Here is a 57,671-nt window from a genome sequence, read left to right as displayed (position 1 = left end):
AATAATACAGAAGTGACAACTAAAGGTACCCATCTATTTTTGGCAGCAATACCCAATCCTTGCATCATATAACCTCTAAACAAATACTCCTCAAAGCTAGTTTGTAAAGGAATTAGGATTATCCCAATTAAAGCCAAACTTAAAAATGGCATCAGCTTAAAATTAAACAGGTAATCTTCAGGAGATAAATAAATACCTATAAAAGTTAAAATTATTGTTATCAATCCCCATACACCAAAGGCAAAAAAAACTCTTTTCCAATCTATTTTTTTTCTGGATGTCGTTAAACTAGTAATGCTCTGAGAGTGTACTAATTTCGTCCATCCCAGTACCACAAATAAACCTACAGCAAGTGGTACAAGTAAAATAATCAATACCAAATTAGAGCCTAAACTTGCTATCATTTGCTCCATACTATCCTCAACACTAACTGGAGATAATACGATTGCTATGTAGTTCATTATCATAAACCCAATAAAACAACCGGGAATAATTAAGTACTTCCATAATCCAATATCACCTTTATACCCCTGTTCTATATACATAAACTTTCAATTAAATTTGTATTCCATTTTTTAGATCTGTTATAAAACAAACCTCCATTAACAACCTCTAACGGACTCTCAATATTATTTGTGAATAGAGAACCGGTACCTAATCCTTGTGGCATTTTGTTATTTAAAGTTGCCGTCCACTGGGCAATAGCATTTAAGCCAATATTACTCTCTAAGGCACTCGTAACCCACCACCCTATGTTATTCTTTTCTGCAATAGAAATCCATTCACTGGTTCCTGCAAAACCACCAACCAAACTTGGTTTCAAAATTATATATTGTGGTTGTATTGTTTGTAGCAACGCTGCCTTTTTTGTTACATCAACCACACCAATTAATTCTTCATCTAAAGCAATTGGCAAAGGCGTATTACTACAAAGCCTTTTCATTTCTTCAGTTTGCCCTTGTTTAATGGGTTGCTCTATAGAGTGTAAATCAAGTTTAGATAAAACATCTAGTTTAAATAAGGCCTCTTGTGGTGTAAATGCTCCGTTGGCATCTACCCGTAATTCAATCGCTTCTTTTGAATAACGTTCTCTAATAGATTTTAGCAATGCAATCTCCGTATCAAAATCTATCGCACCAATTTTCATTTTAATACAAGAGAAGCCATCTTTTAGCTTATTTTCTATTTGTTGATGCATAAATTCCTTATCGCCCATCCAAACCAAACCATTGATAGAAATCGGTTTTTGGTCATTCAAAAAAGCAGATTCAAAAAGATGAAACGGATTATTAGAACGTATGGATAAAAATGCCTGTTCCAAACCAAATTGAATACTAGGAAAATCTCTTAACTGCTCTATCAATTTAGCTTCTCCTAATTCAATATTCTCCGCAACCCAAGTACATTTTTGTTCATATTCAGGCACATCATCAAAACTAAGGCCTCTAAACAGTCCGCATTCACCAATTCCCCATTTTCCTTCTTCTTCTAAAAAAAGGAACCACGTTTCTTTAGTTCGCAGAATTCCCCTAGAAGTTCCACTGGGGTTTTTAAAATTTAAGAGATACTTTTTAAATATTGCCTTCATATAATCCTTCAAATTTAGTTATATTTTGAGTTTAATTACGATGGATAAATAAGTATGGAGAATAAGGTGATTTGGATTACAGGAGCATCTTCTGGAATTGGGGAAGCATTGGCATATCAATTCAATGCTCTCGGTGCAAAAATTATTATTTCAGCAAGACGAGAAAAAGCATTGGCTGATGTAAAAAACAAGTGTAAATCTCCAGATAATGTTGCTGTGCTTTCATTAGACTTAACCCAATTTGAATCCTTAGAAAGCATCACAAAAAAGGCTTTTTCATTGTTTGGACGAATCGACGTTCTTGTCAATAATGGCGGATTAAGTCAGCGTTCACTCATTATGGACACCAAATTTGAAGTCTACCAACAAATGATAGATGTTAATTATCTGGGTACTATAAAACTAACAAAGCATGTACTACCCAAATTTATAGCACAAAAAAGCGGTCATTTCGTAACTATTACTAGTTTAATGGGTAAATTTTCATCACCCTATCGTTCAGGTTATTGTGGAGCAAAACATGCGTTACATGGCTTCTTTGATGCTTTAAGAATGGAACACGAAAAAGACAATATCAATGTTTCTATTATTTGTCCGGGGTTCATACAAACAAACGTTGCAAAAAATGCTTTGACCGGTGATGGCTCAGCTTTACAAAAAGAAGATAGCGCCACAGAAAATGGAATGCCTGTTAACGAATGTGCACAAGAAATTATCTCTGCAATTAAAAAGAAAAGATTTGAAACCTACATTGGCGGAAAAGAGAAATTCGGAATTTATCTTAAAAGATTCTTTCCTAAACTTTTACATAAAGTAGTCATGAAAAGTAAAGTTCGTTAAACCTATTTAAAATTAAACCAGAAACGTACACCTTCTTGGGTTTTATCGGTATTCAATGAAGTTTGAAGCTGATTTGCTAATCTGCTCATTAAACGAATACCCATAGAAGAACTTGCTCTTTCATCAGAATCTTCTGGTAAACCAATACCATTATCAGTATATTCAAAGAAACCTTCTTGACCTGTAATTTTTCGTAAATGAATATATATTTTTCCATCGCTATCATCATTTGGAAAAGCATATTTAAATGAATTGGAAACCAATTCGTTTAATATGAGTCCGAATGGAATAGCCCTGTCAATATCTAATTCTACACCTTCGGCATCGATAGTAATATTAATATTATGACCACCTTTTTTATATACAGATTGAATGCTATTAATTAAGCTTTCAATATAACCTTGCATCTCAATAACCGATAGATCATCATTTTGATATAATTTTTGGTGTATTAACGCCATAGCTTTCACCCTACTCTTACCTTCTTCTAATGCAGCAATAGCAGCTTTACTTCTAGTATTTTTAGTCTGTAGACTTAACAAACTAGATACCATTTGCAGGTTGTTTTTAACCCTATGGTGAATTTCTTTCAACAAAGAATCTTTCTCTACCAATGAGTTTTCAATGATGAATTTTTGCTCCGCAATTAAACGTTGGTTTTTAATACTCTTTAGATAAGCATAAACCAGACCGGCAAAACCAATTAGTGTAAATATCAAGGATACGAACACCAAACTAATTTTATCATCTCTTGCCTTAATATCTTTTCTAGATTCTTCTAACTGAGCTTTTTGTTGCTCCATAGTTTTTCTAGAATTCTCTAAATCTTGTGCAACGACAGAAGTCAATTGTTGGTTTTTGATATTAGATGCCAATGCATCAATAGAATCTCTTATTCTAATATTCTTTTTAAGGTAAACGGTAGAATTTCTGAAGTCACCAGTTTTAAAATAGTAATCTGCGTAAATTCTATTACGCTTTAAAATATTATCGGATTTTATAGGATTAAGATCGTCGCTTAAATAATCTGTAGCTTTTGCATAATCATCTAACTTTAAATAACATTCTGCAAGCGCCAGCGTATTCTCAATTATATCAGAGGAGAATTTACTCTTATTGTATTTTTTAATAATCTCTCTGCTCTCTTCTAAAAACGGAATAGCTTTTTCGTATTCGCCTAATTGAACATGGCTTTTTCCGATATTCCCTATAATCAATCCGTTTAGAATTCGACCATCAGCAATTTCCTTATCTGAATGTTCGTTTGTAACATCGCTCAAAAAAACTTTTATTAATCCTTCTGCCTTCTTAAAATAACTTAATGCAGTTGCCGTAGACTTATCTAATCTTAAATAATTACCAATAGTATTATTATAAATTGCTTGACCGTAATAATCATCATCTTTAAGCACTTTCTTTTCTTCGGTCATATAATCACGCATAGCCTTTCTATACTGACCCAAACTTGCGTAAATATCATAAAAGGCAACATTATCCGTAAAACCTAATTCACGCTTTACCCTTCTAATCTCTATTTGCTTGTCATACAATTCAAGCATTTCATAATTATTATCCAATATGCTTAGAATTGTCTTTTTAGACTCTACATCCAACTTCAAAATATCACTGTATAGAGGTCTTGCAATTGCCAAACTTTTCTCATAGTTACCCAAATCATAATATATTTGAGATTCTATAAGTTGATAATTACGAATGGAAATGGAATCTTTGGTTTTTTCAGAACTGTTCAAGTAAACTTTTACAGTATCTAACCAATCGTACGGAGAATTCTGATTGTAGCGATTAGGGGTATTAAAAAAGAAGAAAGAACGTAATTCACCGTTCTCTAAATCTTGAAATTGCTTGTAGTAATCCTCATTCTGAGATTCAATATTATCTTGTGCATAAATTAGGCACGTAAATACACTTAAGAATAAAGTGCACAATAATCTCAAAATAATCTGTTTTTTCATATCTCAATAAAAGCAGAATTAAACTTAAAACTTATAGTCGATTCTCCTAAATTTATGTTGTGAGCCATCATTACCTGATTATCAAATAACCTAAAGCCCAAAAAGCGTGTTCTACGTACTTTTCATTAATTCATTAAAAATTGCGATGAATTCTAGAATAAAATTGAATTTTAATGTAAAAGACCTACAATTTCTAATATCTCAAAATTAAAAAGATCACTTAGCTATCAGGATTAATTGTTGTGTAACCCCCTATTATTGTTGTGAAACTAATTATGGTATTAAAATAGTGTATTTCATCGATAAAAAGACACACTTAAACGATTAAAAGAACCTTTCATCTGAAGTAAATCCAAAAAAAAACACCTTAAAAAGGTGTTTTTTTATAAATCATTACTCGGATTAGGAATTCATGGCCGAGATTATAAATTCTTTAAAATCTTTAGAAATAGGAATTAAGGTATTATTGATCATAATATCCTTAGAATTTATAGCATCGATATGATCTACATTAACAATGTAAGATTTATGCGCTCTATAAAATTTGTTCTGTGGTAACTTCTCTAAATAATCCTTTAATGGAGAACGTACCAAAAACTTTTTATCAATTGTATTTACTTCTAAATACACGTTGTCAGCTTTAATAAATTGAATATCCCCAAACTGTATTCTATAATAAAGGTGCTGCTTCTTTACAAAAATAGAGTCCTTTAAAATTGAATTTGACATTGCAACGTCCTCTGTACTTGTTGCATTTGCAGCTCCATTACTGGCAACAGTTTGCTTTCCATAAATGAAGTTAGATAATGCAATTTCTATTGAAGTATATAAATCTTGTTGTTCAAATGGTTTAACCAGGTAACCGTTTGGTTTTACTGTTTTAGCATTTTCAACTGTTGCACGGTCAGAGTTAGAGGTTACGAAAATAAAAGGAATATCATAATTTTCCCTGATATGTTTACCCAAGTCAATTCCCGTTTTATCAGAAGCTAAAATGATATCGATTAGAACTAAATCTACCTGTTGGGTTTTTAAAACTTCAACAGCCTGTTCGTAAACAATTACGTTGTCAACTATTTCATATCCTATCTCCTCTAGCATAGATTGCATATCATCGGCGATGATAACATTATCCTCAACAATTAGAATTTTAATGGGTTGTTCCAAGGTTTAAATTGGTTTGTGGGTTATACTCAAAATTACAAAAAATAATAATAACTAATAAAAAACAACAGGGCGATAAAAAAGGTACTTAAAGCCAGTATTTTAAGCTCTGGATCAAGTTCTGCCTCGTTGTTAGTTTGGGCCACTTTTCTTAAATGTATAAACACTGGAAGATAGCCTACAAGACATACATAACGTAACTGTGATCCATTTGTTGTAAGCAAAAAACAAAACAGACACAAAAACGAAATAATTAACAATGTATAGTGGTACTTTTTTGCTTTAGGTAAACCCATTTTAACGACAACGGTATTTTTACCTACGGCTGCATCAGATTTTATATCTCTCATATTATTGAGATTAAGAACACCAACACTTAAGAGTCCAACAGAAACTGCAGGTAAAACTGTCATAAAGGAAATTGCTTTTAAAAATAAAAACATGGAACCTAAAACACTTACCAGTCCAAAAAATATAAAAACAAAAATATCGCCAAGACCATTATACCCGTAAGCAGATTTACCCACGGTATATTTTATAGCTGCCCAAATTGCGAAAGCTCCCAATATTAAAAATACTATGGGATACAGCATATTTTCTAAACCGAATGAGGTTACAATTAAAGCTACAATGAGAATTGCATTTATAACAATACTAATATAGATACCAGATTTTAATTGTGATGCTGTTAGAATTCCGCTTTGGAGTGCCCGTTTTGGCCCTAACCTATCATCACCATCGGTTCCTTTAACACCGTCACCATAATCATTGGCAAAATTAGAAGTGACCTGCAAACCAATTGTAGTTAAGATCGCCAAAATAAAAATACTGGCATTGGTAACCCCGTGATAAGCTGCCATTGCAGTACCCACAAGTATACCTGAAATTGATAAGGGAAGCGTTCTAAGTCTTGCTGCGTTGAGCCAAGCTTTAACTTTAGTCACTAAAAGGGATCTTCTATTTGAATTCTTTTACCATCTTGATAAGAAGCAACAAAAGCATCTCCAAAACCAATATCAACTAATTGCTTTCTAAAAGATTGCGCTTCTTCTAAAGTTTCAAAATTACCTAGAGAGTAAGAATAAAATGGGTTTGTTTTAACAAAAAGTGTATTGGTCAAAGCTTCAGAAGCCAAAGTGACATTATTATCCACAAAAGATTTTACCTGAACAGAATATATTTTTTCTTTCTGTAAAAATTCTTTAGCCAGGTAAAATTCCTTAACCAAACTTAATTCTTCGTTTTGTTCCTTTAAGTTTTCTAAGCGAGTTCTTATTGCATCTACACTATCAATAGATGTCAATACCAAATCATTAGATGCTTTTCTATTGAAGCCACCTGAACTTGACAAGCCTGCCGTAAATGAGGTAAATGCTAAACCGCCAATTAAAAAAAGACCTGTAATTCCTGCAAGAATATTACGTTGAATCTTACTCTTCTTTAATTCCTTGTTTTTGAACTTTATCTGGTCTAATAAACGCTCGTTGATAATCTGAGCTTTATCGACGTCTTTATGTAATTCTAGTAAATCACTCTCTTCTATAAAAGGCATATATACAGGGGTAATTTTTAAGCTTAAAACTTAAATGTAAGCTAAAAATTGTTAATAACTTTTTATTTACAACAAAAATAAAATTAATTGTAAGGTATTACAAAAAACTAGACGTTTATTTAAGATATTCTGTTGAAAATCAATTATCAAAGATTTTTCCTACAATTCTTACTTAATCATCTGAAAGTGAAATACCATCAGATTCTATCTTTATTTTTCGTTCTCTATACAAGGTTCCTAGACCTTTTTTAAATGTCTTTTTACTCATTTGAAAAACATCTCTAATTTCTTCTGGTGCAGATTTATCATGTAAACCTAGAAAACCACCGCTTTCAACAAGAACTTCATATATCTTTTTTGCAGCGGGTTCCAACACTTTTGCTCCTAACGGCTGTAGTGAAATATCTAATTTATTATCCTTTCTTATGGTTTTAATACAACCAGGTATTACATCGCCAATATTTATTGGCTTAAATACTTCATTAAAATAAACAAGTCCTTTGTGCTTTTCATTAACAATTACCTCCCAACCTAAATCGGTTTGTCTGGTAACGACTAAATCTACCTTTTCCCATTCCTTAAGGTCAATTGTATCATTACTTAAAAATTTATCCAGCTTGTTAGATGCTACCAATCTACCTGACCGGTCATCTAAATAACAATGAACTACATACCACTGCCCTTCTTTCATTTTTACGCGTTGCTCACGAAAAGGTACTAAAAGATGCTTTTCAAGACCCCATTGCATAAACGCACCAAATTCATTAACCTCAGCTACTTGTAGCAATCTAAATTCGCCCAGCATAATATCTGGCTCCAAAGTAGTTGCAACAGGTCTTTCATCATAATCCAAATAGCAGAAAACCTTAATTTTCTCACCTATCTCATATGCCGTAGGCACATATTTATTTGGCAACAATACATCATTTCCCTCTTCATCACCCAAAAAAAGACCTACACTGGTGTCTCTTAAAATCTCAAGGTTATTTATACGTCCTAATTCTATCATGTTGCAAAATTACATTTTAAATATTTAAAAACTTAGCCTAAAAAAAAAGACCGTTACCAAAAAGGCAACGGTCTTTAATTTATTTATCATCTGACTATTTATCGTAAACAGATTCTTTTTTGAAATGTTGACAAAGCTTGTAATAAATAACCGCTCTATGCTTATTTCTGTTAGATGAACCATACTTGTCCATAACAGATGCAAGTGCCTCATCCAATTTAGCATTGTCAGGAAGACCTAACTTCTTGATTAAGTAATTGTTCTTTACAGTATCCAATTCTTTTTGATCACTACCAGATACTTTGGAAGCATCAATGTTGTAAATAGATGGTCCAAGACCAACAGTTACTTTTTTAAGCAAGTCCATATCTGCATTTTCACCAAATTTATCTTTGATGTCAGCAGCATACTTTTCGATTAAATCGTCTCTTTTACTCATGTTAAATGTGTTATAATTAATGGTTAATACACCACTAAGATATGAAACGAAAATAATCAATCAAAATTTTATCGTTTATTAATGTAGGCGTAGTAATTTCCAGTAATTGCGGACGACTAGATACTTTGAAAAAGTCACTTAATTCATCATGCAGTTCTGTGGATGATTCTGCTGATCTATAATCAAAGCCGTACATAGCACAAAGGTGTTCCGCAGTTAAAGAATGTCTTGTCTCAAAATAAGTTTCAAAAACATCTGAATTCTCTTTCCCCGGAAGTATTCTAAAAATTCCCCCACCGCCATTATTAATAATAATAATCCTAAAATCAGGCTTTAAATAGCTATTCCACAACGCATTACTATCATAAAAGAAACTTAGATCACCTGAAATAAAAAGTGTAGGTGTACTACTTACCATAGATGCACCTATTGCTGTAGATGTACTACCATCAATACCACTTGTGCCTCTATTACAAAATACTTTTAAGGTAGGATTTAGATGGAACAACTGCGTATATCTAATGGTAGAACTGTTAGCTAATTGTAACATATAATCATTAGGTATAGCTTCCAAAATATGTTCAAAAGCCAAGAAGTCCGAAAACGGAATTTCTTTTAAATAAGCCTCTCTTTTTTGTTCATAACGCTGTTTTACCAAATTCCAATGAGAAAAATAATCACTTTTTATAGTCGAATCAACCGAATACATTTCATTAAAAAAATCATGTACAGGAACTTTAATGTGTTCTTCTAAACAAAAGAAAGTATCGTTTGCAAATTGGCCATCAACATGCCAATGGTGTTCTGGTGAATGATCTCTTAAAAATGCCTTTACTTTTTTTGAAACTATGAGGCCGCCAAAAGTAATCAGCACTTCTGGTTTTAATTTTTCAAATTCCAATTCTTTTTCGGAATGCATTTCAATGGGCGCGACTAAAGAATCAATACTATTAAAAAAATTAGGATGATGAATGTTAGATGTTGTTTCCGTCAGTACTAAAACACTGGGATCATTCGCTAATTTTTCTAGCAAAGTATCTGAAATAATATTTGGAGTATTTACCCCAACTAAAATCATTTTACGAGAAGCGGAGTTCCATATACTTTTATGCTGATCTAAATTAACAATATTATTTACGTCAGCAGGTAGAGCACTAATCTGCGGAGCTATTGTTGGCTCTAAAAGTGTATCATACAAAGGCTCTTCAAAAGGAGCATTTATATGAACGGGACTATTCTTGGTCAATGCAATTTCTAAAGCGAGATTTAATTCGCCGTCATTATAATTTTGAACTTCCTGTTGAACCTGGTTTATATCCCTATCGGAAATCCACTCTGGCTTATATTGTAAAACCTTTGATGTAGCATGACTGACATCTTGCTTTAAATTAGCTGAATATCTAATATGATTTTCAAATACATGTTGCTGATTAATAGTTTGCCCATCCCCTATTCCTAATTTATAAACAGGTCTATCTGCAGAAATAATCAATAGCGGAATATTACTAAAATACGCCTCCGCAACTGCAGGATAATAATTTAAAAGGGCACTACCCGATGTACATAAAATTACAACAGGCTCTTGTAATTGTTGTGCCATACCTAATGCAAAAAAAGCGGCGCAACGCTCATCTACTATACTATAACAAGTAAAAAAAGGATTCTCAGCAAAGGCTATTGTCAGTGGTGCATTTCTTGACCCTGGCGATATTACGATATTAGAAATATTCTTTGCCTGGCAATGTTGTACAATAGATTGTGCGGTAGGTATAGCGGAATATTTCATGTAGTTCAAAAATACGACCAAAGCAGGTCATTACCCAAAACTTAAGTATCTATTTACCATCTAGAACCCTAAACATGGTATTACTTTTTAAAGCCGTTTCTTCCCATTCTTTTTCAGGTATAGAATCACTTGTAATTCCACCACCTACATAAATTTCAGCTTTCTCTTTGAACAATTGCATACAGCGTAGATTTACAAAAAGCTCTGAGGTTTTCATAACACTTCTATAAGCACTATTCTCTTGGTTACGGCGGTTTTTATTTCTTGGCAGTTCTGTTTTTGTATTCAGCTCACCTAAAAATCCGGTGTAAAAATTTCGTTCATACAATTCGTTTTCTAAAATAAAATTCTTTGCATTTTCTAATGGGCTACCGCATACTGCCGGTGTTGGGTGTAGTGCTTTTAATATATCACCAAATTTATTCGGTGCAAATGTGCCTTTCATTTCAGTACGAAGATGCCAAAGTTGACCTGCCTTAACAGACTCTCGTTCAGAACTATTAAGAGAAACAACCTCATCTTTTAAAGTGTCTAAAATATAATCGGTTACCAATTGCTGTTCATCTAATTCTTTCTCTGCCCAAATTGGTTCATTAGCACCTATTGCATTCTGTGTACCTGCCAAAGACATTGTAGTAAATTGAGTACCATTACTTTTTATCAAGATTTCTGGGGTAGCACCCATCCAAGTTCCAATTTTTGGGTGGTACCAAAAGTAGCAGAATGCTTTTTTATATACTTGAAGAATTCGCTGATACACTTCAAAGTAATTGTCTTTGACATCAACTTCTATTTTCCTAGACAGAACAACTTTATTGAAATCACCTTTACCAATGCGCTCAATGGCTTTAGATATTAAATTAAGATATCTTCCCTTTTCTGTAGCTTCGCTTTCCGGTATGTTTTTCTCACTGACCTGAAATTCATCATTCAAATTTAACGGAACCTTTTCTACGGCATCCATTTTCATTAAAATAGCATCTGAATTTACATCGAACGGAGCAAAAACGAATCCTGTTTCCGTGAAATCCATAACCTTATGAACGTCATCGTTGTTTTGAAAAACGCCTACCAATTCAGTATCATTAGGTTTGCTATATAACACAAACGGCAACTGCTCTTTCCAGCAATTTTCAGCTCTATGAAAAAGTTCTTGCACCATACTACTTTCTAGGTAACGCAATAGTAGTTAATTTACAAAGAGAGACCAGTTGATCATCTTCGTTGGTCACCCTAATCTCCCATAATTGGGTAGTTCTACCTTTATGTAAGATGGTTGCTCTGGCATAAACAAATCCTTCTTTTACACTTTTAACGTGATTTGCAGAAATCTCCAAACCTCTAACAAAAAATTTGTTACCATCTAAAAAAACATAAGATGCCGCACTACCAACACTCTCTGCCAATGCAGCGGTTGCCCCACCATGTAAAACTCCGTCCGGCTGATGCACTTTTGGAGTAACAGGCATTTTAGCCAACAAAAAATCTTCCCCAACATCTATGTATTCGATTTCTAAAGTCTGCATTAAGGTATCTTTAGAAGATTCGTTACAAATCTTTAGAATTTTCTCTTTGTAGTCGTTCATCCTTTTTTTTGTAAAATTAAGCATTACATTACCAACAGAAAAGCCTAACAGTAATGATAGATTTATGGAGAACCAGATAAAAAATGTTACTTATAAAACTACGAATACCTATGAAACTTTAAATGAATTAAATAGCGATACAAAACAAGTTTGGATTGTTTTTCATGGCATAGGATTCTTAAGTAGATTCTTCTTAAAGTATTTCAACGAACTGCCTAAGAAAGAAAATTATATCATAGCACCACAAGCACCTTCTAAATACTATTTAAAGAATGAGTACAAGCATGTAGGAGCAAGTTGGTTAACTAAAGAAAATACGGCACAAGAAACAAAGAACCTCTATAATTATTTAGATGCCGTATTAGAGAATGAAAAGCTTCCGTCTGATTGTAAAATTGTTTTCTTCGGATTTTCACAAGGTATTTCTATAGCACTGCGTTATCTGGCGTATTCCAAATTAAGTTGTTCCAAATTGATTCTTTACGCAGGCGGAATTCCTAGAGAATTAAGAACAGCTGATTTTAACCACTTGAAAAGTGACACCGAAATTATCTCAGTAATTGGAAGCAAAGATGAATATCTGACTCCAGATAGATTAGCAGAAGAGAACAACAAACTTAAAACACTTCTTGGGGACCGTATTAAAAACATCTCCTTTGATGGCGGACACGAGGTTAAGAAAGAGATTATAAATCAATTGGCAAAATGAACTATACACCAACCTTAGAAAACGAACGGGTTATACTGAGTCCGTTAACCTTAGAAAATTACGAAAAGCTAATTCCTATTGCTTCACAGAAAAAATTGGTTCAATACTCCCCTTCTGGTATTGAAAGACCAAGTAGTTTAAAAATTTATGTAGAAACGGCATTGCAGCAATTAGCGGCAGGCACAAGCATACCTTTTATCATTTATGATAGAGAACATAATACTTTTGCAGGTTCTACTCGCTTTATGCATATCAACAGTAAGAATAAAGTACTACACATTGGTTCTACTTGGATAGGACGTGAATTTCAGGGTACTGGTTTAAATACTGAAATGAAAAAGCTGATGCTAGCATATGCTTTTTCTACCTTAGATTTTGAAAAAATTGAATTTCGTGTAGATGAAAGAAATACGGCCTCAAGAAAAGCAGTAGAAAAACTAGGATGCACCTTAGAAGGCATACTTAGAAAAGACGTGTACCTATTAGATGGTTTTAAAAGAAACACATGTTGTTATGGTCTTCTGCGAGAAGAATGGTTAAGCCATCAATAAATAAGCTTTATTCTTCAACAACTTTTGTATCTGCTGGATAATAAGTGATTTTTCTGGTGGTATAGGTATTATCTGGCGTTACAATTTGCTTAATCCAATTGCCTACTTCAGAATTATCATATTGATAGATGTATTCTCTCTTTATTATACCGGCACCTCTTTTAGCAGTTTCAGCAATCAACATACCTTTTTCGTCATATTCATAGGTAGTACGGGTAGTTGGCTCAAAATTTTTCAATTCAGAATTATATTCAAACTCTTGTTGCGCCATTAGTTTATCATCCATACTAAACACTTCTTCAAAAGCACTACTCTCTTCACCATTTAAATACTCTTTGGTCAAAACTACGCGTTGAGCTGGTTTATTCGTTGGTTTCAATGTTGACGTACGAATAGATTTTAGAGGAACATCATTTAATAAGTAAGTAACGGTATTTTCTCCTTTGAACTTCTTATGTTCTACTTGGGTAATATCCGTACCATCATTGTTGGTTCTCTTAATACTGGCTAAATCTCCAAACTCATCATACCCATATAGATACTGATCTAAAAACTGCTTATCGTAAGAAAATATACGCTCCTGAATTATTAAATTATCAGTAGAATCAATTTCATAAAAATGGGCTATAGACGTGCTTGGGTCAAAAGTATTGTTCCTATATGATTCCGCTCTTTTCTCCAAAAGATCTCCTTTGCTGTACTTATAATAAATAACATCATAATCTGCTTCATTATACCTAGTAACAGATTTGGTCAGTAATCCGCTCTTATTAAAGTCGTATTCTTCTTTACCATAATCGGTACTTACCAAACATACTTTTACATCACCTTTTAAATCAAAATCTTCTATTGTAAAGATTTGAATTTCTTGACCTTTGACAATAGTGAAAGCTGCCATAAAAACAGATAAAAACAGAAAATGTCGTTTCTTAACCATACTACAAAATTACTTTATTAATAATAGGGATAAAAGAATATCCTATAAAAGTAAAAAGGGACGGTATTTACCGTCCCTTTTTTTATAACAACTTAAAGTTATATTATTTAACCTCTTCGAAGTCTACGTCTTCAACGTTATCACCTTCAGAAGCACCACCGTCAGCAGTTGGCTCTCCTTGTGGAGCACCACCTTGGGCGTCTGCTTGCGCTTTGTACATTTCTTCAGATGCAACTTTCCAAGCTTCATTGATTTTATCTAAAGCTGGTGTAATAACAGCCAAATCTTTAGTTTCATATGCCGCTTTCAATTCTGCTAAAGCGTCTTCAATTGGTTTTTTCTTATCGTCAGATAATTTATCGCCAAATTCAGTAAGTTGAGATTCAGTTTGGAAAATCATTCCGTCTGCTTCGTTCAACTTATCAGCAGTTTCTTTCGCTTTTTTATCAGATTCAGCATTTGCTTCAGCTTCAGCTTTCATCTTCTTGATTTCTTCTTCAGTTAAACCAGAAGAAGCTTCAATACGAATATCCTGAGTTTTGTTCGTAGCCTTATCTGTTGCAGATACTTTAATAATACCATTAGCATCGATATCGAAAGTTACTTCAATTTGCGGAGTACCTCTCTTTGCTGGTGGAATACCATCTAAATGGAATCTACCAATTGTTTTGTTATCGTTTGCCATTGGTCTCTCTCCTTGCAATACATGAATTTCAACCGATGGTTGGTTATCAGCGGCAGTAGAGAATACCTGAGACTTTTTCGTTGGTATTGTTGTGTTAGCCTCAATTAATTTAGTCATTACACTACCCATAGTTTCAATACCTAATGAAAGCGGAGTAACATCTAATAACAATACATCTTTAACATCACCGGTTAAAACACCACCTTGAATAGCTGCACCAATTGCAACAACCTCATCTGGGTTTACACCTTTAGAAGGCTTCTTACCAAAGAACTTCTCAACAGCTTCTTGTACTGCAGGTATTCTAGTAGAACCACCAACTAAGATAATCTCATCAATATCACTCTTAGAAAGTCCTGCTGCTTTCATAGCAGTCTCACATGGCTCTATAGTTCTTTTTACCAAATCAGCGATTAATTGCTCAAACTTAGATCTTGTCAAAGTTCTAACTAAGTGCTTTGGTCCTGAAGCTGTAGCTGTAACGTATGGTAAATTGATTTCTGTTTGTGCAGAAGATGATAATTCAATCTTAGCTTTCTCAGCTGCCTCACGTAAACGTTGTAAAGCCATAGCATCTTTTCTAAGGTCCATATCCTCTTCAGACTTGAACTCTTCAGCTAACCAATCAATAATTTTTTGATCCACATCATCACCACCTAAGTGCGTATCACCATCAGTAGCCAATACTTCAAAAACACCGTCACCTAACTCTAAGATAGATACATCATGTGTACCACCACCAAAGTCAAAAACAACTATTTTCTGATCCGTATCTTTTTTGTCCATACCGTATGCTAAAGAAGCAGACGTTGGTTCATTAATAATACGCTCTACAGTTAAACCTGCAATTTCACCAGCTTCTTTAGTAGCTTGTCTTTGCGCATCGTTAAAATATGCCGGTACGGTAATTACTGCACGAGAAACTTCTTGACCTAAATAATCTTCAGCAGTTTTCTTCATTTTCTGAAGAATCATAGCTGATAATTCTTGTGGAGAATATAAACGACCATCAATATCTACTCTTGGTGTATCGTTATCTCCCTTTACTACTTTATAAGGTACTCTTTCAGCCTCTTTACTAGATTCTGAATATTTATTACCCATAAACCTTTTAATAGAATAAATGGTTTTATGAGGATTGGTTACCGCTTGTCTTTTTGCTGGATCACCAACTTTAATTTCACCTCCATCAACAAAAGCGATGACAGATGGTGTAGTTCTTTTTCCTTCTGCATTTGGAATTACTACTGGCTCATTACCTTCCATTACGGAAACACAGGAGTTGGTAGTACCCAAATCTATTCCTATAATCTTACTCATTTTATATGTTTTAAATTAAGTGCTTTATTTTACAATCGATTAGTAATTGACAAACAATATGCCAAGCCAAAAAAACTGACATGATGTCATTAATATCTTTTAATCCTGAATAATTATGCCAATATAGTATGGTAATACATTACCAAAACATTGTACCTTAGCCTACAAAACTTATACGATTTGGAGATAGAAAGCATTAGTGTTTTTGATATGCTAAAGATAGGCGTAGGTCCTTCTAGTTCACATACCTTAGGTCCATGGCGTGCTGCAGAGCGGTGGTTGGCCAGATTAAACTCTAAAGACAATCTTGAGAAGGTTGAAGAAGTAGAAGTGCACTTATACGGATCGTTATCATTGACAGGTAAAGGTCATGCCACGGACTATGCCGTAATGCTAGGGCTGTTGGGTGCCGATCCAGAATTGATTCCTATTGACACTATTGACCTTCTGATAAATAAAATTAAAAACGAGCATGTTTTACTTTTAGATGGTACGTACAGGATTCCCTTCAATCCGGATAAGCATATTATATTCAATAGAAAATTTCTTCCTTTTCATGCCAACGGATTAAAGTTTCAAGCGAAATTGAAATCAGGCAGAAAAATTTCAAAAACTTATTATTCCATAGGTGGAGGATTCGTAATCAGTGAAGAGCGTAAAAATGCCAAACGCAAGATTGACATGTTTGAAAAGTTTCCGTTTCCTGTACAAAAAGGAACTGAACTTCTTGATTTTTGTAAAAACGAAGATTTAAAAATCTCTGAATTGGTTTTGCAGAACGAAAGATCTTTGCGAGATGATGCGAAAATCGACCATGAATTGAATCGTATTTGGTCAACCATGTTAGAATGCATGTATACCGGTTGCCACACCGAAGGAACTTTACCTGGTGGATTACATGTAAAGCGTAGGGCTTTTGAAATGCACAATAAGCTAAAAAGCGACCTACCCTACTCCAACCCTGAAGAGTGGTTACAGAGCATACGACAGACAGAAGTAAAGTTTAGACAAATACTACAGTGGGTAAGCTGCTTTGCCTTAAGTGTAAATGAAGTGAATGCATCCTTAGGTCGTGTAGTCACAGCACCAACTAACGGAAGTGCAGGTGTTATACCTGCCGTACTAATGTACTATATGGTCATTGAAAACCACGCAGGTAATTTTGAACATGTAAAACAGTTTTTGCTTGTTGCAGGAGAAATTGGGAGCATCTTTAAAAAAGGAGCTACCATATCTGCCGCAATGGGAGGTTGTCAAGCAGAAATAGGCGTTTCATCGGCTATGGCTGCAGGAGCACTTACAGAATTACTGGGAGGTACGCCAGAACAAGTACTTATGGCTGCAGAAATTGCAATGGAACATCATTTAGGACTTACCTGTGACCCTATTGGCGGATTGGTACAAATACCTTGTATTGAACGCAACTCTATGGGAGCCATAAAAGCTATTAATGCTGCAGAGCTAGCCTTGGGATCTGATCCTTCAGCAGCTAAAGTACCATTGGACAAAGTGGTACAGACCATGTGGGAAACCGCAAAAGACATGAGCTCCAAGTATAAAGAAACCTCTGAAGGCGGATTAGCAGTTGGTGTTTTCTTGAGCGATTGCTAACCTTTTTTAAAACAAGGCAAACTTTACTTTGTGGTTGCACATATGAAGGTCTTTTTATATCTGCATTTATTCCGCTAACTTTAATTTATGAAAAATCTGATTTCTGAAAGGGTAGCCGATTTTATTAAAAACTATCCGCCTTTTAATGTTCTTGACAGCAAATCACTTTTTGAGTTGGCTGAACAAGTACTTATCGTCTATAAAGAAAAGAACAGTATCATTTTCAATGTTGATGAACCTCAGCATTCACACTTTTATATGGTTCATAAAGGTGCGGTTACTTTAAACAATCCCACCAATTCAAATATTATTGACTATTGTGATGAAGGAGATATATTTGGGTTACGACCGCTTTTTGCCAATGAAAATTATAAGTTAGAAGCTAGAGCACATGAGGAGTGTATTCTCTACGGTATTCCAATAGATATATTTAAACCTATTGCCAAGAAGAATGACCAGGTAACTATTTTCCTAATGGAGAGTTTTGCCTCCAACACCCGTAATCCGTACGCAAAAAATCAAAAAGGGCAGCTTTATGATAACGAAGATGAAGAAGAGGTTACTAAAGAAGTGGTACTGCCAGACCTACAATTAGCTAGCTATTCAAAAAAATTGGTGACCTGTTCCACAAGAACTTCTATTAAAAAGGCTGCCGATATCATGTCCAAGAAAAAAATTGGATCATTATTAATTACCAGTAAAGATTTACCTGTTGGTATTATTACCGATAAAGATTTTAGAAACAAAGTAATATCAGGTGAGCAGCCAATAACCGCTTCAGTTAAAACTGTAATGACTACTCCGGTAATTACGTATCCAAAAAATCTAACCATTACACAGGCACAAATGGCGATGATGAAAAGCAATATTAGTCATTTGGTCATTACGGAAGATGGTACGCCAAATTCTCCTGCATTAGGAATTTTATCCAAGCATGACGTAATGGTTTCCCTAGGCGATAACCCGGCAGTATTGGTAAAAGCAATTAAACGTACCTCTCGCATTAAAAAAATAAAGCAGATTAGAAAAAGTGTTATGGTTCTTTTAACCGGATACTTAGAGCAAAATATTCCATTAGGACTGATTGCTAAAATCATCTCTGAACTAAATGACACATGTATAAAGCAGGTAGTGGAAATTTCTATTGCTAAAATGGATACGCCCCCACCCGTTAAATTTGCATGGTTGGCATTAGGTAGTCAAGGTAGAAGCGAACAACTTTTACATACAGATCAAGATAATGCCTTGGTATTTGAAGATGTTCCTGAGGAAGATTTACCTAAAACTACCACATATTTCCTTGAACTTTCCAAACATATTACCAAAGGATTGAATACTATAGGATATGAGTACTGCCCAGCGGATATGATGGCTTCTAACCCAAAATGGTGCTTAAGCCTAGAAGAATGGAAAAACAAACTATCATACTGGATCGGTAACCCAGGACCCAACGAGGTTTTAATGTCCTCCATTTTTTTTGATTACAGTTTAGCATTCGGTGAAAGAAGTTTATTGGATAATATGTCTGACCATATATTTAGAACCGTTAAGAATTATCCTATTTTTTTGGTGCATTTGGCAAACGGCGCACTTCAAAGTCCGTCACCAACAGGTTTTTTCAGGCAATTTGTTGTTGAGCAAGACGGTCAACACAAAGATTCTTTTGATTTAAAAAGTAGAGCTTTAAGACCCTTGGTTGATGCTGCACGTGTTTTAATACTATCACATTCCGTTAAAGCTATTAGCAATACATGGGAACGATATGAAAAATTAGCAGAGCTCGAGCCCAATAACAAAGAGTTGTATTTGGCTTGCTCTTATGCTACCAAAGCTTTATTAAAATTTAGAACACGCCAAGGTTTAGCTAATCATGACTCAGGAAGGTTTATTCAACTAGATCAATTGAGCAAGCAAGAAAAAATGAAATTGAAAAGAACCTTTAAAGCTATTAAGGAAATACAAGAATTGATCACACTTCGTTTTAAAGTCACAAATATTTTAGGCTAATGGGATTATTTAAAAGAACACCTAAAAACCTACCAGAATTTTGGAAAACTTATGAAAGCCTTTTCAAGGAAACTCAAAGTAAAAAATTTAATGACCAAATTTTTGTAGTCTTAGATACCGAAACAACAGGCTTTAACTTTGAAGATGACCGTATCCTCTCCATTGGCGCGGTAAAAATTAAAAATGAGAGCATCTCTGTTCAAGAAGTATTCGATATCTATTTAGAGCAAGAAAAATTCAATAAAGAGACTGTCCACGTACACGGACTTTTAAAAAACGGACAGCGAGAGTGTATTAGTGAAATTTTGGCACTTGAAAAGTTTTTAGCTTATGTTGGCGATGCTGTTATCGTGGCACACCATGCAGGTTTTGATATGGGGATGCTAAATACTGCTTTAGTAAGACATGATCTACCTAAACTAAAAAACATAGTCTTAGATACGGGAGTGATTTACAAGAAAACATTAATAAAGTCTTACCTAGTTCAACCTAAATCCCATTATACCCTAGATGAGCTTGCGGAAAAATTCTCCATTTCTAGAAAAGACAGGCATACTGCTTTAGGCGACGCCTATATAACAGCTGTCGCCTTTTTAAAGATTATATCACGCTTAAAGGAAAAGAAAAACTTCTCGCTTAAATATTTACTTAGATAAGTTTAAAGGCTCTCCAAATAACTTAAGACGTTTCTATTTATCCTATCATGAATATGAGTAGTATCAGCCTTTACAAATGGCTCTCCAGTGATATGCTCATAAAGCTCAATATAACGTTCAGATACAGACTCAATGTATTCATCAGACATCTCAGGAACGGTTTGTCCCTCTAAACCTTGAAAATCATTAGCAATCAACCATTGTCTTACAAACTCCTTCGATAATTGCTTTTGAGGCTCATTGGCATCTTGCCTAGCCTGATATCCGTCAGAATAAAAATATCTTGAAGAATCTGGAGTATGAATCTCGTCTATCAAAACAATCTTTCCTTCTTTAGTTTTTCCAAATTCGTATTTCGTATCCACCAAAATCAATCCTCTTTCAGCTGCGATTTCCGTTCCCCTTTGAAAAAGAGCATAGGTATACTTTTCTAAAAGTGCATAATCTTCTGCTGAAACTATTCCCTTGCTTAGAATATCGGCTTTCGATATATCTTCATCATGATCACCCATTTCCGCTTTGGTAGCTGGAGTAATTATAGGATTCGGAAATTTGTCGTTCTCTTTCATACCATCAGGCATGGCAACACCACATAACATTCTTTTGTCCAATTTGTATTCTCTAGCCGCATGACCGGATAAATACCCACGAATAACCATTTCTATCTTAAAAGGCTCACAGGCAACACCAACAGCAACATTTGGATCAGGAGTTGCAGTTAACCAGTTTGGAACAATATCTTCTGTAGAAGCCATCATTTGGGTTGCAATCTGATTTAAAATCTGTCCTTTGTATGGAATTCCCTTGTGCATCACCACATCAAAAGCAGATAACCTATCAGTGGCCACCATGACCAACATATCGTTATCTAAAGTGTATACTGATCTTACTTTGCCTTTATAGACATTTTTCTGACCCGGGAAATTAAATTCAGTTTCGTAAATAGTATTCTTTGACATGTAAATTCTTAATTGTGGTGTTCTATAGTTTTATAAGCTTCAATAACTTTTTTCACAAGTTTATGTCGGATTACATCTTTATCATCTAGATAAATAACCTCTATACCTGGCACATTATTTAAAATGAGCAGTGCCTCTTTTAAACCTGAAATTGTTCTTCTAGGCAAGTCAATTTGCCCTGGATCTCCCGTAATCAGGAATCTGGCATTTCTCCCCATTCTAGTCAAAAACATTTTCATTTGTGCGTGGGTAGTATTCTGTGCCTCATCTAAAATAACAAATGCGTTATCTAAAGTTCTACCACGCATAAATGCCATTGGTGCAATTTGTATGGTACCGTTTTCAATATAATGCACCAATTTTTCGGCGGGGATCATATCTCTAAGCGCATCATATAAAGGTTGCATATAAGGATCTAGTTTTTCTTTTAAATCGCCAGGTAAAAAACCAAGATTCTCACCAGCCTCTACAGCTGGTCTCGTCAAGATAATTTTCTTTACCTGTTTCTCTTTCAATGCCTTTACCGCAAGAGCAACACCAGTATAGGTTTTACCAGTACCTGCCGGACCAATGGCAAAAACCATATCGTTCTTTTTAGAGGCATCTACCAAACGACGTTGATTAGCAGTTTGTGCCTTTATCAACCTACCACTAACACCATGAACCAAAGTTTCTCCACTATTCTTTGATGATTTTAATTCATCATCCTCAGAACTTGTCAAAACTCTCTCTATACTGTTTTCATCTAATTTGTTGTATTTAATGAAATGCTGGGTCAACATATCAAACCGCCTCTCAAACTCTTCCAGTAGTTCTTCATCTCCAAAGGCTTTGATTTTGTTGCCACGAGCTACGATTTTCAACTTCGGAAAGTATTTCTTTAATAAATCAATATGCTCATTTTGCTGCCCAAAAAACTCTCTCGGGCTAATTTCGGTAAGTTCTAGAATTATCTCGTTCAAACAGTCGGTTTTATAATGATTTATAGTTAGCGAAGATTAGTTTCTAATCGCTATTTTTTTGTTTAATTTTGTATATCAAATTTAAGCAAATTTTAAGTTCGACTAACCAAAAACATATCAACATTGCTGTATGGCAATTATCACCCTCACAACAGATTTCGGATTAAAAGATCACTTTGTAGCTGTATTAAAAGGCTCCATATATACAGAATTGCCCGATGCTAAAATTGTTGATATTTCGCATGACATCATGCCGTTCAACATTCACGAATGTGCTTATATACTTTCAAATACTTATAATAGTTTCCCAAAAGGAACCATTCATATTGTTGGTGTAGACTCTGAAGAAACCCCGGATAACAAGCATATTGTAGCATTAGTAAACGGACACTATTTTATTAGCGCAAACACCGGTGTCATTGGACTCATCACCTCTGAAATGACTCCGGAAAAAGTATTTGAAATAAATTTACCAGATTCTATTGCAAACTCATTCCCTGTATTAAATGTTTTTATACAAGTTGCCTGCCATATAGCCCGCGGCGGCACATTAGAACTTGTGGGCAAACCATTTACCGAATTGAACGATTTAAGAGAATTTGCACCGAGAATAGTTGAAGACGGAAAGAAAATAATTGGCAGTGTCATCTATATTGATAACTATGGAAATGTAATTACAAATATTCGTAAAAATTTATTTGACGCTTATCGGAAAGACCGTGGATATACTGTAATGGCCCGTAATCATAAAATAAAAACGATCCATAAAGCTTATAATGAATTTATAGACTATAGTCTAGAGAAAAGCCAACGTAAGAGTGCGGGAGACCTGCTTGCCATATTTAATTCATCCAATTATATAGAACTGGCTATTTACAAAAGTAATCTTACCACAGTAGGTGGTGCCTCCACCCTATTAGGATTAGATTATAGAGATACTATTATGGTAGATTTTGAATAGCATTAGCAAATTCAATTTCAAGAATATTTAAGCGTATTTTTAAAATATAAGAAGAGGTCAAAAGTTAATAACTAATGCCCGAAATTAATTAATATGATCTTAATGTAGTAATACCTAGTATTATACACTACCTTAATAGATAACAAACTGTTAATAAGTTTGTTTCCTTAAAAAGGTCAATTAAAATATCTTTGTTGGTAACGAAAACTGCCAACAAGAAGGAGTTTAAACCTATTTTGCTTGATGAATTCAAGGAAAATATCAATAAAAATTAAAGAATGAAATTTATAGTTTCAAGTACCTATTTGCTAAAACAACTTCAAATATTAGGAGGTGTAATCAACAACAGTAATACGTTACCAATTCTGGATAATTTTCTGTTCGATTTGCAGAAGGACAAACTAACGGTCTCAGCTTCCGATTTGGAAACCACCATGAGTTCAGTTATAAAAGTAGATTCTGACAACGAAGGTACTATAGCTGTACCAGCAAGATTGCTTTTAGAAACTTTAAAAACTTTCCCTGAACAACCACTGACTTTTGTCGTTGAGGATAACAATACAGTAGAAATCAGTTCTAACCACGGTAAATATGCGCTTGCATATGCCGATGGAGCTGAATTCCCAAAAGCAGTTGAATTAACAAGTCCAAGTTCAACAACCTTACTTGGTGATATTTTGGCAACAGCGATCAACAAAACAATATTTGCTGCAGGTAATGATGACTTAAGGCCTGTAATGAGCGGAGTATTTTTTCAATTTTCTCCAGAGAACTTAACGTTCGTTGCTACTGACGCACATAAATTGGTAAAATACCAACGTACAGATGTAAGAGCTTCTCAAGTAGCGGAATTCATTATGCCTAAAAAACCTTTAACTTTATTGAAAGGTATATTAGCTGGTAGTGAGTCTGATGTGCTTATTGAATACAATGAAAGTAATGCAAAATTCAGTTTTGATGAAACTGAATTGATTTGTAGACTAATAGATGGCAAATACCCTAACTACGAAGCGGTAATACCAAAAGAAAACCCGAACAAACTTACAATTGCAAGAAATCAGTTTTTGAGCTCAGTAAAAAGGGTTTCTATTTTCTCTAATAAAACAACACACCAAATACGTTTAAAGATAGCAGGTGCAGAATTAAATATATCTGCTGAAGATCTTGATTATTCTAACAAAGCAGAAGAAAGATTGACATGTGCTTACCAAGGTGATGACATGCAAATTGGTTTCAACTCTAGGTTCTTAACCGAAATGTTGAATAACTTAGGTTCTGATGAAGTTTCTTTAGAAATGAGTTTACCAAACCGTGCAGGTATACTTACCCCAACAGATGGTTTGGATGAAGGTGAATTTGTAACTATGTTGGTAATGCCTGTTATGCTTAACGGATAGTACTAAAAACTATAAATAAAAAAGGGTCAGTTGAATTACTGACCCTTTTTTTTATGCTTTATATCTTATTTACGATATAAACCGTATGGTTCCAAAATAACTAGGAGATTCTCCGTTGCTTGCTTTTATGGCATTTACTGCAGGCATCACAATTGATAAGATACCGGCAAAAATCAGTAATAAGATTCCGAGTCCGAATAATAAGATACCAGGAATACCAATTACTAAATATAAGATCAGGGTTAACTGAAAGTTGATGACAGATTTACCATGCTCATCCATACCAATAACGGAATCTTTGGTCGTTAACCAAATCACCAACGGTACTATAAGTCCGCCAAATCCTGTTATAAAATCTAAATATTGAGACAAATGAGTAATGACCAACAAATTACGGTCTTCACGAACAACTACTGCGTTTTTATTTACTAGTTCCATTTTTGATTGATTTTAATGATGAATACTATAAATAAGACGCACAAACCCCATAAATGTTACAAAAATTAGAAATTATAATTTTCTATTTAGCTTTTTAAGTTTTTCCTGCTCTTTCATTATCTTCATTTGACTCTTGGCAATCTTGTCTTCTTTCTTCTGAATATCAACCGGAGAAAGTGTTCCTTTAACCTTCCCTTTTTCCAACTGACCTTTTAATTTTTCAATTTGTTTCTCTTCACTGGAAATAGACTTTTCTTTTGAATTGATTTGCTTTTTCAACTTCTCTTCCTTCTTCTTAGCGGCAGCTTCCTTCTTTTCTTTTTTAGCTTTTGCTTCAGCCCTATCAACCTTCTTTTTAACATCATCCATTTCCTTTTCTTGGTCAACCGTAATTTCGGTAGAAGAATTTGGAGTTTCACTTTGAGCAACAGCTAAAGAGCCAACTAACATAAACACTAATAATACAAGTACTTTTTTCATTTTAAGATTACATTTTATAACATGCAAAATTACTATATAATTGAATACTGAAAACAAAAGGTGTTTAAATTAAGAAAACTACAACAGTTATAATTGATTATTTTTGCATGATGATTCAAACCGATACTATAATAGCATTAGCAACTCCAGCAGGCGCAGGAGCAATCGCAGTTATAAGACTTTCAGGTCCCGATGCCCTTACCATTGCTTCTAAACAATTTGAATCGGTTTCAGGTAAAATTCTTGAAAACCAAAAAAGCCATACCATACACTTAGGCTATATTAAGGATGGAGAAAATATACTAGATCAAGCACTCGTTTCCATATTTAAAAATCCACATTCATATACAGGAGAAAATGTAATAGAAATATCTTGCCACGGTTCACCATATATACAACAGCAAATTATTCAATTGTTTCTTAGAAATGGTTGTAGAACCGCAGATGCAGGTGAATTTACCCTAAGAGCCTTTTTAAATGGTAAAATGGATTTAAGTCAGGCAGAAGCTGTTGCCGATTTAATTTCTAGCGATAATGCCGCTAGTCATCAAATTGCCGTACAACAAATGCGTGGCGGATTCAGTAACGAGATAAAACAATTGCGAACAGAGTTGCTGAACTTTGCTTCGTTAATAGAACTAGAACTCGATTTTTCTGAAGAAGATGTAGAATTTGCAGACCGTACTCAATTTAAGGAACTACTTACACGTATTCAAAAAGTATTGCAAGGTCTAATAGATTCTTTTGCAGTAGGAAATGTAATTAAAAATGGTATTCCAGTGGCTATTGTAGGCGAACCTAACGTAGGTAAATCTACCCTTTTAAATGCGTTTTTAAATGAAGAGCGCGCATTGGTATCTGATATTGCCGGAACAACCCGAGACACTATAGAAGATGAAATATCTATTGGCGGAATTGGTTTCAGATTCATAGATACCGCAGGAATTCGTGAGACCCAAGATATTGTAGAAGGCATGGGAATTAAACGAACATTCGAAAAAATAGAACAGGCACAAGTAATTTTATTACTGGTTGATGGATCAAAGATTTTAGCTGACGATAAAAAACTAAAAAATATTGTCATCGATTTTGAGAAAATAAAAAATCAGAATCCGCTAAAACCTTTAGTATTGCTTGTAAATAAAGCCGACACCCTTTCTGAGGATGAAAAGAATAAAATTGGCACCTATTTAGATGATGTAAAATACCTATCTGCAAAAACCGGAGAAGGTGTAGAAGAATTACAAAATAGCCTTTTAGAATTTGTAAATACTGGAGCTCTACGCAATAATGAAACGATAGTTACCAATACCCGCCATTATAACTCCTTACTAAAAGCATTAGAAGAAATAGAAAAAGTTCAATTTGGAATGAAAGCAGAACTTTCAAGCGACCTTATGGCAATTGATGTTAAGGAAGCTCTATACCATTTAGGGGAAATCACAGGGCAAGTGACCAATGATGAGTTGTTGGGGAATATCTTCGCTAATTTTTGTATCGGCAAATAACATCACAAAATTACACTCACCAAAAATCAGTTAAACCCAATAAAATATAGGTTTTTAATAAATTCATTTTGTATCACTGATTGACATTTAGTGTTTTTTAGCTATTATTTGTACCTATTTTGTACCTCATTCTCATTTTTAATTTATATTTGAACTATAGGGGGAAATGATGGCGACTAATTACACTTAAATACTCTTATCTCCACTTATTTCCCCTTATGTCATACAATTTCAATTGTTGAATGAGTTCAAATATTAAGGTTTCACGAATTTGCCAAAACTGCAACATAGAGTTTGTAGCACGTACTACAGTCACAAAATATTGCGGACCAGTTTGCGCTAAAAGAGCCTACAAAACCAGACAGCGAAAGAAGAAAGTAAAATCTTCTTATGAGGAAACTTTAAAGCTCAAACTACAACCATATGAAGTACTTGCCGTAAAAGATTTTTTAACCGTAAGGGAGGCTTCATCTTTATTGAATATCTCCACTAGAACTACCTATAGACTAATTAAAGAAGAAATCTTAGAAGCTGTAAACCTCTCCAATAGATTGATAAGAATCAAAAGATCTTCAATAGACAAACTTTTAACTTCTATCTAAAACAATTGCTATGGCAAACGTAACCGTCCGAAAAAAGAAATTAGCATCTGGCAAATGGAGTCTGTATTTAGACTACTACCCTCCTATTATACACCCGAAAACTGGAAAAGAAACTAGAAGAGAGTTTTTGAAACTTTACACCCATGTTACTCCAATGGATGATATGGAAAAACTTCACAATAAAAAAACGTATGAATTTGCTGAAATAGTTAGAGCAAAGAGACTACTACAATTACGAGATAGAGAATTCGGACTTAAAGAAAATATTAAGTTGAATGTAAAAATTGCTGCTTACTATAATAGTATAGTAGAAGAAAAGCTAAATACTGGTAGCCACAATAACTATCTAGCTTGGAAAGCATCATATCAACATTTCTTAAATTTCGTTGGAGAAAAACTACAAACACAGCAGTTTACAAAAAAGCATGTAGCTGACTATAGAAAATACCTTATTGATTTAAAGAAAGAGAACAGTAACGAGAAAAAATTAGCAATCAATACAGCATCTACATATTATAAACATTTTATAAATGTTTTAAAAAGTGCTCATAAAGATAATTTAACCGATTCTAACCTAGCTAGAGATGCCGTTTATATAAAAGCTGAAGAAACTCGCAGGGAGTATTTGACTGAAGAAGAATTAGGCATTCTATGGAAAACCCCTATCAAGATTGAAAAAGTTAAACATATGGCGATATTTGCAAGCCTTACAGGTTTTCGCTTTTCAGATATCGTATCACTTACATGGGAAAGTGTTTTCACAGACTCTCACCAAGGACACTACGTACAATTAAAGGAAAAAAAAACAGGCAATATAAGTAACCACCCCATTCCAAAGGCAGCGTATAAAATCTTAAAACTACAATCAACCAACAAAGGTTTGGTGTTTGATAACATAGATTATTCTAAATCGGTTAGACCTTTAAGGCAATGGATTAAAGACTCCGGTATAAACAAAAAAATCTCATTTCATAATTTCAGACATTCATACGCGACATTACAACTCGCAAATGGCACCGATATTTATACAGTCTCAAAATTATTAGGACATAAGAATGTATCTACTACTCAAATCTATGCAAAGGTCATGGATAAAAATAAAATTGAAGCCGCTAACCGTATAAATTTAGATTTAGATGGAATATCATAATGTTTATATAGAATCGTACAAGAAACAATTTAGTATAAAGGAAGAACTTATAAATGATTTAATAGCAAAATACCAAAAAAAGCATTTTAAATTTGAAACTATTAGGGATAAAATCAAGAATGATTTTTCTTCACTTTATCATATTGCTAAGGACCGAATTTCAATTTTAAAGCTACAACCAATATTATATTCTTTCTATGACACTACCGAGTTATATATAGATGAACATGCTTTAGAAGCATCCATAAATTATGATGTGTATAATGAATTTAAAGAATTAAACACCACTAAAATTGACTATACAGAGTTTTTAGAATTATTGGCGGACTATTGGGTATGTGAATATTTAAGATTTAAAATTTACGACGAGGCATGGTTCAACGCAAACTCCATCAAAAGAAAATTAAAAAAATTAAAGAAAGACCCATTATCTGACTTAAAGGCCTTTTACTTCCCACAGCGTAATAAACATAGTAATGACTTAAAAAACAGTCAAACAAAACTAGATAGTATGGAAGACTTCCAATGGAAAAATCGTATTTCTTCTTTCACCTTTGAAGAAAAAACACTGTTACTATCTATACTTTTTAATTTTAGTCAAAAAATTCAAAGACCTGAATTCATTAAAATCAATATGATAACTGGAGGGCTATATAATTTAAAGGTTTTGGAAGGAGACTATGGTAAAGAGCCAATTTACACCCAGATACTCAATGGAGTGAATGCTATTTATTCAAACAAACGAGAATTTTTAGAAGTATTAATTCAAAAGATAAGACCATTCAAACTGAAAATTATATCGACCCATTTAGTTACTCAACTAACCAGAACAATAGAATAATTCCATTTAAAGCAGGAAAAACCGAGAAAAAAACATGTTTTTTTTAAATTTATACAACTATTAAAATACTGATAAACAGCTATTTAAAGTTTAAAAGCTACTTCGAAAGCACTTCGAAAAGGTATTGAAGCACTTCTTCTCCAACATAGTTTTACAAAAATATCAATAAGTAAAACTTAATTTAATGAAGAAAAAAAACATCAAATTATTAGCAGAACAAATTGCTGATCTACTAAAAGATAATAGCAATTTAAAAAAAGAGGAAGACTTATTTCTCAAGATTGAAGAAGCAGCCAAGCTGATTCACTTAAGCAAGTACACCATCTATGGCTTAGTCCATAAAAACAACATCCCTTATCATAAGCGAGGTCGTCGTTTATATTTTCTAAAATCAGAAATTCTTGACTGGCTAAAAGCAGGAAAGCGAGAAGACAAAACCTCTATTCAAAACGAGGTAGATGAATATTTACTTAAAAATCAACTGTAATCATGGAAAAGGAAAATAAAACATTTTTACCTGACGGTTACGTTCAAATTGATGAAGTGGTAAAAGATATAGCTAGTTTAATTTATATGCATAATGGAAACATAATGCTAGTACGCTCTTTAAATGCATTGATAACAAAACTGAATGTTGTGAAGGAAATAATTAACTACATGCCTAAACTACCTCTTTACCAAATAGAACAAGTAGTTAAAAAAGCGTGCATAGAAGATCCATGTATGCATGGAATGCATCTTATACTGCTCTTCAAAAAAAGAAGTCAAATTACAGACTTTGGTAAAGTAGGAAAAGAAACTGTTAATATAGAATAATATGAATCAGGAATTTATGAGAGTAGGTACGGACTACTTCAAAGAAGCTTACCTGCCACTTCACAGTGGAGACAAAACAAAAGTTTTGTTGAAATGGAACAAAGGAGAAATCATTACAGATTTCGGAAAGGAGTATTTAGATATAATCCCTAAATATGATGGATTTTGTTTAATACCCTCGCATGTTAACCATAGGAAGGTGATAGATGGATTCTTAAATCAATACCATGCGGTTGATCACCAACCCCTACCGGGAGAATTAAAAGAGACCATCAAATTTTTAAAACACTTCTTTGGTGAACAATACGAATTGGGGCTTGACTACCTTGCCCTATTATGGCAAAAGCCAACACAGACACTACCAATTTTATGCCTGGTAAGCAAAGAGCGTAACACCGGTAAATCGACATTTCTTAGTTTTTTTAAAATGGTATTTCAAAGTAATATGACCATAAATAATAATGAAGATTTTCGTAGTAGATTTAATGCTGACTGGGCTGCTAAACTAATTATAGCTGTAGATGAAGTACTATTGGACAAACGTGAGGATAGTGAGCGGATTAAAAATTTATCTACAGCTAAAAGTTACAAAAGTGAATCTAAGGGTAAGGACCGTGTAGAAATACCGTTCTTCGGCAAATTCATACTATGTTCAAACAATGAAGAAAATTTTATTTATGCAGATAATGAGGAAATACGGTACTGGGTACGCAAAGTTTCAAAATTACCTAAGAATGGCGACAATCCTGATATGTTGGAGGCACTTGAAAAAGAACTTCCTCATTTCATTAACTTATTGACCAAGAGAAAAATATCAACAAAAAAAGCTACACGTATGTGGTTCACAAAAGAACAAATACATACTGCTGCGTTGGATAAACTGGTGAAGTCTAATAAAACCTTTATTCATAAAGAGTTAGAACAAATTTTAATGGATGAGTTTGATATGTTCGACCAAGATGTTCTAAAATATTCTAATGCGGATTTGGTTAAAAAGTTATCTGAAAATAATATTAGAGTTTCGTCTTCGAAAGTTACGGAAGCTATTAAAATACATATGGGACTAGAGACTACAAATAGTAGCTATAAAAAGTACCACATGTCAATAATACCTGAAACACAAAAACCATTCGTAGAGACCACTCATCATAAGGGTAGACATTACACGTTCACTAGAGAAAGCATGAAAAATAATAGTTGATTTGTTGCATATGGTTTAAAATGCCCAGCCGGCGGGCGTTTACCATTCAACATCACATCAACTTGTCGTCAACAATTGAATTGTTGACCTTATGTTGAACTTCTGTTGCAGCTACAAACCATTGTAAATAATGCACCTAAAGTCAAAATTTAAGTAAATTTCAACAGTCAACAAGGTAAGGTCTTTTCCTTCGGTACTAGACCATAAAGTAGCTATACTATTCATTTAGTAAAAGAATCCTCATCATATGTATGTACAGGTACTGTCTTGTTAGCCATGTACTCAGTTATTGCCTTCAAAGTTTTTCCATTAAAAGGATGTAAACCTGGTGCTGTATAGTATTCTACAGTGTTACCAGATTTATAATACCAAATTAATGGTTGTCCAGTAGTTTCATCAAAAAAGTCCGTAGTTAAATCAACGTCTATTTTTTTAAAATTTTGCAATCTAACCTCATCTAAAGGAACTACCTTTTCCTTAAAATTTACGGAACACGCTACCTTTTCATAATGGTCAGCTTTCCAAGTCATACATAAGGTTTCCTTATTCTTCTCGCTTAAACTAAGTATTAAACCGACAACTACTATTAAACCTACTACCGCTGCAATTTTCCAATTCTTTCTTCTTCCAATAGTTATTACATCAGCACTTATCTTATCACTGAAGTTTTGTTTAACATATGTTGCGTACGACTCATAATTTAAATACTTGCACAGCTCGTTTATTGTATGTTCGTTTTGGGTTCCTATACCTTCTTTACCACCAAGATATTTATCGTAAAGTCTTTCAATCGTTTTAGGACTAAGCGAGATTGATTCCGCGATTTGATTACTAAGCGCATGTTTTGAATCTTTTGAACATTCCCTTTCCGCTTTCTGAAAAACTTTCTCAACTATTTCCTTAATAATTGCCTCTTTCATAATCCTAAAATTACAATTTAATTTTTACTACACGCTTTTATAAATACTCTTTAACCGTTACTCTCATTGGTGTCGAATACTTGTCGAAAACATGACGCGCCTATGACGGGTCATCATCAATTAACATCCCTTTTCTTTGCTTCAGATTGATTTAAGACTATGATTTGTTACCACAGTCTATTAATAAATCAGTCTCTCGGAAATCTAAAATACGGTCGGTGTTTAGCCCGATTGAGAAGTAGCTAATTACTACCGTATTTGGATTTCCACTTCTCAAACCTGGGAGACGTCCCTTCATTTTTAATCTGCGATTTACATCGCATTCAAACACTGATTTCTAATTCGGTCAGCCATTGGTATGTCCAAAAATCTTAAACAAAATGAAGAAAATTTATATAGTAGTATTTACGATAATCCTCAACTCTGTCTTTATATCATGTGACCCACAAGACCTATCTGAGAATGAAGTTGAACTTCAAGCCTGCTGTGGTGATGGTGGAGATATTCCACCACCGCCGCCAGATCCACCGGTTAATTAATAAAATTTGTCTTAAAGAGGATTGAGTTACATAAAGCTTAATCCTCTTTTTCATTCAGTAAGTTCTTTAATACTAAAATTCAATAAAACAGGTAGATGATCAGATAATTCTCTTGCTTTACTTATGTTCTCACAGGCTTTTACAAAATCAATTACATAACCACTCTTGAGTGAAATTTGATCAGAATAGAAAATATTATCAATAGGGTAATTCAAATAACCATCAGTAGCACAACTTTGTTTTAAAGTAGTCTTAGCATCAATAACCGTAGCGTTATAACCCTGCGTTCTCAAGCCAATAAAAACTTTCTCCTTTTGGTCCACATTAAAATCACCTGCAAGTAATATCGGATGTTGAAAGTCATCTGATTTCAGATAGTCGGTAATCGCCAATATCTCCCTTTCCGGGTTTTTATCATGTGGTCTAGAATGAAAGTTAATTACGGAAAGCTTACGACCCTTTACATAAAAATCAAGAAAAAAAGGTTCTCTATCAACAAGTGAGTCTAATTTTGAAATTAATGCTCCCCTATTCTTTATTTTGATATTTTTTGTCTTCCAAATAAACGCATAACGCTCCGTTACATATTTTGGGCTATTGGTAGGATTACTTATAACATAATCCCATTTAGCTCCCTTTCTATTGAGGTTATCAGCAAGCTTTGCAACTGCCTGTGCTCCTCCATAACCGGATACCACTTCTTGTATTGCAACAATATCGGCATCGCGAAGTATTTCTGCCATCCTATCTAACTCTTCGCTGTTCTTGGTCTTACCAAAATCTCTAATATTCCAAGAGATTAGCCTTATTTGTTCCTGTGAAGAAACCGTAAAGTGAAATAAAATTAAGAGTAGAAAAATGGTCTTTTTAAGCATGGTAGATTTTAATAAAAACAAAATTAATACAAATAGATTTTGTCCGATTACGGGATTCCGTAAAACAAACTTATATGCTTTAAATACATTTACCACCTATTAAATCAACAATACCATTTGATTATATCATGCATGACTAACGATAGCAATAGAAAAGCAGCTTTACTACGAAAGCGAAAATTGGCAATTAACTTAATAATAAACTCCTTGAGGATCCTATTTAGATTCCTAAAGCTTCTGTTTAATCGTAAAAAAATGGATTGCATTAGTTTTCAAGCAGATGTTGACTTTTGTATTGAAGATACAATCAATCAATTACGTTGGAAAGTTCAAAATTCTATTTTCATTACAATCAGTAATTCATCTCAAATATTTTTTGACACAAGTCAATTACTCTTTCAGGTAAAAAAAGGACAAACAGATTTTCAACTAACATCATACGGTATTCAAAAAAAGACTACGCTTTTAACGACTATCAAAGTTATTGCTTTGGATAAAAAAGACCTTTCGAATATTCTGCCAAAATCTAAAAAGACATCCATCAACAAGATAGATGTAGTGATTAATAAAAAAATAAATAACAGTACTATTTCATTTCAGAATAGAAAACCTCCAATTCCATTTAAGCAAATTGAATTAAAATCAAATCAATCTGATTTCCTTCAAAATACCTTAACTAAAATCAGTTCAGTAAGTTCAATAGAAGAATTAGAAGATTTACAATTATTACTAAAATAAGACCTTAAACAACCAAAACACCAATTATGAAAAGAGAATATTACACAAGCCCTAAACCAGGCTTTATAATGCGAAGTTTATGGAAAGCAGCAGGTTCAGATGGATATATTTTAAAAAGAAGCACTTACTCCGATCAAGTTAAATATGCCTGCTTAGGTGGGATAGTAGTAGCTACAGGCTTTATGGCTGCAGTAGCCGGGGGCTATGCAATCTATACCATATTTGAACCAAAGGGCTCTGCACTTGATGGTGGAACTCATACCCAAACTGCAATAATGGCTAGCGTTTTTGGAATTATCTGGGGTCTAATCATTTTTAATATTGACAGATTTATCGTAGCTGCAACAGGAAAAGGGGACGGTACAGAAGCTATTACTTGGGGAGAATTTGTGAATTCTGTACCTAGAATTATTATGGGACTTGTTATTGCTATCACAATTTCTAAACCAATGGAAATTAGAATGTTCAAGTCTGAGATTGATGCAGAACTACATCAAGCCCAATTGGAAAAAAGAAAAGAATATGAAAAAACAACTAAGGCAAACTATGATGGGCGTTTCGAATTAATTGAAAAGGATTTAACAAAAATAGAAAATGAAAGAAATAAAGTAGTCGAAAGACTAAAACTTGCAGAAAAAGAATACACCGATCAATTACAAGGAAGAGCCGGTGCCGGTGCTGGTGACGGTCCTCTCTCTAGAGCATTAAGACTACAAATGGAAAAAGTTGAAAGAGATTTGAACGGATATGACAAATCTCATCAGGGAGAGTTAGAAAGATTGAATAAAGAAAAATTAAAACTTACAGAAGAACTCGACAAAGAGCTAGCAAAAAATGAAGAGGTCGCCAATGGGCTTGATGGACTTCTTGAAAGAATAAAATTGGCTCACAAAATAGCGGGAGCTTGGATTACATTTTTTATTACACTTCTGTTCGTTGTTATCGAGCTCACACCAATTTTCTTTAAAATGATGCTAATCAAAAGCCCATATGATTTCATGGGAGATAATATTCAGGAACTCTTGAAAGCAGATAATGGTATTCAAATAAAATATGATTATTACAAAGATAAAGAAGGACAAGAAAGAGACTTAATCATAAGTCATCATGCAGAACGCAAAATTGACGAGAAAATAGCACTTATGAAGGCTCAATCAGAATTGAGCGACTATATAATAGAACGATGGAAAGAGAACGAAAAGAAGAAAATAGACGATAACGTAGAAAACTATATATCTGAAGTATAGATGTCACGCACAAAAATATATCGCCCTTTCTGGAAATTAGCAGGAGAAGATAAAAATATACTTAGAGACTCCGAAAAGCATTTACAGATGCGTTTTGCACTCAGTGGATTCTTAATTGCTTTATTATTTATAACAGCAGTCATATCTTATCATCACACATTTTCGCAAATCTTTAATATTCCCAATCTATCATGGGTTTGGAGCCTAGTTTTTTCATTAATGATTTTTAACATTTATAAACTTAGCTTGATAACAATTTCTGCCAATCCAAATAGAAAGGGAGTCGGATATATAACCTCATTCATTATTCGTATTTGCATTTTGCTGTTGCTGGGGCTAACGATAATAAAGCCTATTGAAACTTTGCTTTTAAAGAGAAAGCTAAATATAGAATTAGCACATTTAAAGTTTGACAAAATTAAAAAAGCAACAATACAAACTGCAGCCTATTTTGATAGCGAAATAGCATCTAACGATGATGAACTAAATAGGCTACAACTATTGCTGACCGACGGAAGAATCAAAAACAATTCAAATCGTATTGAATTACTAAAAGCAAAAAAGATCAAGCTAGAATTAGATAAAAAAGAACTAATCGAAGAAACCGAAAATAGAATAGATGCCTCCCCTCATTATGTTAGAGGCTTAATACTCCTAAATTCTAAATTTCCTTGGGTGTGGATAATTTCTATTGGTTTTCTACTATTATTTCTAACTCCTTTATTTTTTAAATACTTCATATCAAGATCAAGCTCCTATGACATTGTTAGAACAGAGCTAAACAGAGATATTATTTTAGACGAATACGCTAATTTCAAGAAGCAATATCCTTTACTGTTTCAAAATAGTATAGGTAAAAGAATAGAATTAGAAGAGCGTTTTGAAGACCCTCCATTTAATCAAATACCTAAGACAATTACTCGTAAAACGGGTACTGAATTGGATTTTATGAACTACTTAAATGGGCTATAAAACTCTTACATTTTCACGCCAAGTTGAAAAAAGAACATATGTTCAAGGTGAATTTACGGGGAAATATCATGGAATCGCAAATGATAAAATTCTCCTTTCCAATACTGAACTTTATGACATTCACATTTATGAAGGAGAGATAAGCAATCTTAAAAACGATAAACAGCACCCAGCGATTATAGATGAAACAATTTATAATGCCATAGTTTCAGAAACACAATTAACACAAAAAAGTTTTGAAAATGTTCTTATAAACCTAAATACTACAATCCAAGGTTATGACAGTGTACGTTTAGAAATAATAGAACCAAAATTAGAGGCAGTTCAAATTTATGATGTAGTAAAAGATGGTAATAAAACCTTTGGGACACTTATATGTTTAGTAAGCGGTTACCTTTTAGAATTTGAAACCATTACTGATGAGATGCCAGTTGAGACTTGCGATACTTGCAATGATTTATTAGAAGAATGCACGTGTAATGAATCAACTCCAGTGGTGTTTAACCCTGAAGCTGAAACTAATGTTATCCATGAAGAGATAGCGAAAGAACCTATTTGGAAAAACGTTACCAACTCATTTAACAAAGAAAATAGAGCCAAACTTTGGAATGAAATACAAACCTCTGGTCTCGGTTGTCTTGGATTTATCGGATTATTCCTAGGTATCTTATTTCTTTTCTCATTTGGTTTGCCCGGGTTAATCTCCGGTCTATTAATAGGATTACTTTACTTAATAGGATCTTTTATCGGCTTATTCCCTTCCATGCCTTATCATTGGCGTCAATTGTTCTATGCTTTTGCAGGGATATTAATTATCGGCTTGCTATTGAATTTATTTAAAAACAATGATAATTATAATTACTTCAATAAATCAAAAACTGAAATTTCAGACACCAGCAGAAGAGATAATGAACAATTGAATCATGAACCAATTAGTACTTCAGATGAAGAGTTTAAAATAATAAGAAATAAGGAAAACGATAATTACAAAACAGATGTTTTAGAATTGGAGCAAGAAAAAAAATATACTCAAAACACCGATGAAACACCCATAAATCAAACTGTTACACTGTATAATGATTCTGCTGAGATTTATAATAAAGAAAGTATACAGACGCAAGCATATCAAACGGAAAGTGGAACCTATCAAATCTCAAACACTCCAAATCAATTTTTACAAGATTCTTTAGTATCCAACACTTCGCCCAACTCTCAAAAATCAGAAACGGTATTAAGTTCTATTCCACAAGAAACTCCTAAAGAAACAGATGACTTAGACACCCCAAACTCTCTTACTAAACAAATTGCAAATGAACAGAGTGAAATTAATAATAATGCTGATGTAGCTACGAAAGAAACTGATGCTAAAAATATAAACCAAGAAACAACACCATTAGATACTACTGAAATGCCGACAACGAACCGAGAAAAAGAACTAAAAATACGACCACTAATGACTGGAACTGTATTTCAAGAAGGTGACATTTATATATGCAAGGACGACGATAGCAAACACTACCACCTAAATCAAAACTGTGAAGCATTAGAAAAATGTACTGGTACCATTTATCAAATAAATATACCAGAAGCAGAAAGGCTTGGGCGTAGTTTGTGTGAGTTAGAAAAATAAAAAAATAGAAATGCAAAATATCATCAAATCAATACTGGCACTCCTATTCTTTCTATGCCTACTAAACATGCCATACAGCTACTACGAATTGGTACGCTTTATAGCATTCGTAGGCTTTGGTTTTTTAGCATACAAGGCTAATAAAGTAGAGAAGAGTGAGCAGGTATTTATTTATATAGCCCTTGCACTACTCTTTCAACCTTTCTACAAAATAGCTTTGGGTAGGGAAATATGGAATATGGTAGATGTGGTAGTTGGTATTAGTTTACTGATTTCTATATTTATTAAAAACAAAAAATAAGTTAGAGATAAATTGAATTGTTGACACGTTGTTGAAATTGTCTTGCAGTAACAAACCATAGTAAGCACTGTACCTGCAGCCAAAATAAAGGCATGTTTCCACAATCAACAAGTGAATTAATTCTCGCTAAATAAAATTTGTAACTTTAAATCAGCATTTAAATAATAACGAACTGGTTTAGTTTTTTTAATTAGAAAATTTCTTTCAACCCCTAGTTTAAACCAATTATCAAGTTGTTTAGCAGTTATTTCGTATTCTTCCTGAATTTTTTGCTTATCCAATATACCTTCCAGATTCTCCTTATTTAACTTGTATATGAAAATTTCAAAAATGGAAGCCTTACTAAATATTAGTTTTTTCGTTTCTTTTAGAAATGCATCTTTAGGTTCATTTATATGACCTGTGGTATCTATTATTTTATAATCAGATATAGTCTTAATCTCTGGAAGTGTCTCAAATAACTCTGATTGAATTATACTATTATTCTTATTTTTTGAATAATCAATTAAACTCTCCACTTGGAAATTTAAGTCTTTGGGCAACCATTTTGCACCCAATTTAAAAACTTCAGTATTACCGATATTTTCATTTTTATCTGGATTATCAACAACCCATAAGGGAACCCATTTATTTTTAAGATTTTCTTTAGACCCTTCCCATGTACCACCTTTTGTGGATGATTTAACTACAATAGTTGCCTTGGAAAGAACATAGATTAATTTATTCCTACCCATTGCATTTCCTACATTAAAACCAACTTCAGGATTGAAAGGGGAAATTAAAACTAAGCGGTTATTAATAATACTTTCACGATAAATTTTAGAAGATGATTTTTTTAAAAGACTATCAGCGAGAATACCCATTGAATAGCCTTTGATTGCCAGAGCTTCAACCATTGAATGCTCATCCACACCTCGTGCGCCTCCCGATATAACCCCAAAGTCGCCCTTTACAATTTGCTTTACCAGTAATTTAGTTGAATCAATATCTTGAATAGATATATTTCTGGAACCTACGATACCAATGAAGTTTTTATTTAACAACTCCTTATTTCCGACACCAAAAATAATTGGAGGCACTTTATCCTTTAATTTAATCTTTAGGCGTTCAGGATAATCTTTATCACTTCTATTTAAAACCCAAACCCCTGCTTTGGACCATTTTTCCAATTTTATTGCAAGTGCCATTTTACGATCAAGCAATGCAATTATTCTATTGCTATCGATTGTCTTATCTTTCCAATTATTAAAATGTTGCTTAACATCAATTGTCAACAAATTTTCAGGGCGTAATTTATTAATTTGCAGCCACCGTACAACTCTATTCCATTCTAATAATGATAAAGGTTTATTTTTTTTATCAAAGTCTTTTGAAAAATAAGATGTTAGGAGCAATATAGCTTTTGTTCTTTCTGAAATCATACTAATCACTTACTGATGTTGATGTTAAGGCTAAGGGGTATACTAAACCAGAACCAGATTTTTTTAATAAGATTGCTGCGATAGTAAATGTCCATCTAGAATCAACAGCATCATCGACTAAAAATACGGGTTTATTTTTAACATCCCCATTAATCTGAAAAACTCCATCCAAGTTATGACATTGGTGAAAACTGTTTTCTTGCTCTTTTTGAGGTTGTGTATCCTTAATTTTTTCAATAACAGGCTTAAATGGTATATTTAATTTCAAAGCTAATCTTTTTGCAAAATCAGGAACTAATTGAGGGTGCCGTTTTGAAGGTATACAAGTTAACCATTCGGGAAATGGGCTTGGATTCCATCTAATAATCATTTCATGCATTGCATCAACCAATTCATCACTGAAATGTCCGAAACGTTTATCATTAGCAACTACATTACCCCAGCCAGCATCTTCCCAACGAGATAGAACTTTTCCCTTTTCCGCTTGTAAACCCTTCTTCAAATTACCACGCCATTCATACTCTGGCAATGCATTAGTCACAATTTGTTTTCTTGGTAGTATATCAAATTCAGAATGTTTTAAAAATATAGAAGCCTCAATAATACTTTCACGAGTGACAGACCTTGGTAAGACTAATCCACCTAGGCAATTTGCACATCTTCCACATCTAGTTATATTAGAATCGTCTAATTCCTTTTGCAAAAATGTCATTAAACATTCCTCCGTATTTATATAATTCTGAACTATTGACCATTCTAATTCCCTTTGACTGGTCAAACGTTTTATTTTTTCCTTATCCATAACAAAATGTACAGCTGTACGCTTCCATTTACTGCCTTCTTTTATAATTGGAGATGGCTCTTCAACACTTAAATATTTAAGGGTATTAGATATTTGACCTTGTCTATAATTTAAAAATTCAGTTAATTTCGGAACCGACAAACCATCATAATCTTCTATGGCTTGTAATATTGCATTTACCGTTTCTTCTGGAGGAAAAGCTGATTCTCTAAAATAACTATGAACATCCGCATCTTCTTGTCCGGAGAGCAAAATACCATAAGCACTTTTTATAGCACGACCAGCACGACCAACTTGTTGGTAATAGCTAATAATGGAATCTGGTGCTTGAAAATGAATTACAAAATTGAGATCTGGCTTATCGTAACCCATTGCTAAGGCAGTAGTTGCCACCAATACCTTAATTTCGTTGTTATACAAAGAATCTTCTAAAAACCCCCTAAAAGTTGCAGAATCATCAAAATTATCGTCTTCAATACCAGAGTAATAAGCTGCTGCATCAATATCACAATCATTTAACCATTGAGTAACATTTCTAGCATCTCGTTTAGTTAGTACATAGATAATACCACTACCCTCCAGTTTTGGTACGTTTTCGCTTAGCCAAGCTAATCTTGAGGCTTGATCTTTTAATACTATATTTTGAAGTTTTAAACTTTCTCTAGTAAGCACTCCTCGTATTACATTGATACCTCCCAATTGTTCTGTAATATCCTCAATAACTCTATCATTCGCAGTTGCGGTTGTCCCTAAAACAGGCATACCTTTTGGCATCACTTTTAATATACCAACAATACGTCTATAATCTGGTCTAAAGTCATGACCCCAATCAGAAATACAATGCGCTTCATCTACTACAAACAAACTAATTCTATTCGCAATAGGAAATAAAATCTCATCCATAAAGCGTTCATTGGACAAGCGTTCTGGTGAGATTAATAAAGTATCAACCTTGTTCATTAAGACCTGTTTCTGTATCGATTTCCAGTCTTCAAAGTTATTTGAGTTAATTGTAACTGCTTTAACACCCAAACGTTCCGCAGCTTCTACTTGATTACGCATTAAGGCTAACAATGGAGATATTATTATAGTCGGACCCTTACCTTGGTCTCTTAAAATTTTACTACTAATAAAATAGACCGAGCTTTTCCCCCACCCTGTACGTTGAATAACAAGTAATTTTTCTTTATAGGTTGTTAGTTTTTCAATAGCCTCCCATTGTCCATCTCGAAAATTTGCCCCAGGTATATTCAGCGCTTTCCGCAAAAGTGATAATGCCCCTTGTTTATCCATTTTACATTTTTATAATATTCAAATTAATTTTTAAAACACAGTACCAGAATGATTTAATCTAACTGCAAAACACTTTCAACTTAAGCCCTAAAGAATGTATACTTGCTAAGGTACTCTCTAATGTTAAAGCTGCTTGCTTAGCTTCTGCGGGAGGCTTTTTATTTCCTATTTTTTCAAGAAAAACATCTTTTTTCATTGTATACCCCATTACCAACCAAACTTCTTTGGAAATGTTTACATCCATTTTCTTTTTAACCAGGTAATTCCAAATTGAGTTATAGTCCGTACGGTCAATTTCTGCTGGTAAATCTAAAGTTCTTATCCTTTCTTTTACATTATAACTTTTTTTAGAATTTGGATTCCATGGTTTAGCCCAAGTTTTTACATTACCAGGTGGAGAATCATCAAATATTGATAATAAATGAGCGTTCTTTACTGCCTGATTACAGATTTCACTAATCGCTGATGCACCATACCTACCATGACTTGGATTTGGTTTATTCCCTTTACCTTTAACATGAATAAATGCTATTTTCCTATCAGTCACCAAAATAAAATCTGCTGGCTCTGTATTTAAATCAGTACAAATCAACAACTCCTCTTTTTCTCCATTTTCTAACATATAATCCTTTAATTGAGACCCTTCTCCTCTATTAGCTAATAATGAAAAAATTGAGTTGTCCTGCCACGAATCTATAATTGTTCCATTTTTTGTTCCTTTTTCGGAATATACTTTTGACAAAGCATCTATTGAAATTAACATGTTTGGTATAGGTGATACCGTTTTATCAAAATTTAAACCAAATTTAAAATGAGGCTCATAAAACCTTCCTCCAGAATATGATAAACCTTTTTTTGTTAATATTCTGAAACATTGTTTTCGATTTAAAACCTTTATTAGATTAACAACCTTATTCTCAAATTCAGAATCAACAGTTTCAATTAGACCTGAAAGTTCTTTACACTCTAAAACATATTTATTTCTTTTGTCATCAAATAGTACTTCAATATTAAATTGAGTGTCATTAACATTGAGTTCAAAATTGTAATTCCCATTAGAATCTTTATTTATTACAGAAAATTTTTCTGGAATTGACAATTCTTCAATATTGATATCTTCCTCTGAATCATCAATATTATTAACAACCTTCAAATCATTTTCCAACTCAAATAAATCTAATAAAATACATTCAGGTGATGGGTCTTTTATAATAGATACTTCAGTTGAATATCTACTAAAAACTTTGGGGGTAATTGATGTTTTGTTCAAAGAATCAGATAGATAATCTATCCAATCTAAATACTCTTTAAACTTAACATTTTTACCTTCACTTTGACTAATTCTTCCTGTACTAAAGCCAATATATGTGCGTATTTGAAATTCTTTGTCTTTTAAACTAACATCCTTATAATCTTTATAAACTTTTTTGTCAACATAATGTCCATATGTAGAACTCAAAAAATGGGAAAAATCATTTAAATTAGGCGCAGTGTCTTGAATAGATGATGCCATATAAGAATGACTATGAGGTTCCAGCGACCCAATATTTGAACTTTTTAAAGCGACACGACTCAATACAGTATCTTCTGATTGCTTAAAAATTGAACGGAGTTTTGAAGATTCTAAACCGTAGCCTATACCCAATTTATCTTTACCAATCGGTAATAACTTACCAGAATCATAAAAAACTAAAAACCCTTTTTGTTTTTTAAAAAAACATATTTGATGTGTAACTTCCGGATAAAATGCATCGGTTAAAAAAGGGGAGTTATTAACCGTAAAATATAAATAAAGACCAGAGTCTACTCCATAAATATTCTTAAAAAAGACATGATCTTTCCCTTTAAGATTATGATCCAAATACTCTTTAACAAATTGAGAAGAATTGAATGATTTATTTAATTTTAGAAAATTAGCTTTTAAGGGTATCAGGACTTGATTCTTTAGGTCTTCTCCTGTCCAATTAACAAATTGTTCCTTGGTTAATTTAGGTCTTACCTTTTTATCTATATATTGGTGCTCGCCAACTTTGATGTTTATATCTTCTATAATTTGTTCCGCAAATGTTTTAGTTATATTCCCGCTTTTATCAAGGGAAACAAAGCCATTCCATGAATTTAGATAGTCTGCTTCTGTATAATTATAGACATAGGCAGTTTCATCATTTCTTTTGGGATTACGGATTATTCTACCAATTTGTTGAACTAATGAACGTGTATTAGCCATTTCATCAATTATAGCTAAGCATCTAAAATTACTACTATCTATTCCTTCAACTAATTTAAACTGATGAACCCAAATATCCTCTTCTTTTTCTTCTTGGTTTTTTGGAACGACACTTAACAAGTAAGGCTTTAAAGCTTCATTCTTTTCTTTAAAATCCTTTTTAAATGTTTCATGAATTGAAAAAAAATTTCTTTTTAATTTTACTAATTCTTTAGATATTGTTATGATTGATTCTGAACTATCACATTTTATAATAAGTCTAGCTTCTTTATGAGTTTTCTTAATTTTATCAAATCTTGCAATTGAATCATTAACAGCAAGAATTACATTTTCTTTTTTACCAAGGTCTTCAACTTTAACTTTTCTTAAATATTTAAGCTCTTTTAATTCATCAAAGCTTTTTTTATAAACATAATTATCCCAATCTATATCAAATTTTTTAAAATCGTTACGGAAAGGTGTTGCTGTAAAAATAATTTTTGGAGCTCTAAATGCTCTGATAGTTTCACTCCATTTTGGCGCTGGTTCATAATGGCCCTCATCAAATAATATTAATTTTACATTTTGTAATAGAATTTCATACAGTTTAGGATTTGTGTCTCTTACTTTATGTAATTTTTGAATTGTCCAACAAATAACAGAATCAGACTTTATATCTTTCTCTGTTGCCTTTTCATCAAAAACAGATTTTATTGGATATGTTTTTAGTCCATCAAATTTGTTTAAAAATAAATTACCTGAAAGCTCTTTAAACAATTGATCTATTACTGGTCTTCTTGGTGTTAATACTAAAACACATCCTTTTCTAGGTAAACAACAAGCTAATGAAGCTATAATAATTGTTTTCCCACTTCCAGTTGGCAAAGCAACAAGTCCTGATAAAATAGTTCTGTTATTATCATAATCTGAAATATAATCACTCATCAAATCAACCCCTGCTAATTGATAATCTCTTAAATGAGATTCAACTTCTACTGGTTGCAGGATTGATTTTCTTTTTGTCATAGTTGTATCTTTTATTTCGTTTTGACCCCCTCAAAAACCTCCCTCAAACAACTCTGCATCATTATCTCACTATGTTCTTGGCTTTGTTGTACTTCTTGCTCTAAAGCATCACATAAACCCAGTAAAGCATTTACTTTTTCTACGATGGCTTTTTGTTCTTCTAGGGGTGGAAGTGGAAAAATCAATTCCTTTATCTTACCAAGAAATAAATTTGATTGAGCTGTTGACCTAGACTTAGATATTATTTGTGCTTGTAATACTGGTGACCTTAAAGCGTAACATAAATACATTCCATTTATAAAATCGTGGTGTTGTTTTACTAAAGCAGCACTTCGCACCATACAGTATTCATCATCTTTATCTACTAAACAAACTCTACCAACGCTTCCAGAACATGATATTAAAACATCTCCTTTTTGTGGATTGCACCTTTTTCTTATCCTTAAAAATTCTTCTTCACCAACATAATCAACCTTGTGTAACCTAATACCTTCATTAGTAACATTTCTCGCAGAGAGTAATTTATAACCGCTTTCAGTTCTAATTGGTGTTGCGTGTTCACCATCAGTTACTTTTAAGCTTATATCCAAAATATTAGACCAAACCCAACCTTCAGGTAAGTCATAAGGAATTTCATCTTTGGTAATTGGTGGTAAGGCTTTTTCCTTTTTTATTTTTTTGTCCTTTATGAGTTGTGCTTTCTCTTCTTGTATGCGTTTTAAGAGTTGGCTGGCATCCTCCATTTCGGCTCCGTTCAGTGAACGTTGTTGTCGCCAATCTGCTGTTAGCTTCCCTTGCACTGCCAATTGTAAAACCGCTTCTCGTAACTTTTTAATGTTTGTGGTTTCACTAAAGAAGCTTTTAAATTGGTCTTGTAAAAATGTCCATTCTTGGTTGGCGTTATTGGTAGTGAGTTGGTGTAATGCTGATGTTACAAAGTCTTCTTTTAAATCAATACGTTGTACTGTTAATTGCTCTAATTGTCCAACTTCTTTAAAAAGGCTTTCTACTACGTTTACGATTTCTTTTTGTTCTTCTAGTGGTGGAAGACCGAAAACTTGATTCCTTATTTTAACTCTTGATATATTTGGTTGTGCTCCACCTTCACCTTGATTGATAAAAGTATCTTTTAATCCTTTTAATAATAGGTGTAAAAATGAGCTGGTTATACAACTGAAAGGCGTACAAGCACAAACAGCTTGATTAGTTGTTCCTACAACCTTTAATATTCCTGTTTTCCCAATAGTTGCGCCATACATAGCAATTAATACATCTCCAGGATTATTTAATCTTACAGATGTTTTTTCAAGAGCGAGTTCCGTAATTTTTTCCTTTGACTCATAATCCATAATTGAATTATTTAATTCCCCTGATTTGAACCAATTTATTTCTCCTCCATAAAATGATGAATTAGATCGTAAAGGTGTAGAACCTGCTCCCCAATCACCAATTTCACCAAGCCTTACAGATTCCCAACTATTAGGAAGGTTGACAATTAATTCTTCTTTATTTAGCTTGGATAGTGATTTTTCATTTTTAATTTTCTTCTCTTTAATTAATAATTTCTTTTCAATTATTAATTCTTCAAGAAGCTCTGCTGTAGATTTTATATTAGGATTTAGTGCTCTCCAATTGGATGTTAATTTTCCTTGAATAGCCAATTGCAGAATCAAACCTTTTAATTCTTGAGCATTTTTAGGACGAATGGTTAACTCTTTAAAGTGTTCTAGTAGGTGCATATTACTTTAAAGCTTTGGTTAACACATTAATAATTTCATCTTGTATGCTAGAAATTTTTTGTTCGGTGGTTCTAAATTTTTCTAAAATAACTTCTGGGCTTTCTAAAGTATCGGCTTCTTGGTGTGGGTTTTTAATGTCTAGATTATAACCACGTTTTTTAATCTCGTCTATAGAGACTTTCCAAGCGTATTCATTTTCTACACGCTTGTTCCACCACTTTTTTTCTACATCAAACTCTTTAATGTTTATCGGTTTGGTTTTGTTATAGCTTTTAGCACCTTTTGGGTATTGGTGTTCGTAATACCAAACTTCTTTAGTTGACGTGCCTTTTTCAAAAAACAACAAATTGGTTTTAATACCTGTGTATGGGTTAAACACACCGTTTGGTAAACGTACAATGGTATGTAGGTTACAACGCTCTAACAACTCTTCTTTAAGGCGTGTTTTCATGCCTTCACCAAACAACGTACCATCGGGTAATACAATAGCGCAACGTCCTTTATCTTTTAAGAGCTTAATGATTAAGGCTAGGAATAAATCGGCTGTTTCTTTGGTTCTAAACTTTTTAGGAAAGTTAGTTTCTGTACCATCTTCTTCTACACCACCAAAAGGCGGATTAGACAATATAATATCTAGCTTATCTTTTGCGCCCCAATCAGCATACGGTTTGCTTAGTAAATTATCTCTGCGTACTGCAGGTAAATCAAAACCGTGTAGCATTAAATTGGTGGTACACAATAAATGAGGCAATGGCTTTTTTTCAATACCACGTATAGAGGTTTGTAATACGTCTCTGTCTTTAGGCGTTTTTACTTGGCTACGCACCGCATCAATAGTACAGGTTAAAAATCCACCTGTTCCACATGCAGGATCTAATACGCTTTCTCCTAATTGCGGATTAATCATATCTACCATAAATTGCGTTACGGCTCTTGGTGTATAATACTCACCAGAAGATCCTGCAGATTGTAGGTCTTTTAAAATGGTTTCGTAAATGTCGTTAAATACATGACGTTCACTTGTGCTGTTAAAATCAATCTCATTAATCACGTTGATTACTTGACGGAAGAGTGTTCCGTTTTTCATGTAGTTGTAGGTGTCATCAAACACCGAACGTATTATCTGAGCTTGCGGACTTACGGTAATATCCAAATCTTTAAGCGCAGGAAAGAGTTCGTTGTTTATAAACTCCATTAAATCGTCTCCGGTACGCCCTTCATCATCTGCAGCCCAGTTTTGCCATTTAAACTGTTCAGGAATTGGAGATTCATAATTATCTATGGTGATTTCCCATTCTTCTTCCTTATCGGCAAAAATCTTCATAAAAAGCATCCACACCATTTGAGAGATACGTTGTGCATCTCCGTCTACTCCGGTATCCTTACGCATGATATCGCGTATGCCTTTTATGTTGGTTGTTATGTTACTCATTAATTTTTTGGCTTAAGTAATTGTAGAAAGGCTAATCCCCTATCTGTTATTTTATATTGTTGTTTAGAGCTTTTGGGAGTTTCAGGTATTGTCCAGGCTATAAGTTTATCCTCTCTTAGTTTATTTATTACTTGATATAGTTGTCCGGAAATACTCTTTTGCCCTAAAGCTTTTGATATTGTTGTTGTTCCTGCTATTTCTTTTGCTATTACACGTAGTGTAGTCGTATATAAAGACTCCTGCTGCAACTCCTGCTGCAACTCCTGCTGCAACTCCTGCTGCAACTCCTGCTGCAACTCCTGCTGCAACTCGTGCTGCAACTCGTGCTGTTGCTTGTAATTTGTTTTGATGAATGAAATTCTAAACGCTATACCAGGCTCTTTCCAAACTAATTCTATTTCTGGATATGTTTTTAAATCATCTGCAATTAACTGTAACCCATTACCCCATTGTTCTATTATACCTAAGCGTTTAAAGACAGGAGCAAGCACTTTATTTCTCACATCAGATTGCCCAGAATCCATTTCATTGAAATCAACCGTTGGTAATAATTTTCCTGGGCTGGTAATTTCAATTTTATCATCAAAAATGGCAATTTTTATATCCTTACCTAGCAAAGAATAGTCTCGATGTATTACCGCATTTCGTATTACCTCTCTAATGGCAATCATTGGATACTCCCAACGGTCATTACGATAAACACCATCATAGTCTTTAGCTCCTTGGGATACATGACGTCTAATAAATTGATATGCCAATTCTGCATGATCTGCAATACTACCGTCAATGGATTTCTGGTCTATATAGTTTCCTGGAACTGTACCTTTAAAACGAGCACATTCAATTTTTGCATTAGGAAATAATTGTTTTTTAGAATCATCATTGGAAAGAAGCACTAGTGCATTGGTAGGGAAAATCTGCCCTTGCTCATTTTTTAAGAGATCAAGTTTTTTTAATACTTCATCACTCAATACTTCATCTGTTTTATCTTTAAAAAATTCTTTAAAGTTTTCTATATCTAATTGCTCAATTGTCTTACTAAAAACCAATTCAGCATCAAAAGAAATTCTATTGCCAATTCTTTCCAGTTGTTGAATCATCTCATTATTAGCAAGTCTGTTAGAAGACCCCACTCTCATAAACGTTCCTGTTTCTTTTCCTTTTGACTTTAAGAAATATGGTGGTTTACTCCCATTATGAATGTATACTCTAATAATAAATTTACCTGTTTCTTCTATAAAAGAGATTTCTGGTAAAATAGTTGGTTCACAGGCGTCATTAACAAGATTACTAATTTTGTTTTCTAAACTATCTAAATCCTTTTTGTAAATACCTGTAATTACCCTTGGATTATTTTTAATACCGATAAATAGTTCTCCACCAGCATCATTTGCAAAAGCAATGATGGTTTTTGTCAAATCAGCTCTTGTTGGTAAAAGCTCTTTAAACTCTAACCTACGACCTTCAGGTTGCTTTATTTTTTCTAGAATATTCAATTAGGCAATATTATAAATTTCATTTTCTAATTCCTTTATAGCTATTTCAAAATCTTTTCGTTTTCCAAATGCTCTCACTAATTCTACAGGAGAACCTAAACCACTTAATGGTTGAACTTTTAAAACCGAACCTTGTTCAATAGAGACTATACCTTCTTGTTCATACTTATCCAACAAACTATTTAACACCTTTTGTGCAGTTTCACTATATTTCGTAAAATAGTTGCGCTTTCGCACATTATTTGCTCTTTCCTGCCTTGTAAGTGCTGGTTGATCAAAAGCAACATGACAGATCAAATCAAAATCATCTAAATCTAAACCTACATCTTCACGCAATGCTTCAAGTAATACACCGTGTTCTGCAAGTTCTTTTATAAGCTCTTCTTTCTTTTCAGACTCATTCCATTTTTCAATGAAGTCATCTAAAGAAGAAAACTCCTCTTTAATATTTTTCTTGGAATAATCTTTTAAAGATTCGGTAATGAGCTTACCATCTTTACCGTAATACTGCACCCGTTCGTGTACTACGGATACCGGTATATTATTTACATAGTATTTTCTAACTTCGGCATTTCCATCGTCAATACCAACATCGGGTTTTGTGGGTTTAATATTACCTGGTACAATATCCGTTTGATCATCGGGTATGTCGTCAGTTTCTTCTATCTCATCTGGCGGAACTACAGGTTCATCGGGTTCTGGCTGATAAATCTGCACTGGATCACCATCAAAATCGGGGTCGGCAAATAAATTAGTTGCTTTACGAAAATCCATCAAGGTAAAATATACTTTTCCTTCCGCCTCACGTATTCTAGTGCCACGACCTACAATTTGTTTAAATTCGGTCATAGACCCAATATTAGATTCCAAAACAATGAATTTTACCATTTTGGTATCAATACCCGTGGTCAGCATTTTAGAGGTAGTTGCAATTACAGGAAAACGCTCTTCCACATCGGTAAAATTGTCAAGCTCTTGTTTACCAACTTCATCATCTCCCGTAATTTTTACACAATAGTTCCAATTTTTGGCAACCAAATCGGCATTCTCATTTATCAAAGCCTGGCGCATTCTATTGGCATGATCTATATCTGTGCAGAAAACAATCGTTTTAGCATAGCGGTCCGTAGCCTTGAGGTATTCCGTGATTTTTTTTGCAACGATTTCCGTACGCTCATCTATGGCGAGGGTTCTATCGTAATCTTTTAAATTATAAATTCTGTCTTCAATTTCATTACCGTATTTATCCAATAACCCAGCCGAAGGTCTCCAACCTTCATCTACATTTGTTGTAATACGCACTACTTTATAGGGAGCTAGAAAGCCATCATCTATACCTTGTTTTAAAGAATACGTATATACAGGCTCACCAAAATATTCCATATTAGAAACATCTTTGGTTTCTTTTGGTGTAGCCGTAAGTCCAATTTGTGTAGCAGAATCGAAATAAGTCAATACATCTCGCCATGCAGAAGCCTCTGCAGCACTGCCCCTATGACACTCGTCGATAACTACTAAATCGAAAAAGTCTTTACTGAACTCTTTGTATGCATTCTTATCCTCATCTGTACTTGTCAGTCCTTGATATAATGCAAAGTAAATTTGATAGGATTTATCTATTTTACGGTTCTTAATGATATGCATGATATCATTACCAAACGGTGAAAAATCGCCATTCTTGGTTTGAGTCAATAGTGCATTTCTATCCGCCAAGAATAAAATTCTTTTCTTAACACCAGACTTCCATAAACGATAAATAATATTGAATGCCGTATAGGTCTTACCTGTACCGGTAGCCATTACCAAAATAATCTTACTCTGACCTTTTGCGATTGCCTCTATTGTTCTGTTGACAGCATTTTGTTGATAGTAGCGAGGAGACATACCACTAGTATCCACATAATAATCCTTCTCAACTATTTCTTTGGACTCCTCTTTATCAAGATTAGTATACTTTAAATATTTAGCCCAAAGTACCTCTGGTGATGGAAAATCATCCAAAGAAATTTCTTTTTCTAATTCGCCTGATGTGTTTGTTTTATCATGGAATACAAAAGAATCTCCGTTGGAAGTAAATACAAACGGAATTTGTAATATTTCGGAATATTCCAATGCTTGTTGCATACCGTGACCAACTGCTTTTTTATTGTCTTTAGCTTCAATAATAGCAATAGGAATATTGGACTTATAATATAAAATGTAATCCGCCCTTTTACTCTTTCCACGAGTGTATAATTTACCTTGTACAATGATACGCCCGTCAGTAAAGGAAACTTCCTCCCGGACTTGCTTTCTCATATTCCACCCCGATTTTACTATTGCAGGATTAATAAATTTGGAACATATATCTCTTTCAGAAAGGTCTTTTTTATTCATTTAAAATTTGTCCTTCAGTTCACAAAACAATAATTTTTATTATTAAAACAGAACTATCAATACTCCTTAAATAATAACATATTTGTTGTACGAGGGAAATTTCAACAAACGGCTGTGAGGTTAAATATACGATTACTTAACAATGAATTCAACGTAGAAATCATAAGATTTGTAATCGACTTATAATGAATTCAGTAACTAATATTAAATACCTTGTCATTTAATTTTGAGCAATAAAATTAGCCTTTAAAGCCTTTTTCATAGCATTAATATCATTCACAATATCTTTTGTAATAGCATTTGTTGTTTCATCTAGTTTCTTTTCATCTGCAAGATCGAAAATAGCTTGTGAATTGAACGTTCTAAAATTCAATTCCTCTTCAGTATCTCTCCATCCTAAACCATGATCATTACTTTTATAATTAGCGTTTATTCCTGCAACCAAATCTCTAAATTCATGAAACTCCGCAAGATTGGAAATTCCGCCAACACCGTTTTTTTCAACTGTAAATCCAAAATAAATGTTATCATATAATTCAATTCCAAAATGAATGGTCACATCATTTTTTTCATACAATTCCAACCAAAAACCATAATAGGCATTCCTATTTCCGCCTTTCTTATAATAATCATCTACATTTTGCCAATTGACCTTTTTCTTATTTAATAATATTAAATCTTCCTTAATTAACTTTTCTTCCAAACTTTCCCAAAATGACCATTGAATTTGAACCTTAGCATCATTCATATTATTTGCAATCAACCTAGCCTGTTCTAATTTATTAGGAGATGAAACTATATAATCTTTTATTTCATTATTCATTTTTGTTGTTCCTGTTTGACCTGTTAATATCTTGACTAAATTAATATAATGTGTAATCCCTTCCCTTAATAATGGTAGCTCAACAGCTTCTTTTCGGCATTCTTGAAGCCATCCAATTATATCTTGTTGATATGAAATTATTTTAAAATGTTTATTTATTACTAAATCCTTGCGACTATCTACATCAGGTTCGTCACCCCATAATGTTAAGTATAAAATATTACTTCGGTTATTATTAAAATATCTCAGCAACTGGTTCTCTTGATCCTTTGCATAAATTTTATTTTCTATAGTTATACATCCTCCTTTATTATCCGAAATAAAAATATCTAAATACCCACCAGTAGTCTCTGTTTTCACCCCAATATATTTTTCAACTTCAACAGTGGTAGACGAAGTATCTAAATCTATACCCAGCTGCTTTACAAAAAGCTTTAGAAATACATCTCCCTGTCCATGTGATCCTTTGCGATTTAATAACTCCGCTAAAAATTTTGAATGCAATCTGACTTCCTCTGAAGTAATATTTATAACCTTAAAAATATTAAAAGCCTCACCTGCCACTTTTTCAATTTCCTCATACTTTTTAGAAATTTCACCAATACTCTTCAATAGCTCTTTATACGATATTTGATTCATTGCAAATGTGTAGTTATTCTTTACCTTTTTATTAAGGTTAGACAAAGCCCTAACCAAATTTTAGAGCTTTCTTGCAAATTATAACAATTATAGAAATAGCGTTACGGATTCCCGTAAGATGAAAAAATAAAATTATGAAACTTACAGATTTATATGAGTTGGTATGGTCAAAACCATTAAAACAAATATGTACAGAACATGAAATAGCCTATACAGATTTTAAGCAATTGTGTACTGAAAACGAAATACCAATACCAGAAATGGGATATTGGACAAAGCTAAGGTTTGGCAAACCTGTATCTAAAACTGCTTTACCCTTAGAGATTGATTTTCATAAGAAAATAGATTTAAAAGAATATAAAAAGGTAAAAGAGAATAATAAAGCAATACCTAAAATTCTACAGCCAAAGAAAATACACCCATTGGTTACAAAAGCTAAGAAAGAGTTAACCACGATTAAAAGCTATAGAGATGCATATACAAGAATGGAGTGGAATAGACAGAAAAACATTTTACCCGTACATACCGATGAAAAAGTCCAGAAAAGAGCTTTAAAATTCATGAACACCTTCTTGTATAACATGGAGCAAAGAGGTATGAAAATAAAGTTTAAATACGGAAAGTGCAATGTGGAACTATACAATCAAACTATTGATATAAACCTTAGACAGAAATACCATAGAGTAAGAACCGAGAATGACAGAGGTTGGAGTAGACAAGAATTCGTTAAGAGTAATAAATTGGAATTTTTAGCAGGATATCATGCAAGAAAAAGCTGGTTGGATACAGAGAAAATTAAGATTGAAGAGCGAATACCAAACATTCTTGATTACATAGAAAAAAACCTTACCTACTGGAGAGACGTTAGGAAACAACAAGCAGAAGAAGAGAAGCTGAAGGAATTAGAATTACTTAAACAACAAGAAATAGAACGTCTTCAAAAAATAGAAGAAGATAAATCAGTACAGCTTTTTACCGATGCAGAAAATTGGCAAAGGGCAGAACTTTTAAGAAAGTTTATGGAAGCAAAAAAAGAAAATGAAATCTCAAAGGGAACATTCAATAAAGAAACCGAAAAATGGTTGGTATGGGTAACCACAAAGATTAATGAGTTAGACCCATTGCAAAATTAGGGTTGAACATGGTTATCTATGGTTACCCCAGACTACCCCAGACTACCCATTCAACTACCCTAATCCTACCAATAGCTACCAACATCAAGTGTTTGGGGTAAAACATAGGGTAGTTGCTAACCATATCCAACCCTAATCTACTACCATTACTTATCCATTTAATTACAGATTAGCTACCCTGTAAGCTACCACTACCTACCCTAATACCCCAAATCATTTATTATCCAATACTTAGATATATTAAAAAGGTATTAATGATGGTTGGTGTGGGTGGACAGCGCCTACCCTATAATGGAAGTCAGAACTATGATTTGGTTAATTCTAAAATAAATCTAAAAAAATTTCACTGAACTACGGAATCCCGTAAACAAAATAATTGCAATATACTTTTCTTTGAAATTGAGTAAAATAACACATCCTTTTACTTACAAGTGAAGTTCAGAAATCACTATAAAAACGAGGCGGAACTGAAAAGCCATATGAGTAGGAACCAAACAATTTATTTATAATGAAAAAAGTTTTAGTAAGATTAAGTTTAGCTTTATCAATTGCAATTATGTTTTCTAGTTGTGCATCTGCATTAACAGGCTCAATGACCAATTCAGCTGCATTAAGTTCAAACAACTTTACCTATTTAAAAAGAGACATTCAGGGTAAATCTCAAGCTACCTATGTATTAGGGATTGGTGGTATGAAAAGAGAAGCAATTGTAAAAGAAGCAAAAGCTAATATGTTACAAAATTTTGCACTAAGGGATAACCAAACCTTAGCAAATGTAATCGTAGATTTTAAATACTCTACATTCTTGGGTATAGTAGCAACTACAAAATGTTACGTTACTGCAGACATTGTAGAATTCAACTAATCAACATCATTAAACAAATGCGGTATTAACACTGTTCAAACAGTGTTGATGCCGCATATTAATTACTACGAAATGAAACTAAAATTTTTAAAAACGAAAGCTTGTTTACTAGCAACTATAATCCTATTCACAAGCTGTGCAAGCTCAACTATGATAACCACTGTTCCTGGTGATGCTAAAATCTATGTAAATGGGGAATACGTTGGACAGACACCTTATAAGCATAAAGATTCAAAAATTGTAGGTAGTTCCAATACCATAAGAATTGAAAAAGAAGGATATGAAACTTACAACGACACATTCTCTAAAGATGAAAAAGTTGCTGTGGGTCCGTTAATTGGTGGAATATTTCTACTGGTACCATTTCTATGGATTATGAAATATGAAAAAGGACGTATTTACGATTTAAGACCGATTGAAGAAAATTAAGAATTATTAGATTAACAATGCCACTTTTCTAGACCTCAAACAATTGATTATTAAGAAAACCGTATTTTTAAAAGATGAGTATGGTCACAACAATTATTCCTAAGCAAACTCTCGTCATCACCCCAGAAGGTGAAACCTACTTAAGTCAAATCTATGAAGAATTGACTATAGCTATCAAGAAGACATACAATGAGAATGAAATTAGGGAATTATTATTGTCAATAATTATTGAGACTACAAAAGAAACTTATACTTCTAAGAAAAACGCAGTAGTCGAACTAAAGAATTTAGCAAAAAATGTATATGACTTTAGCACTGACAAATTTCAAACGTATAAGACAAATGGTATTAAAATATCCTTGAATAGAGATTTCGATAAGCTAAGTAACTACACAGAAAAAGGATTAGAAAAATTAGATCATTATCGAAAAAATGCTCCTGACATATTAAAGACTTTAAGTAAAGAAATACCAAAAAACAAGAACGAATTAGTGGATAAATTGGCTTCAGGGGTAATGTCAATTTTAATTTTTTATATGTCAGCGGGTGGAATGGATTTAGAAGGAGGTATACCTGACTTGGATTTACATGCAGGTATTGGTTATCATCGCCATTGGATGAGCCATTCTATAGTTTCGGGAATAATATTTGAATTTACTTCTCGTGGTATTCTTAACACTTACGATCAAATACATAAAAATTTACCACCTACTCGACACCGCTTTTGGGATATATCAAAAAAGTTTATTGACAACAATAAAGAATTGGCAATTGGTTCAATGTGGGCAGGTATTGGAGCTCATTTAATTAAGGATTCAGCTCTAATTGCTGGCGGATTTAAACCTTACGTTGGAGTTCCAATTGAAATATCAAAAGGTGCACACCAAGGTTTGTTTATGGCGAATGGTTTAGCATCATCTATATTTGGTGCTAGTTCAATAACAAAAGATAAATCCTTTAAAGTTAAAAATGAATATGTACTTGATACCGAAGTTACTCCCCTAGAAGTCCTTATGGATTCTGTAATTCATATTGAACCTA

Annotated in this window: 52 protein-coding genes (2 of these 52 only partly in view); 25 read left to right on the top strand and 27 right to left on the bottom strand. The window is 33.4% G+C overall.

The features are described 5' to 3' along the window. Both UH1x_RS16520 and UH1x_RS16515 read right to left on the bottom strand, forming a co-directional pair. Nucleotides 1-545, bottom strand: the 5' portion of a protein-coding gene (locus UH1x_RS16520; RefSeq protein WP_482623090.1) for a CPBP family intramembrane glutamic endopeptidase. It extends 376 nt beyond the left edge of the window; 545 of the gene's 921 nt are visible here — the first part of the coding sequence; it begins with the start codon at nt 543-545; its stop codon lies off the left edge, out of view. Beyond that, nucleotides 536-1,588: an o-succinylbenzoate synthase gene (locus tag UH1x_RS16515; protein ID WP_482623089.1), complete on the bottom strand. Its 1,053-nt coding sequence runs from the start codon at nt 1,586-1,588 to the stop codon at nt 536-538. The genes UH1x_RS16520 and UH1x_RS16515 overlap by 10 nt, the downstream gene beginning before the upstream one ends. 54 nt (nt 1,589-1,642) lie before the next feature. On the opposite strand from UH1x_RS16515, the gene UH1x_RS16510 reads away from it, so the two are divergent. Next, complete coding sequence (locus UH1x_RS16510) at nt 1,643-2,428, top strand: SDR family oxidoreductase (RefSeq protein WP_482623088.1); 786 nt, start codon at nt 1,643-1,645, stop codon at nt 2,426-2,428. A 2-nt stretch (nt 2,429-2,430) separates the two neighbouring features. On the opposite strand, the gene UH1x_RS16505 is transcribed toward UH1x_RS16510, so the two are convergent. The 9 genes from UH1x_RS16505 to UH1x_RS16465 form a co-directional block, all read right to left on the bottom strand. After that, nucleotides 2,431-4,401, bottom strand: a complete 1,971-nt coding sequence (locus UH1x_RS16505; protein ID WP_482623087.1) for a sensor histidine kinase — start codon at nt 4,399-4,401, stop codon at nt 2,431-2,433. 402 nt (nt 4,402-4,803) lie between these two features. Next, a complete protein-coding gene (locus UH1x_RS16500) occupies nt 4,804-5,568 on the bottom strand; it encodes a LytR/AlgR family response regulator transcription factor (RefSeq protein WP_482623086.1) in 765 nt (254 codons plus the stop codon). A gap of 32 nt (nt 5,569-5,600) precedes the next feature. After that, a complete protein-coding gene (menA, locus tag UH1x_RS16495; RefSeq protein ID WP_482623085.1) occupies nt 5,601-6,509 on the bottom strand; it encodes a 1,4-dihydroxy-2-naphthoate octaprenyltransferase in 909 nt (302 codons plus the stop codon). Beyond that, nucleotides 6,509-7,117 (bottom strand): SPOR domain-containing protein, encoded by a 609-nt coding sequence (locus UH1x_RS16490; protein WP_027066524.1) that lies wholly within the window; start codon nt 7,115-7,117, stop codon nt 6,509-6,511. The genes menA and UH1x_RS16490 overlap by 1 nt, the downstream gene beginning before the upstream one ends. Nucleotides 7,118-7,289: 172 nt before the next feature. Next, nucleotides 7,290-8,126, bottom strand: a complete 837-nt coding sequence (locus tag UH1x_RS16485) for a CvfB family protein (RefSeq protein ID WP_482623084.1) — start codon at nt 8,124-8,126, stop codon at nt 7,290-7,292. A gap of 94 nt (nt 8,127-8,220) precedes the next feature. Beyond that, a complete protein-coding gene (locus UH1x_RS16480; protein ID WP_405397926.1) occupies nt 8,221-8,565 on the bottom strand; it encodes a DUF2853 family protein in 345 nt (114 codons plus the stop codon). A 34-nt stretch (nt 8,566-8,599) separates the two neighbouring features. Continuing rightward, entirely contained in the window at nt 8,600-10,351 is a 1,752-nt protein-coding gene (menD, locus tag UH1x_RS16475; protein WP_482623083.1) for a 2-succinyl-5-enolpyruvyl-6-hydroxy-3-cyclohexene-1-carboxylic-acid synthase, read from the bottom strand. A 49-nt stretch (nt 10,352-10,400) separates the two neighbouring features. After that, entirely contained in the window at nt 10,401-11,534 is a 1,134-nt protein-coding gene (locus UH1x_RS16470; RefSeq protein WP_482623082.1) for a chorismate-binding protein, read from the bottom strand. Continuing rightward, on the bottom strand, nt 11,515-11,937 hold the full coding sequence (locus tag UH1x_RS16465) for a PaaI family thioesterase (RefSeq protein WP_036153624.1): 423 nt from the start codon (nt 11,935-11,937) through the stop codon (nt 11,515-11,517). The genes UH1x_RS16470 and UH1x_RS16465 overlap by 20 nt, the downstream gene beginning before the upstream one ends. 64 nt (nt 11,938-12,001) lie before the next feature. Here UH1x_RS16465 and UH1x_RS16460 point away from each other — a divergent pair, with 64 nt between their 5' ends. After that, the gene (locus UH1x_RS16460) at nt 12,002-12,646 is read left to right on the top strand and encodes an alpha/beta hydrolase (protein ID WP_482623081.1); all 645 of its coding nucleotides are present in this window, start codon (nt 12,002-12,004) and stop codon (nt 12,644-12,646) included. Next, nucleotides 12,643-13,197, top strand: coding sequence for a GNAT family N-acetyltransferase (locus UH1x_RS16455; protein ID WP_482623079.1), 555 nt, complete (start codon nt 12,643-12,645; stop codon nt 13,195-13,197). Before UH1x_RS16460 ends, UH1x_RS16455 begins: the two co-directional genes overlap by 4 nt. Before the next feature lie 7 nt (nt 13,198-13,204). Here UH1x_RS16455 and UH1x_RS16450 read toward each other — a convergent pair whose 3' ends face one another. Both UH1x_RS16450 and dnaK read right to left on the bottom strand, forming a co-directional pair. Beyond that, complete coding sequence (locus tag UH1x_RS16450) at nt 13,205-14,134, bottom strand: hypothetical protein (RefSeq protein WP_482623077.1); 930 nt, start codon at nt 14,132-14,134, stop codon at nt 13,205-13,207. 103 nt (nt 14,135-14,237) lie between these two features. Continuing rightward, nucleotides 14,238-16,139 carry a molecular chaperone DnaK gene (gene dnaK / locus UH1x_RS16445; protein ID WP_405415673.1) on the bottom strand — a complete coding sequence of 634 codons (1,902 nt, stop codon included), beginning with the start codon at nt 16,137-16,139 and terminating at the stop codon, nt 14,238-14,240. A 186-nt stretch (nt 16,140-16,325) separates the two neighbouring features. Here dnaK and UH1x_RS16440 point away from each other — a divergent pair, with 186 nt between their 5' ends. The 3 genes from UH1x_RS16440 to UH1x_RS16430 all read left to right on the top strand — a co-directional run bounded on the left by UH1x_RS16440 (nt 16,326) and on the right by UH1x_RS16430 (nt 20,413). Continuing rightward, nucleotides 16,326-17,750, top strand: a complete 1,425-nt coding sequence (locus tag UH1x_RS16440; protein ID WP_482626518.1) for an L-serine ammonia-lyase — start codon at nt 16,326-16,328, stop codon at nt 17,748-17,750. 87 nt (nt 17,751-17,837) lie between these two features. Continuing rightward, nucleotides 17,838-19,757, top strand: a complete 1,920-nt coding sequence (locus UH1x_RS16435; RefSeq protein ID WP_405415675.1) for a DUF294 nucleotidyltransferase-like domain-containing protein — start codon at nt 17,838-17,840, stop codon at nt 19,755-19,757. Then, nucleotides 19,757-20,413: a 3'-5' exonuclease gene (locus UH1x_RS16430; protein WP_482623075.1), complete on the top strand. Its 657-nt coding sequence runs from the start codon at nt 19,757-19,759 to the stop codon at nt 20,411-20,413. Before UH1x_RS16435 ends, UH1x_RS16430 begins: the two co-directional genes overlap by 1 nt. Before the next feature lie 2 nt (nt 20,414-20,415). Here UH1x_RS16430 and UH1x_RS16425 read toward each other — a convergent pair whose 3' ends face one another. After that, nucleotides 20,416-21,372 carry a phosphoribosylaminoimidazolesuccinocarboxamide synthase gene (locus UH1x_RS16425; RefSeq protein ID WP_482623073.1) on the bottom strand — a complete coding sequence of 319 codons (957 nt, stop codon included), beginning with the start codon at nt 21,370-21,372 and terminating at the stop codon, nt 20,416-20,418. Between the two features lie 8 nt (nt 21,373-21,380). Continuing rightward, nucleotides 21,381-22,334: a PhoH family protein gene (locus tag UH1x_RS16420; RefSeq protein ID WP_036153605.1), complete on the bottom strand. Its 954-nt coding sequence runs from the start codon at nt 22,332-22,334 to the stop codon at nt 21,381-21,383. 130 nt (nt 22,335-22,464) lie between these two features. Here UH1x_RS16420 and UH1x_RS16415 point away from each other — a divergent pair, with 130 nt between their 5' ends. Next, complete coding sequence (locus tag UH1x_RS16415; RefSeq protein ID WP_482623072.1) at nt 22,465-23,295, top strand: SAM hydrolase/SAM-dependent halogenase family protein; 831 nt, start codon at nt 22,465-22,467, stop codon at nt 23,293-23,295. Nucleotides 23,296-23,573: 278 nt separating this feature from the next. Then, nucleotides 23,574-24,692, top strand: coding sequence for a DNA polymerase III subunit beta (gene dnaN, locus UH1x_RS16410; protein ID WP_036153600.1), 1,119 nt, complete (start codon nt 23,574-23,576; stop codon nt 24,690-24,692). A 69-nt stretch (nt 24,693-24,761) separates the two neighbouring features. On the opposite strand, the gene UH1x_RS16405 is transcribed toward dnaN, so the two are convergent. Together UH1x_RS16405 and UH1x_RS16400 are read right to left on the bottom strand one after the other, a co-directional pair. Next, entirely contained in the window at nt 24,762-25,130 is a 369-nt protein-coding gene (locus tag UH1x_RS16405) for a DUF4870 domain-containing protein (protein ID WP_036153598.1), read from the bottom strand. A 72-nt stretch (nt 25,131-25,202) separates the two neighbouring features. Continuing rightward, on the bottom strand, nt 25,203-25,610 hold the full coding sequence (locus UH1x_RS16400) for a hypothetical protein (protein ID WP_482623070.1): 408 nt from the start codon (nt 25,608-25,610) through the stop codon (nt 25,203-25,205). A gap of 110 nt (nt 25,611-25,720) precedes the next feature. On the opposite strand from UH1x_RS16400, the gene mnmE reads away from it, so the two are divergent. The 7 genes from mnmE to UH1x_RS16365 all read left to right on the top strand — a co-directional run bounded on the left by mnmE (nt 25,721) and on the right by UH1x_RS16365 (nt 31,728). After that, nucleotides 25,721-27,118: a tRNA uridine-5-carboxymethylaminomethyl(34) synthesis GTPase MnmE gene (gene mnmE / locus UH1x_RS16395; protein ID WP_482626517.1), complete on the top strand. Its 1,398-nt coding sequence runs from the start codon at nt 25,721-25,723 to the stop codon at nt 27,116-27,118. A gap of 242 nt (nt 27,119-27,360) precedes the next feature. Next, on the top strand, nt 27,361-27,720 hold the full coding sequence (locus UH1x_RS16390; protein ID WP_482623068.1) for a helix-turn-helix domain-containing protein: 360 nt from the start codon (nt 27,361-27,363) through the stop codon (nt 27,718-27,720). Between the two features lie 10 nt (nt 27,721-27,730). Then, nucleotides 27,731-28,870, top strand: coding sequence for a tyrosine-type recombinase/integrase (locus UH1x_RS16385; RefSeq protein ID WP_482623066.1), 1,140 nt, complete (start codon nt 27,731-27,733; stop codon nt 28,868-28,870). Further along, nucleotides 28,857-29,711 carry a hypothetical protein gene (locus UH1x_RS16380; protein ID WP_482623065.1) on the top strand — a complete coding sequence of 285 codons (855 nt, stop codon included), beginning with the start codon at nt 28,857-28,859 and terminating at the stop codon, nt 29,709-29,711. The genes UH1x_RS16385 and UH1x_RS16380 overlap by 14 nt, the downstream gene beginning before the upstream one ends. 184 nt (nt 29,712-29,895) lie before the next feature. Continuing rightward, nucleotides 29,896-30,198: a helix-turn-helix domain-containing protein gene (locus tag UH1x_RS16375; RefSeq protein ID WP_482623063.1), complete on the top strand. Its 303-nt coding sequence runs from the start codon at nt 29,896-29,898 to the stop codon at nt 30,196-30,198. A gap of 2 nt (nt 30,199-30,200) precedes the next feature. Next, a complete protein-coding gene (locus UH1x_RS16370) occupies nt 30,201-30,527 on the top strand; it encodes a hypothetical protein (protein WP_482623061.1) in 327 nt (108 codons plus the stop codon). Between the two features lies 1 nt (nt 30,528). Then, complete coding sequence (locus tag UH1x_RS16365) at nt 30,529-31,728, top strand: primase-helicase family protein (RefSeq protein ID WP_482623059.1); 1,200 nt, start codon at nt 30,529-30,531, stop codon at nt 31,726-31,728. A 221-nt stretch (nt 31,729-31,949) separates the two neighbouring features. On the opposite strand, the gene UH1x_RS16360 is transcribed toward UH1x_RS16365, so the two are convergent. Beyond that, nucleotides 31,950-32,648, bottom strand: coding sequence for a hypothetical protein (locus UH1x_RS16360; protein WP_482623057.1), 699 nt, complete (start codon nt 32,646-32,648; stop codon nt 31,950-31,952). 380 nt (nt 32,649-33,028) lie between these two features. On the opposite strand from UH1x_RS16360, the gene UH1x_RS16355 reads away from it, so the two are divergent. Then, nucleotides 33,029-33,187: a hypothetical protein gene (locus tag UH1x_RS16355; protein ID WP_482623055.1), complete on the top strand. Its 159-nt coding sequence runs from the start codon at nt 33,029-33,031 to the stop codon at nt 33,185-33,187. A gap of 50 nt (nt 33,188-33,237) precedes the next feature. Here the strand turns inward: UH1x_RS16355 and UH1x_RS16350 are convergent, their stop codons facing one another. Next, a complete protein-coding gene (locus tag UH1x_RS16350) occupies nt 33,238-34,062 on the bottom strand; it encodes an endonuclease/exonuclease/phosphatase family protein (RefSeq protein WP_482623054.1) in 825 nt (274 codons plus the stop codon). A 255-nt stretch (nt 34,063-34,317) separates the two neighbouring features. On the opposite strand from UH1x_RS16350, the gene UH1x_RS16345 reads away from it, so the two are divergent. Genes UH1x_RS16345 through UH1x_RS16325 form a run of 5 tightly spaced genes read left to right on the top strand, consistent with a single transcriptional unit; the run spans nt 34,318 to nt 38,950 of the window. Continuing rightward, the gene (locus UH1x_RS16345) at nt 34,318-34,800 is read left to right on the top strand and encodes a hypothetical protein (RefSeq protein ID WP_482623052.1); all 483 of its coding nucleotides are present in this window, start codon (nt 34,318-34,320) and stop codon (nt 34,798-34,800) included. A 26-nt stretch (nt 34,801-34,826) separates the two neighbouring features. Beyond that, nucleotides 34,827-36,047 (top strand): DUF4407 domain-containing protein, encoded by a 1,221-nt coding sequence (locus UH1x_RS16340; RefSeq protein WP_482623050.1) that lies wholly within the window; start codon nt 34,827-34,829, stop codon nt 36,045-36,047. Then, nucleotides 36,048-37,019: a DUF4407 domain-containing protein gene (locus UH1x_RS16335; protein ID WP_482623049.1), complete on the top strand. Its 972-nt coding sequence runs from the start codon at nt 36,048-36,050 to the stop codon at nt 37,017-37,019. Further along, nucleotides 37,009-38,649: a hypothetical protein gene (locus UH1x_RS16330; RefSeq protein WP_482623047.1), complete on the top strand. Its 1,641-nt coding sequence runs from the start codon at nt 37,009-37,011 to the stop codon at nt 38,647-38,649. The genes UH1x_RS16335 and UH1x_RS16330 overlap by 11 nt, the downstream gene beginning before the upstream one ends. Nucleotides 38,650-38,659: 10 nt before the next feature. Next, the gene (locus tag UH1x_RS16325) at nt 38,660-38,950 is read left to right on the top strand and encodes a DUF6804 family protein (protein ID WP_482623045.1); all 291 of its coding nucleotides are present in this window, start codon (nt 38,660-38,662) and stop codon (nt 38,948-38,950) included. A gap of 116 nt (nt 38,951-39,066) precedes the next feature. Here UH1x_RS16325 and UH1x_RS16320 read toward each other — a convergent pair whose 3' ends face one another. The 8 genes from UH1x_RS16320 to UH1x_RS16285 all read right to left on the bottom strand — a co-directional run bounded on the left by UH1x_RS16320 (nt 39,067) and on the right by UH1x_RS16285 (nt 54,203). Beyond that, nucleotides 39,067-40,371 carry a DNA-processing protein DprA gene (locus UH1x_RS16320; protein WP_482623043.1) on the bottom strand — a complete coding sequence of 435 codons (1,305 nt, stop codon included), beginning with the start codon at nt 40,369-40,371 and terminating at the stop codon, nt 39,067-39,069. Between the two features lies 1 nt (nt 40,372). After that, nucleotides 40,373-42,466, bottom strand: coding sequence for a RecQ family ATP-dependent DNA helicase (locus UH1x_RS16315; protein WP_482623041.1), 2,094 nt, complete (start codon nt 42,464-42,466; stop codon nt 40,373-40,375). A 58-nt stretch (nt 42,467-42,524) separates the two neighbouring features. Next, entirely contained in the window at nt 42,525-45,698 is a 3,174-nt protein-coding gene (locus UH1x_RS16310; protein ID WP_482623040.1) for a DEAD/DEAH box helicase, read from the bottom strand. An 11-nt stretch (nt 45,699-45,709) separates the two neighbouring features. Continuing rightward, on the bottom strand, nt 45,710-47,437 hold the full coding sequence (locus UH1x_RS16305; RefSeq protein WP_482623038.1) for a restriction endonuclease subunit S: 1,728 nt from the start codon (nt 47,435-47,437) through the stop codon (nt 45,710-45,712). A 1-nt stretch (nt 47,438) separates the two neighbouring features. After that, complete coding sequence (locus UH1x_RS16300) at nt 47,439-48,869, bottom strand: class I SAM-dependent DNA methyltransferase (protein WP_482623036.1); 1,431 nt, start codon at nt 48,867-48,869, stop codon at nt 47,439-47,441. Beyond that, on the bottom strand, nt 48,869-50,365 hold the full coding sequence (locus UH1x_RS16295; RefSeq protein WP_482623035.1) for an ATP-binding protein: 1,497 nt from the start codon (nt 50,363-50,365) through the stop codon (nt 48,869-48,871). Before UH1x_RS16295 ends, UH1x_RS16300 begins: the two co-directional genes overlap by 1 nt. After that, the gene (hsdR, locus tag UH1x_RS16290; RefSeq protein ID WP_482623034.1) at nt 50,366-52,741 is read right to left on the bottom strand and encodes an EcoAI/FtnUII family type I restriction enzme subunit R; all 2,376 of its coding nucleotides are present in this window, start codon (nt 52,739-52,741) and stop codon (nt 50,366-50,368) included. Between the two features lie 220 nt (nt 52,742-52,961). Continuing rightward, nucleotides 52,962-54,203, bottom strand: coding sequence for a PDDEXK-like family protein (locus tag UH1x_RS16285; protein ID WP_482623032.1), 1,242 nt, complete (start codon nt 54,201-54,203; stop codon nt 52,962-52,964). Nucleotides 54,204-54,337: 134 nt separating this feature from the next. On the opposite strand from UH1x_RS16285, the gene UH1x_RS16280 reads away from it, so the two are divergent. The 4 genes from UH1x_RS16280 to UH1x_RS16265 form a co-directional block, all read left to right on the top strand. Then, entirely contained in the window at nt 54,338-55,336 is a 999-nt protein-coding gene (locus tag UH1x_RS16280) for a hypothetical protein (protein WP_482623030.1), read from the top strand. A gap of 508 nt (nt 55,337-55,844) precedes the next feature. Then, a complete protein-coding gene (locus UH1x_RS16275) occupies nt 55,845-56,201 on the top strand; it encodes a DUF6567 family protein (RefSeq protein ID WP_073246336.1) in 357 nt (118 codons plus the stop codon). Nucleotides 56,202-56,273: 72 nt separating this feature from the next. Beyond that, nucleotides 56,274-56,630 (top strand): PEGA domain-containing protein, encoded by a 357-nt coding sequence (locus tag UH1x_RS16270; protein WP_482623029.1) that lies wholly within the window; start codon nt 56,274-56,276, stop codon nt 56,628-56,630. 80 nt (nt 56,631-56,710) lie between these two features. Next, nucleotides 56,711-57,671, top strand: partial view of a hypothetical protein gene (locus tag UH1x_RS16265; protein WP_482623027.1) — the 5' portion only. The gene runs 287 nt beyond the window's last position; 961 of the gene's 1,248 nt are visible here — the first part of the coding sequence; it begins with the start codon at nt 56,711-56,713; the stop codon falls past the right edge of the window.

The organism is Maribacter sp. UH1 (assembly GCF_056839145.1).
Note: the sequence above shows the minus strand (reverse complement) of the source record. Positions and strands in the feature narration are given on the sequence as shown.

Coding starts and splice junctions, on each gene's coding strand:
- UH1x_RS16515 (WP_482623089.1), bottom strand. CDS start 1,588: ATGAAGGCAATATTTAAAAAGTATCTCTTAAATTTTAAAAACCCCAGT.
- UH1x_RS16510 (WP_482623088.1), top strand. CDS start 1,643: ATGGAGAATAAGGTGATTTGGATTACAGGAGCATCTTCTGGAATTGGG.
- UH1x_RS16505 (WP_482623087.1), bottom strand. CDS start 4,401: ATGAAAAAACAGATTATTTTGAGATTATTGTGCACTTTATTCTTAAGT.
- UH1x_RS16490 (WP_027066524.1), bottom strand. CDS start 7,117: ATGCCTTTTATAGAAGAGAGTGATTTACTAGAATTACATAAAGACGTC.
- UH1x_RS16485 (WP_482623084.1), bottom strand. CDS start 8,126: ATGATAGAATTAGGACGTATAAATAACCTTGAGATTTTAAGAGACACC.
- UH1x_RS16480 (WP_405397926.1), bottom strand. CDS start 8,565: ATGAGTAAAAGAGACGATTTAATCGAAAAGTATGCTGCTGACATCAAA.
- menD (WP_482623083.1), bottom strand. CDS start 10,351: ATGAAATATTCCGCTATACCTACCGCACAATCTATTGTACAACATTGC.
- UH1x_RS16465 (WP_036153624.1), bottom strand. CDS start 11,937: ATGAACGACTACAAAGAGAAAATTCTAAAGATTTGTAACGAATCTTCT.
- UH1x_RS16460 (WP_482623081.1), top strand. CDS start 12,002: ATGGAGAACCAGATAAAAAATGTTACTTATAAAACTACGAATACCTAT.
- UH1x_RS16455 (WP_482623079.1), top strand. CDS start 12,643: ATGAACTATACACCAACCTTAGAAAACGAACGGGTTATACTGAGTCCG.
- UH1x_RS16450 (WP_482623077.1), bottom strand. CDS start 14,134: ATGGTTAAGAAACGACATTTTCTGTTTTTATCTGTTTTTATGGCAGCT.
- dnaK (WP_405415673.1), bottom strand. CDS start 16,139: ATGAGTAAGATTATAGGAATAGATTTGGGTACTACCAACTCCTGTGTT.
- UH1x_RS16435 (WP_405415675.1), top strand. CDS start 17,838: ATGAAAAATCTGATTTCTGAAAGGGTAGCCGATTTTATTAAAAACTAT.
- UH1x_RS16430 (WP_482623075.1), top strand. CDS start 19,757: ATGGGATTATTTAAAAGAACACCTAAAAACCTACCAGAATTTTGGAAA.
- UH1x_RS16425 (WP_482623073.1), bottom strand. CDS start 21,372: ATGTCAAAGAATACTATTTACGAAACTGAATTTAATTTCCCGGGTCAG.
- UH1x_RS16415 (WP_482623072.1), top strand. CDS start 22,465: ATGGCAATTATCACCCTCACAACAGATTTCGGATTAAAAGATCACTTT.
- dnaN (WP_036153600.1), top strand. CDS start 23,574: ATGAAATTTATAGTTTCAAGTACCTATTTGCTAAAACAACTTCAAATA.
- UH1x_RS16405 (WP_036153598.1), bottom strand. CDS start 25,130: ATGGAACTAGTAAATAAAAACGCAGTAGTTGTTCGTGAAGACCGTAAT.
- UH1x_RS16400 (WP_482623070.1), bottom strand. CDS start 25,610: ATGAAAAAAGTACTTGTATTATTAGTGTTTATGTTAGTTGGCTCTTTA.
- mnmE (WP_482626517.1), top strand. CDS start 25,721: ATGATTCAAACCGATACTATAATAGCATTAGCAACTCCAGCAGGCGCA.
- UH1x_RS16390 (WP_482623068.1), top strand. CDS start 27,361: ATGAGTTCAAATATTAAGGTTTCACGAATTTGCCAAAACTGCAACATA.
- UH1x_RS16385 (WP_482623066.1), top strand. CDS start 27,731: ATGGCAAACGTAACCGTCCGAAAAAAGAAATTAGCATCTGGCAAATGG.
- UH1x_RS16380 (WP_482623065.1), top strand. CDS start 28,857: ATGGAATATCATAATGTTTATATAGAATCGTACAAGAAACAATTTAGT.
- UH1x_RS16375 (WP_482623063.1), top strand. CDS start 29,896: ATGAAGAAAAAAAACATCAAATTATTAGCAGAACAAATTGCTGATCTA.
- UH1x_RS16370 (WP_482623061.1), top strand. CDS start 30,201: ATGGAAAAGGAAAATAAAACATTTTTACCTGACGGTTACGTTCAAATT.
- UH1x_RS16365 (WP_482623059.1), top strand. CDS start 30,529: ATGAATCAGGAATTTATGAGAGTAGGTACGGACTACTTCAAAGAAGCT.
- UH1x_RS16360 (WP_482623057.1), bottom strand. CDS start 32,648: ATGAAAGAGGCAATTATTAAGGAAATAGTTGAGAAAGTTTTTCAGAAA.
- UH1x_RS16355 (WP_482623055.1), top strand. CDS start 33,029: ATGAAGAAAATTTATATAGTAGTATTTACGATAATCCTCAACTCTGTC.
- UH1x_RS16350 (WP_482623054.1), bottom strand. CDS start 34,062: ATGCTTAAAAAGACCATTTTTCTACTCTTAATTTTATTTCACTTTACG.
- UH1x_RS16345 (WP_482623052.1), top strand. CDS start 34,318: ATGGATTGCATTAGTTTTCAAGCAGATGTTGACTTTTGTATTGAAGAT.
- UH1x_RS16340 (WP_482623050.1), top strand. CDS start 34,827: ATGAAAAGAGAATATTACACAAGCCCTAAACCAGGCTTTATAATGCGA.
- UH1x_RS16335 (WP_482623049.1), top strand. CDS start 36,048: ATGTCACGCACAAAAATATATCGCCCTTTCTGGAAATTAGCAGGAGAA.
- UH1x_RS16330 (WP_482623047.1), top strand. CDS start 37,009: ATGGGCTATAAAACTCTTACATTTTCACGCCAAGTTGAAAAAAGAACA.
- UH1x_RS16325 (WP_482623045.1), top strand. CDS start 38,660: ATGCAAAATATCATCAAATCAATACTGGCACTCCTATTCTTTCTATGC.
- UH1x_RS16320 (WP_482623043.1), bottom strand. CDS start 40,371: ATGATTTCAGAAAGAACAAAAGCTATATTGCTCCTAACATCTTATTTT.
- UH1x_RS16315 (WP_482623041.1), bottom strand. CDS start 42,466: ATGGATAAACAAGGGGCATTATCACTTTTGCGGAAAGCGCTGAATATA.
- UH1x_RS16310 (WP_482623040.1), bottom strand. CDS start 45,698: ATGACAAAAAGAAAATCAATCCTGCAACCAGTAGAAGTTGAATCTCAT.
- UH1x_RS16305 (WP_482623038.1), bottom strand. CDS start 47,437: ATGCACCTACTAGAACACTTTAAAGAGTTAACCATTCGTCCTAAAAAT.
- UH1x_RS16300 (WP_482623036.1), bottom strand. CDS start 48,869: ATGAGTAACATAACAACCAACATAAAAGGCATACGCGATATCATGCGT.
- hsdR (WP_482623034.1), bottom strand. CDS start 52,741: ATGAATAAAAAAGACCTTTCTGAAAGAGATATATGTTCCAAATTTATT.
- UH1x_RS16285 (WP_482623032.1), bottom strand. CDS start 54,203: ATGAATCAAATATCGTATAAAGAGCTATTGAAGAGTATTGGTGAAATT.
- UH1x_RS16280 (WP_482623030.1), top strand. CDS start 54,338: ATGAAACTTACAGATTTATATGAGTTGGTATGGTCAAAACCATTAAAA.
- UH1x_RS16275 (WP_073246336.1), top strand. CDS start 55,845: ATGAAAAAAGTTTTAGTAAGATTAAGTTTAGCTTTATCAATTGCAATT.
- UH1x_RS16270 (WP_482623029.1), top strand. CDS start 56,274: ATGAAACTAAAATTTTTAAAAACGAAAGCTTGTTTACTAGCAACTATA.